57 protein-coding genes and 1 tRNA gene are annotated in these 55,028 nt (G+C 62.9%); 28 read left to right on the top strand and 30 right to left on the bottom strand.

The genetic code is table 11. The features are described 5' to 3' along the window. The 6 genes from ABEH27_RS18550 to ABEH27_RS18575 form a co-directional block, all read right to left on the bottom strand. A partial coding sequence (locus tag ABEH27_RS18550; protein WP_346615071.1) for a transposase occupies positions 1–168 on the bottom strand: 168 nt, incomplete at its 3' end. Between the two features lie 106 nt (positions 169–274). Next, positions 275–646, bottom strand: coding sequence for a glutathione S-transferase N-terminal domain-containing protein (locus ABEH27_RS18555; protein ID WP_346614969.1), 372 nt, complete (start codon positions 644–646; stop codon positions 275–277). A gap of 59 nt (positions 647–705) precedes the next feature. Next, positions 706–1,251: a GTP cyclohydrolase I FolE gene (gene folE / locus ABEH27_RS18560; protein WP_346614970.1), complete on the bottom strand. Its 546-nt coding sequence runs from the start codon at positions 1,249–1,251 to the stop codon at positions 706–708. Between the two features lie 69 nt (positions 1,252–1,320). After that, positions 1,321–1,881, bottom strand: a complete 561-nt coding sequence (locus ABEH27_RS18565; protein ID WP_346614971.1) for a Smr/MutS family protein — start codon at positions 1,879–1,881, stop codon at positions 1,321–1,323. 71 nt (positions 1,882–1,952) lie between these two features. After that, positions 1,953–2,273, bottom strand: a complete 321-nt coding sequence (locus ABEH27_RS18570; RefSeq protein WP_346614972.1) for a hypothetical protein — start codon at positions 2,271–2,273, stop codon at positions 1,953–1,955. Positions 2,274–2,362: 89 nt separating this feature from the next. Then, positions 2,363–2,953, bottom strand: a complete 591-nt coding sequence (locus tag ABEH27_RS18575) for a cysteine hydrolase family protein (RefSeq protein ID WP_346614973.1) — start codon at positions 2,951–2,953, stop codon at positions 2,363–2,365. A 179-nt stretch (positions 2,954–3,132) separates the two neighbouring features. Between ABEH27_RS18575 and prmB the strand changes: the two genes are divergently transcribed. Continuing rightward, complete coding sequence (gene prmB, locus ABEH27_RS18580) at positions 3,133–4,041, top strand: 50S ribosomal protein L3 N(5)-glutamine methyltransferase (RefSeq protein WP_346614974.1); 909 nt, start codon at positions 3,133–3,135, stop codon at positions 4,039–4,041. Between the two features lie 36 nt (positions 4,042–4,077). Here prmB and ABEH27_RS18585 read toward each other — a convergent pair whose 3' ends face one another. Next, complete coding sequence (locus ABEH27_RS18585; RefSeq protein ID WP_346614975.1) at positions 4,078–4,866, bottom strand: hypothetical protein; 789 nt, start codon at positions 4,864–4,866, stop codon at positions 4,078–4,080. An 81-nt stretch (positions 4,867–4,947) separates the two neighbouring features. Further along, a complete protein-coding gene (locus tag ABEH27_RS18590) occupies positions 4,948–5,910 on the bottom strand; it encodes an alpha/beta fold hydrolase (RefSeq protein WP_346614976.1) in 963 nt (320 codons plus the stop codon). 142 nt (positions 5,911–6,052) lie between these two features. Here ABEH27_RS18590 and aroC point away from each other — a divergent pair, with 142 nt between their 5' ends. The 3 genes from aroC to ABEH27_RS18605 all read left to right on the top strand — a co-directional run bounded on the left by aroC (position 6,053) and on the right by ABEH27_RS18605 (position 8,956). Beyond that, positions 6,053–7,144 carry a chorismate synthase gene (aroC, locus tag ABEH27_RS18595; RefSeq protein ID WP_346614977.1) on the top strand — a complete coding sequence of 364 codons (1,092 nt, stop codon included), beginning with the start codon at positions 6,053–6,055 and terminating at the stop codon, positions 7,142–7,144. 121 nt (positions 7,145–7,265) lie between these two features. Beyond that, positions 7,266–8,420 (top strand): MFS transporter, encoded by a 1,155-nt coding sequence (locus tag ABEH27_RS18600; RefSeq protein ID WP_346614978.1) that lies wholly within the window; start codon positions 7,266–7,268, stop codon positions 8,418–8,420. After that, entirely contained in the window at positions 8,420–8,956 is a 537-nt protein-coding gene (locus ABEH27_RS18605; RefSeq protein ID WP_346614979.1) for an oxidase, read from the top strand. Before ABEH27_RS18600 ends, ABEH27_RS18605 begins: the two co-directional genes overlap by 1 nt. A gap of 120 nt (positions 8,957–9,076) precedes the next feature. Here the strand turns inward: ABEH27_RS18605 and ABEH27_RS18610 are convergent, their stop codons facing one another. Then, positions 9,077–9,349, bottom strand: coding sequence for a DUF3509 domain-containing protein (locus ABEH27_RS18610; RefSeq protein WP_346614980.1), 273 nt, complete (start codon positions 9,347–9,349; stop codon positions 9,077–9,079). A 267-nt stretch (positions 9,350–9,616) separates the two neighbouring features. Here ABEH27_RS18610 and ABEH27_RS18615 point away from each other — a divergent pair, with 267 nt between their 5' ends. Together ABEH27_RS18615 and ABEH27_RS18620 are read left to right on the top strand one after the other, a co-directional pair. Further along, complete coding sequence (locus ABEH27_RS18615) at positions 9,617–10,141, top strand: ankyrin repeat domain-containing protein (RefSeq protein ID WP_346614981.1); 525 nt, start codon at positions 9,617–9,619, stop codon at positions 10,139–10,141. 59 nt (positions 10,142–10,200) lie between these two features. After that, positions 10,201–10,731 carry a hypothetical protein gene (locus ABEH27_RS18620; protein ID WP_346614982.1) on the top strand — a complete coding sequence of 177 codons (531 nt, stop codon included), beginning with the start codon at positions 10,201–10,203 and terminating at the stop codon, positions 10,729–10,731. Positions 10,732–10,862: 131 nt separating this feature from the next. On the opposite strand, the gene ABEH27_RS18625 is transcribed toward ABEH27_RS18620, so the two are convergent. Next, positions 10,863–11,801: a ZIP family metal transporter gene (locus tag ABEH27_RS18625; RefSeq protein ID WP_346614983.1), complete on the bottom strand. Its 939-nt coding sequence runs from the start codon at positions 11,799–11,801 to the stop codon at positions 10,863–10,865. A 126-nt stretch (positions 11,802–11,927) separates the two neighbouring features. Here ABEH27_RS18625 and ABEH27_RS18630 point away from each other — a divergent pair, with 126 nt between their 5' ends. The 4 genes from ABEH27_RS18630 to ABEH27_RS18645 all read left to right on the top strand — a co-directional run bounded on the left by ABEH27_RS18630 (position 11,928) and on the right by ABEH27_RS18645 (position 15,258). Further along, a complete protein-coding gene (locus tag ABEH27_RS18630; protein ID WP_346614984.1) occupies positions 11,928–12,122 on the top strand; it encodes a PLD nuclease N-terminal domain-containing protein in 195 nt (64 codons plus the stop codon). Between the two features lie 148 nt (positions 12,123–12,270). Continuing rightward, a complete protein-coding gene (locus tag ABEH27_RS18635) occupies positions 12,271–14,325 on the top strand; it encodes an LTA synthase family protein (protein WP_346614985.1) in 2,055 nt (684 codons plus the stop codon). A gap of 190 nt (positions 14,326–14,515) precedes the next feature. Continuing rightward, complete coding sequence (locus ABEH27_RS18640) at positions 14,516–14,752, top strand: hypothetical protein (protein WP_346614986.1); 237 nt, start codon at positions 14,516–14,518, stop codon at positions 14,750–14,752. A 176-nt stretch (positions 14,753–14,928) separates the two neighbouring features. Beyond that, entirely contained in the window at positions 14,929–15,258 is a 330-nt protein-coding gene (locus tag ABEH27_RS18645; protein ID WP_346614987.1) for a ribonuclease E inhibitor RraB, read from the top strand. A 115-nt stretch (positions 15,259–15,373) separates the two neighbouring features. Here the strand turns inward: ABEH27_RS18645 and ABEH27_RS18650 are convergent, their stop codons facing one another. Then, positions 15,374–16,174 carry a cytochrome c gene (locus ABEH27_RS18650; RefSeq protein WP_346614988.1) on the bottom strand — a complete coding sequence of 267 codons (801 nt, stop codon included), beginning with the start codon at positions 16,172–16,174 and terminating at the stop codon, positions 15,374–15,376. A 526-nt stretch (positions 16,175–16,700) separates the two neighbouring features. Here ABEH27_RS18650 and ABEH27_RS18655 point away from each other — a divergent pair. After that, on the top strand, positions 16,701–17,435 hold the full coding sequence (locus tag ABEH27_RS18655; RefSeq protein WP_346614989.1) for an amidotransferase: 735 nt from the start codon (positions 16,701–16,703) through the stop codon (positions 17,433–17,435). A 91-nt stretch (positions 17,436–17,526) separates the two neighbouring features. Here the strand turns inward: ABEH27_RS18655 and ABEH27_RS18660 are convergent, their stop codons facing one another. The 3 genes from ABEH27_RS18660 to ABEH27_RS18670 form a co-directional block, all read right to left on the bottom strand. Continuing rightward, positions 17,527–18,498 (bottom strand): magnesium and cobalt transport protein CorA, encoded by a 972-nt coding sequence (locus ABEH27_RS18660; protein WP_346614990.1) that lies wholly within the window; start codon positions 18,496–18,498, stop codon positions 17,527–17,529. Positions 18,499–18,561: 63 nt separating this feature from the next. Next, positions 18,562–19,281 (bottom strand): lysophospholipid acyltransferase family protein, encoded by a 720-nt coding sequence (locus ABEH27_RS18665; protein WP_346614991.1) that lies wholly within the window; start codon positions 19,279–19,281, stop codon positions 18,562–18,564. Positions 19,282–19,450: 169 nt separating this feature from the next. Next, the gene (locus tag ABEH27_RS18670; RefSeq protein WP_346614992.1) at positions 19,451–20,140 is read right to left on the bottom strand and encodes a crotonase/enoyl-CoA hydratase family protein; all 690 of its coding nucleotides are present in this window, start codon (positions 20,138–20,140) and stop codon (positions 19,451–19,453) included. A gap of 290 nt (positions 20,141–20,430) precedes the next feature. Here ABEH27_RS18670 and ABEH27_RS18675 point away from each other — a divergent pair. Continuing rightward, a tRNA-Ser gene (locus tag ABEH27_RS18675) sits at positions 20,431–20,520 on the top strand. A 139-nt stretch (positions 20,521–20,659) separates the two neighbouring features. Here ABEH27_RS18675 and ABEH27_RS18680 read toward each other — a convergent pair. The 4 genes from ABEH27_RS18680 to ABEH27_RS18695 form a co-directional block, all read right to left on the bottom strand. Next, on the bottom strand, positions 20,660–22,798 hold the full coding sequence (locus ABEH27_RS18680; protein ID WP_346614993.1) for a TonB-dependent siderophore receptor: 2,139 nt from the start codon (positions 22,796–22,798) through the stop codon (positions 20,660–20,662). A gap of 185 nt (positions 22,799–22,983) precedes the next feature. Next, entirely contained in the window at positions 22,984–23,364 is a 381-nt protein-coding gene (locus ABEH27_RS18685) for a hypothetical protein (RefSeq protein ID WP_346614994.1), read from the bottom strand. A gap of 97 nt (positions 23,365–23,461) precedes the next feature. Further along, positions 23,462–24,655 (bottom strand): MFS transporter, encoded by a 1,194-nt coding sequence (locus ABEH27_RS18690; protein ID WP_346614995.1) that lies wholly within the window; start codon positions 24,653–24,655, stop codon positions 23,462–23,464. A gap of 139 nt (positions 24,656–24,794) precedes the next feature. Beyond that, on the bottom strand, positions 24,795–25,544 hold the full coding sequence (locus ABEH27_RS18695; protein ID WP_346614996.1) for a 3-oxoacyl-ACP reductase family protein: 750 nt from the start codon (positions 25,542–25,544) through the stop codon (positions 24,795–24,797). 117 nt (positions 25,545–25,661) lie between these two features. On the opposite strand from ABEH27_RS18695, the gene ABEH27_RS18700 reads away from it, so the two are divergent. After that, complete coding sequence (locus tag ABEH27_RS18700) at positions 25,662–26,600, top strand: LysR family transcriptional regulator (protein ID WP_346614997.1); 939 nt, start codon at positions 25,662–25,664, stop codon at positions 26,598–26,600. Between the two features lie 43 nt (positions 26,601–26,643). On the opposite strand, the gene ABEH27_RS18705 is transcribed toward ABEH27_RS18700, so the two are convergent. Both ABEH27_RS18705 and ABEH27_RS18710 read right to left on the bottom strand, forming a co-directional pair. Further along, entirely contained in the window at positions 26,644–27,114 is a 471-nt protein-coding gene (locus ABEH27_RS18705; protein WP_346614998.1) for a GreA/GreB family elongation factor, read from the bottom strand. Between the two features lie 2 nt (positions 27,115–27,116). Continuing rightward, a complete protein-coding gene (locus tag ABEH27_RS18710) occupies positions 27,117–27,509 on the bottom strand; it encodes a hypothetical protein (protein ID WP_346614999.1) in 393 nt (130 codons plus the stop codon). Positions 27,510–27,653: 144 nt separating this feature from the next. On the opposite strand from ABEH27_RS18710, the gene earP reads away from it, so the two are divergent. Further along, entirely contained in the window at positions 27,654–28,787 is a 1,134-nt protein-coding gene (gene earP / locus ABEH27_RS18715) for an elongation factor P maturation arginine rhamnosyltransferase EarP (RefSeq protein WP_346615000.1), read from the top strand. Positions 28,788–28,835: 48 nt separating this feature from the next. Continuing rightward, a complete protein-coding gene (locus ABEH27_RS18720; protein WP_043203751.1) occupies positions 28,836–29,408 on the top strand; it encodes an elongation factor P in 573 nt (190 codons plus the stop codon). Positions 29,409–29,520: 112 nt separating this feature from the next. On the opposite strand, the gene ABEH27_RS18725 is transcribed toward ABEH27_RS18720, so the two are convergent. The 3 genes from ABEH27_RS18725 to ABEH27_RS18735 all read right to left on the bottom strand — a co-directional run bounded on the left by ABEH27_RS18725 (position 29,521) and on the right by ABEH27_RS18735 (position 31,558). Beyond that, positions 29,521–29,949: an organic hydroperoxide resistance protein gene (locus ABEH27_RS18725; protein ID WP_346615001.1), complete on the bottom strand. Its 429-nt coding sequence runs from the start codon at positions 29,947–29,949 to the stop codon at positions 29,521–29,523. 141 nt (positions 29,950–30,090) lie between these two features. After that, complete coding sequence (locus ABEH27_RS18730) at positions 30,091–30,546, bottom strand: MarR family transcriptional regulator (protein ID WP_346615002.1); 456 nt, start codon at positions 30,544–30,546, stop codon at positions 30,091–30,093. 55 nt (positions 30,547–30,601) lie between these two features. After that, positions 30,602–31,558 carry a LysR family transcriptional regulator gene (locus ABEH27_RS18735; RefSeq protein WP_346615003.1) on the bottom strand — a complete coding sequence of 319 codons (957 nt, stop codon included), beginning with the start codon at positions 31,556–31,558 and terminating at the stop codon, positions 30,602–30,604. A 113-nt stretch (positions 31,559–31,671) separates the two neighbouring features. On the opposite strand from ABEH27_RS18735, the gene ABEH27_RS18740 reads away from it, so the two are divergent. Further along, entirely contained in the window at positions 31,672–32,421 is a 750-nt protein-coding gene (locus tag ABEH27_RS18740; RefSeq protein ID WP_346615004.1) for a sulfite exporter TauE/SafE family protein, read from the top strand. Between the two features lie 3 nt (positions 32,422–32,424). On the opposite strand, the gene ABEH27_RS18745 is transcribed toward ABEH27_RS18740, so the two are convergent. Further along, complete coding sequence (locus ABEH27_RS18745; RefSeq protein WP_346615005.1) at positions 32,425–33,276, bottom strand: LysR substrate-binding domain-containing protein; 852 nt, start codon at positions 33,274–33,276, stop codon at positions 32,425–32,427. Between the two features lie 96 nt (positions 33,277–33,372). Here ABEH27_RS18745 and ABEH27_RS18750 point away from each other — a divergent pair, with 96 nt between their 5' ends. From ABEH27_RS18750 to ABEH27_RS18760, 3 genes are all read left to right on the top strand, one after another. Further along, positions 33,373–33,594 carry a DUF1127 domain-containing protein gene (locus ABEH27_RS18750; RefSeq protein WP_346615006.1) on the top strand — a complete coding sequence of 74 codons (222 nt, stop codon included), beginning with the start codon at positions 33,373–33,375 and terminating at the stop codon, positions 33,592–33,594. 193 nt (positions 33,595–33,787) lie between these two features. Beyond that, positions 33,788–34,855 (top strand): 23S rRNA pseudouridine(2605) synthase RluB, encoded by a 1,068-nt coding sequence (gene rluB, locus ABEH27_RS18755; RefSeq protein ID WP_346615007.1) that lies wholly within the window; start codon positions 33,788–33,790, stop codon positions 34,853–34,855. Between the two features lie 807 nt (positions 34,856–35,662). Then, on the top strand, positions 35,663–37,084 hold the full coding sequence (locus tag ABEH27_RS18760) for an amino acid permease (protein WP_346615008.1): 1,422 nt from the start codon (positions 35,663–35,665) through the stop codon (positions 37,082–37,084). A gap of 168 nt (positions 37,085–37,252) precedes the next feature. Here the strand turns inward: ABEH27_RS18760 and ABEH27_RS18765 are convergent, their stop codons facing one another. Then, a complete protein-coding gene (locus ABEH27_RS18765; RefSeq protein WP_346615009.1) occupies positions 37,253–38,137 on the bottom strand; it encodes a LysR substrate-binding domain-containing protein in 885 nt (294 codons plus the stop codon). Between the two features lie 152 nt (positions 38,138–38,289). Between ABEH27_RS18765 and ABEH27_RS18770 the strand changes: the two genes are divergently transcribed. After that, positions 38,290–41,310: an FAD-binding and (Fe-S)-binding domain-containing protein gene (locus tag ABEH27_RS18770; protein WP_346615010.1), complete on the top strand. Its 3,021-nt coding sequence runs from the start codon at positions 38,290–38,292 to the stop codon at positions 41,308–41,310. Between the two features lie 121 nt (positions 41,311–41,431). Here ABEH27_RS18770 and ABEH27_RS18775 read toward each other — a convergent pair whose 3' ends face one another. From ABEH27_RS18775 to phhA, 4 genes are all read right to left on the bottom strand, one after another. Then, positions 41,432–42,631 (bottom strand): MFS transporter, encoded by a 1,200-nt coding sequence (locus tag ABEH27_RS18775; RefSeq protein ID WP_346615011.1) that lies wholly within the window; start codon positions 42,629–42,631, stop codon positions 41,432–41,434. A gap of 97 nt (positions 42,632–42,728) precedes the next feature. After that, positions 42,729–42,854, bottom strand: a complete 126-nt coding sequence (locus ABEH27_RS18780) for a hypothetical protein (RefSeq protein ID WP_256215917.1) — start codon at positions 42,852–42,854, stop codon at positions 42,729–42,731. Positions 42,855–43,064: 210 nt separating this feature from the next. Beyond that, complete coding sequence (locus ABEH27_RS18785; protein ID WP_346615012.1) at positions 43,065–43,421, bottom strand: 4a-hydroxytetrahydrobiopterin dehydratase; 357 nt, start codon at positions 43,419–43,421, stop codon at positions 43,065–43,067. Between the two features lie 38 nt (positions 43,422–43,459). Next, a complete protein-coding gene (gene phhA, locus ABEH27_RS18790) occupies positions 43,460–44,248 on the bottom strand; it encodes a phenylalanine 4-monooxygenase (protein WP_346615013.1) in 789 nt (262 codons plus the stop codon). A gap of 255 nt (positions 44,249–44,503) precedes the next feature. Here phhA and ABEH27_RS18795 point away from each other — a divergent pair, with 255 nt between their 5' ends. Continuing rightward, on the top strand, positions 44,504–46,063 hold the full coding sequence (locus tag ABEH27_RS18795) for a sigma-54-dependent transcriptional regulator (RefSeq protein ID WP_346615014.1): 1,560 nt from the start codon (positions 44,504–44,506) through the stop codon (positions 46,061–46,063). 62 nt (positions 46,064–46,125) lie between these two features. On the opposite strand, the gene ABEH27_RS18800 is transcribed toward ABEH27_RS18795, so the two are convergent. Further along, a complete protein-coding gene (locus ABEH27_RS18800; protein ID WP_346615015.1) occupies positions 46,126–46,380 on the bottom strand; it encodes a DUF2790 domain-containing protein in 255 nt (84 codons plus the stop codon). Positions 46,381–46,806: 426 nt separating this feature from the next. Between ABEH27_RS18800 and acs the strand changes: the two genes are divergently transcribed. The 7 genes from acs (at position 46,807) to ABEH27_RS18835 (ending at position 54,934) form a co-directional block, all read left to right on the top strand. After that, the gene (acs, locus tag ABEH27_RS18805) at positions 46,807–48,768 is read left to right on the top strand and encodes an acetate--CoA ligase (RefSeq protein ID WP_346615016.1); all 1,962 of its coding nucleotides are present in this window, start codon (positions 46,807–46,809) and stop codon (positions 48,766–48,768) included. 493 nt (positions 48,769–49,261) lie between these two features. After that, positions 49,262–50,047, top strand: a complete 786-nt coding sequence (locus ABEH27_RS18810; RefSeq protein ID WP_346615017.1) for an ABC transporter substrate-binding protein — start codon at positions 49,262–49,264, stop codon at positions 50,045–50,047. An 88-nt stretch (positions 50,048–50,135) separates the two neighbouring features. Then, on the top strand, positions 50,136–50,825 hold the full coding sequence (locus ABEH27_RS18815; RefSeq protein WP_346615018.1) for an ABC transporter permease: 690 nt from the start codon (positions 50,136–50,138) through the stop codon (positions 50,823–50,825). Then, the gene (locus tag ABEH27_RS18820) at positions 50,822–51,520 is read left to right on the top strand and encodes an ABC transporter permease (RefSeq protein ID WP_346615019.1); all 699 of its coding nucleotides are present in this window, start codon (positions 50,822–50,824) and stop codon (positions 51,518–51,520) included. The genes ABEH27_RS18815 and ABEH27_RS18820 overlap by 4 nt, the downstream gene beginning before the upstream one ends. Positions 51,521–51,542: 22 nt before the next feature. Continuing rightward, a complete protein-coding gene (gene aotP, locus ABEH27_RS18825) occupies positions 51,543–52,307 on the top strand; it encodes an arginine/ornithine transport ATP-binding protein AotP (protein WP_346615020.1) in 765 nt (254 codons plus the stop codon). Between the two features lie 99 nt (positions 52,308–52,406). Further along, positions 52,407–53,387 carry a transcriptional regulator ArgR gene (gene argR, locus ABEH27_RS18830; RefSeq protein WP_346615021.1) on the top strand — a complete coding sequence of 327 codons (981 nt, stop codon included), beginning with the start codon at positions 52,407–52,409 and terminating at the stop codon, positions 53,385–53,387. A 326-nt stretch (positions 53,388–53,713) separates the two neighbouring features. Continuing rightward, entirely contained in the window at positions 53,714–54,934 is a 1,221-nt protein-coding gene (locus ABEH27_RS18835) for an aspartate aminotransferase family protein (RefSeq protein WP_346615022.1), read from the top strand. Positions 54,935–55,028 lie beyond the last annotated feature (94 nt).

Consider the following 55,028-nt stretch of genomic DNA (forward strand, 5'->3'; position numbering starts at 1 on the left):
TGGCTGGCCCTTCTGACGCTCTTTGCGAACCTGATCAACCCAGCGGCGCAGCGCCGTAGGGCCGACCTCCATCGACGCACAAACATCTGGAATCGAGCCGTTGTCATCAAGAACCATGCTGGCAGCAAGTTGCTTGAACTCGCGGGTATAGGTCTTTCGTTCTTGCATGGAACCTCCTGATTGGGCGAATCATATCGCCCTTAAGAGGTGTCCGGGATCATTAAGCCAGTTCAGCTTGTCCCGCGAAGGGGCCGGTTGCCCCTACGCGTTTCTGTCAAGCGGAGGCGAACCGCTTGTCCAGGTAGGCGATGATGGCCTTGGACTCGTACATCCAGGTCACCTCGCCTTGCTCCTCGATCCGCAGGCAAGGCACTTTGACCCGGCCGCCACCTTCGAGCAGGGCCTGGCGATGCTGCGCATCGTTCTTGGCATCACGCAGCGCCACCGGCACGTTCAGGCGGTGCAGCGTCCGGCGGGTTTTCACGCAGAACGGGCAAGCATGGAACTGGTACAGCGCGAGGCCTTTGGCCTCTTGTTCGACGCGCGCCTGGGCCGTGGCGTCGCGCTTGCGCTTGGCCGGGCGGCTGATCCAGTCGCCGAACACGATGAGCTGGCCGAGGCCGACCCGCAGGGCTTTGACGATCATGGGCAACTCCTGAAAAGAAAAAGCCGACCCCACAGGGTCGGCTCGGGGTCACTCGCCGATCACTTGATCAGGCTGAGGAACTCGCTGCGGGTGGCGGCGTTCTCGCGGAACTCACCGAGCATCACCGACGTCAGCATGGTCGAGTTCTGCTTCTCTACACCGCGCATCATCATGCACATGTGCTTGGCTTCGATGACCACCGCCACACCAGCGGCGCCGGTGACCTGCTGTACGGCGTCGGCGATCTGGCGGCTGAGATTTTCCTGGATCTGCAGGCGGCGGGCGTACATGTCGACGATCCGCGCGACCTTCGACAGGCCCAGCACTTTGCCCTTGGGCAGGTAGGCGACGTGCGCCTTGCCGATGAACGGCAGCATGTGGTGTTCGCACATCGAATACAGCTCGATGTCCCGGACCAGCACCATTTCGCTGTTATCGGAGGTGAACAGCGCGCCGTTGGTCACTTCTTCCAGCGTCTGCTCATAACCGCGGCAAAGGTACTTCATGGCCTTTGCAGCCCGCTTGGGCGTGTCGAGCAGGCCCTCACGGGAGACGTCCTCGCCGATCTGGCTGAGGATCTCGGTGTAGTTCTGTTCCAGGGACATGTATCTACCTGTGGGAAAAATCGCAAAAACGAAGGGTACGGCGGCAAAGCCCGCGCTGCAAGCGTGGCGTTACTCGTCGCGGCCTTCCATCATGGTTCGTTTGAGCATCACGTACACCGCACCGGTGCCGCCGTGGCGGGCCTGGCAAGAGGCGAAACCGAGCACTTGCGGGTGCTGGCGCAACCAGGTGTTGACGTGGCTCTTGATCATCGGGCGCTTGCCATCCAGGCGTGCAGCCTTGCCGTGGGTAACGCGTACGCAGCGCACTTCCAGCGTGTTGGCTTCGGCAATGAAGGCCCAGAGGGTCTCGCGGGCTTTCTCTACGCTCATGCCGTGCAGGTCGAGGCTGCCCTCGAAGGCGATCTGGCCGAGCTTGAGCTTGCGCAGCTGGCTTTCCTGCACGCCGTCGCGGCGCCACATCAGCTCGTCTTCGGCACCCACGTCGATGACAAATTGATCGGACAGGCCGTCAATCACCAGCGCTTGATCGCTGCGCACGGTCGCCGCCTGGCGCAGGCCGGCCAGCTGCTTGCGGTCGGCCTTGGGTTTGCCGACCTCGGCACGGTCGTGCTTGATCGGCTTGACGCCGCGCACCTCGGCGGTGAACAGGGAAAAATCGTCGTCTTGCATGATGCCTCCACGTGGGCGGCGTAGTTTACGCGATCAGCCCAATGGCGTCAGCACCGCCCCTGGAGGACCCTTCAGTCGTGCTTCTTCATCAGGTGCGGCGACAGGTTCAACTCTCGCCCCCGACGCAGGCGTATGCGGCTGCGCCGCCAAAAGCGCACGCCCAGGTACAGCAGCAGCAACCCGACCACGGTCAGGGTGCCGGCAAGCGGGCGGTTGGCATTGAGTTCGGCCAGGGCCGGGTAATTACCGAGCAGCCCGGCAAATCCGGCCATCGCCAGCAACACGCCGAACGTGGCCAGCAACGCCGACAGGCCGGCGGCCAGGCGGGCACCCCAGTTGCGCGGTTCGCGCTGGCGCAGGCGCTTGGCGTCGAAACTGCCTTTGAGCTTCATTCCGATTTCCTCTGTGGACATCCGGAATTCGACCCGTGGCGCGCCCTTGGGTTCCGCCCGGCTGCCGGGCGGTCGTCAGTTCAACGGCCTCAGATCAGGCTGTTGGTCGGGGCGACACAGGCGAAGTTATCGGCCATCACGGCCATTTCGCACGCGTGGATCTGCGCGGCAGGGATCACTCGGTCCTTCAAGGCCAGGTCACGGGTGGCCGAGGCGTCTTCCACCAGGGTGCAACGATAACCATAGTCCTTGGCCCGGCGCACGGTGGTGCTGACGCTGGAATGGCTCATGAAACCGCAGACGATCAGGTCCAGGTGACCCAGTTCCTGCAAGGTTTCGTGCAGCTTGGTGTTCTTGAAGGCATTGGGCATGCGCTTTTCGATGATGATTTCACCGTCGCGTGGCTCCAGCCCCGGGATGAATTCACCGGCAGCGCCCTGCGGGTCGAAACGACCGCCGACAGTGCCGAGGTGGCGAACGTGGATGATCGGACGGCCGGCCTTGCGGGCGGCGTCGAGCAACCTGGCGATGTTGGCCACGGCCTCGTCCATGCCCGACAGCGCAAGCGGACCACTCAGGTACTCTTTTTGCGCATCGATGACGATCAGGCTGGCTTGGCTCAGCTTGGCCGGCGGATAGTCGCGGCCAGTGAGGCGGAACATCGTGGTTGGAACGGACATCAATGGCTCCTTGGAAGGGCTTTTGTATACCTATTCTCCCTTGCCTTGGCGCCAATGGGAATGGTTGACATCGCATCCAGCGTAGTTACTGGCCTGTGGCTACCCGCAGGGCGATCCGCGGCAACAAATGTGCGGTGTGGGCTGTTAGACTTTTGTACGGTCTGAATTAGGAGTACCCCGTGATCACATCTCGTCTGCGCACGCTGCGCGACCATATCCGCTGGGCGGTCAGCCGCTTCCACGAGCACGAGCTGTTTTTCGGCCACGGTGCCGACAATGCCTGGGATGAAGCCCGCCTGTTGGTGCTGGGCGCCGTGCATCTGCCATGGGAGGTAGCCGACAGCTACCTGGACTGCCAGCTCGAGGACGACGAGCGCGTACGCCTGCAGCACCTGCTCAAGCGCCGCATCGAAGACCGCGTGCCGACCGCCTACCTGCTGGGCGAGGCGTGGTTCTGCGGCATGTCGTTCATCGTCGACGAGCGCGTGCTGGTACCGCGGTCGCCGATCGGCGAGCTGATCGAAAAGCGCTTCGAGCCCTGGCTGGCCAACGAGCCGGCGCGCATCCTCGACCTGTGCACGGGCTCCGGGTGCATCGGGATCGTCGCTGCCGAGGTGTTCCCGCAGGCCGAGGTGGTGTTGGCCGACCTGTCCTTCGAAGCGCTTGAAGTGGCCAACCAGAACATCGAGCGCCACGGCCTCGACGAGCGCGTGTTCACCGTCCAGGGTGACGGTTTTGCCGGCCTGCCGGGGCAGCGTTTCGACCTGATCCTGTCCAACCCGCCGTATGTCGATGCCGAGGATTTCGGCGACATGCCGGCCGAGTATCACCACGAGCCGGAGATGGGCCTGGCCTGTGGCAACGATGGCCTGGACCTGGTGCGGCGCATGCTCGCCGAGGCGGCCGAGCACCTGACCGACAAGGGTTTGCTGATCGTCGAGGTGGGCAACAGCCAGGTGCATGTCGAGGCGCTGTACCCTGAAGTCGACTTTGCCTGGCTTGAGTTCGAGCGCGGCGGGCACGGCGTGTTCATGCTGACGGCGGAGCAATGCCGGCAGCACCAGGAGCTGTTCAAGGCGCGGGTCTGATTCGAGGCCTTGGGGCCGCCCTGCGGCCCCGCGTTGCTAGCGCGTGGCAATCCAGATCAGCAGCCCCGCCTGGAACACCGCAAACGCCACCAGGCAGGTTATGGTAAAGCGTAACCCGCCGTCTTCGCGCCGGTACTTGGCCACCCGCTCATCGCGCTCGCGCAGTTGTGCTTCCTTCTCCAGCAGGTTCTGCTCGGCCTGCTGCAGCATGCCGGCGGCATCGAGGATGCCAACCCGTTGCACCTTCTCGCTGTTCCAACCAGCCTTGAGCTGGCCGACCGTGGTCTCGACCGTGCGGCCTTTCAGGTGCTGCGGGTCGGCGTACTCCACTTCAATGCCCGTGGCGCCGATGAACCGGTCGCGGCGCAGGCGCGTGTCTTCGTTGAGCGCATCCTTGTTCGGCAGCGCCATCCCCTCGACCCGGTAGTGCGACCACTTGCGCTGCAGCCACTGCACGGCCTGGGCCATCATGAAGCGGCCAAGGCCGCGGTTCAGGGGCTCCAGTTGCAGGCCGTTTTCGCTGCCAATGCTGACCAGCCGTTCGGCGTGATCGACATGCACATCAAGCAGGTTCTGTTCCTTGCGCACATTCTGCCCTGGCAGGCGGATCTCCATGCGCAACAGGCTGTGCGCCTTGTCGTGCCGTTCGGCATGGCCGAACTCGACGAAGCGCAGCGGCCGCGCGCCGCTGTTGCGGTCGGTGGGCAGCGGCGCCAGGCGCAGCAACTGGAAATGTTCGACAGCAAGGTCGGCCCACGGCAGCGCGGCGCTGTCCATGGCTTGCGGCTCTTCGGCCGGCTCTACGGCGGCGGGGGCATCGGTCATCAAGGCGGTCTCAAATACTGGCCAATACCGAGCTTATCGGCCGTATCGGCCAGGACCTGAGGCCATTGTGCGGCGATCGCCTTACGCCGAGGGTAGCTGATGAATGAACGTCACCACGCGCTCACCCAGCTCACGGGCCAGTGGCAATTCCGGGTTGAGGTAGCTGTCGCGTTGCTGGCTCATGGCTTTGGGGCTGATGCGCAGCACATGGTTCATGCCGTCGATCAGTACCAACTGCGCATCGGGCTTCGCTGCCTTGAGGCGCTCGGCGTCGGCCACGTCCACCTGGATGTCGTTGCGGCCCTGGACGATCAGCGCGGGCATGGGCAGGCGGGCGAAGGCTTGAGCCGGGTCCTGCTGAAACAGCGAAATCAGGTAGGGCTGCACGCTGGGGCGGAACACCTGGCGCAGAGGCGCCGGAACGTCCAGGGTGGTCTGCCCGGCCTGCAGGCGGTCGAGCAGGGCGCTGCTGCGGGCCAGCTGTGCGGGGGGCATGCGCCGTGCCAGTTGTTCGCGCAACACGTCTGCCATGGGCCTGCCACTGCCGGCCAGGGTGATCACCGCACTGGCGCCGGCCTGCTCGGCCGCCAGGCTGGCGATCAAGGCGCCTTCGCTGTGGCCGACCAGGATCAGCGGGCCGAAGCGTGGGTCGGCCTTGAGCTTGCGGCTCCAGGCCACGACATCGGCAACATAGCGTTCGACACTGAGGTTGCGTTCATCGGGGGTGGCCGGCTGGCTGGCGGCCACCCCGCGTTTGTCGTAACGCACGCTGGCGATGTGCTCGTTGGCCAGCAGCAGGGCCAGGCGCTTGAGGTTGTCGATACGCCCCGAGGCCGGGTTGTTGCCATCGCGGTCGGTGGGGCCGGAGCCGGCGATGATCAACACCACCGGCGGCGGGGTGGCCTGTTGCGGCAACAGCAGGCTGCCATGCAGCACGCCCTGGCCGGTGTCGAGGTCGATGGGGCGTTGCAGCACGGTGGGCGCGGCGGCCTGGGCAAGGCCGGTGAACAGCAGGAACAGCAAAGCGACGAAGCGCGACATCATGGGGTACTTCGTGGGGAGATGGCAGTTTGACCCAATGTCTGCGGGAAGGTTCGGCGAAGGGGCCGGTGCAGACGAGCATTCCTGATGAAATTTTCCGTATACTGGCCGCCTCGTTCACCTCAGGCAGACTCGCGGAGCGTCCATGTCCGGCAATACCTACGGCAAGCTGTTCACTGTCACCACCGCTGGCGAAAGCCATGGCCCGGCGTTGGTCGCCATTGTCGATGGCTGCCCTCCAGGCCTGGAAATCTCGCTCGCCGACCTGCAGCACGACCTCGACCGGCGCAAGCCCGGCACCAGCCGGCATACCACCCAGCGCCAGGAAGCCGACGAAGTGGAGATCCTCTCCGGCGTGTTCGAAGGCCGCACCACCGGTTGCTCGATCGGCCTGTTGATTCGCAACACCGACCAGAAGTCCAAGGACTATTCGGCAATCAAGGACCTGTTCCGCCCGGCCCACGCCGACTACACCTACCATCACAAGTATGGTGAGCGCGACTACCGCGGCGGCGGGCGCAGCTCGGCGCGTGAGACTGCCATGCGCGTGGCCGCTGGCGCCATCGCCAAGAAGTACCTGGCCACCCAGGGCATCCAGGTGCGCGGCTACATGAGCCAGCTGGGCCCGATCGAAATCCCGTTCAAGAGCTGGGATTCGGTAGAGGAAAACGCCTTCTTCAGCCCTGACCCGGCAAAGGTTCCAGAGCTTGAGGCCTACATGGACCAACTGCGCCGTGACCAGGACTCGGTCGGCGCGAAGATCACCGTCGTCGCCGAGGGCGTCATGCCGGGCCTGGGCGAGCCGATCTTCGACCGCCTCGACGCGGAGCTTGCCCATGCGCTGATGAGCATCAACGCGGTCAAGGGCGTGGAAATCGGCGCGGGCTTCGCCAGCATCGCCCAGCGCGGCACCGAACACCGCGACGAGATGACCCCGGAAGGCTTCCTCAGCAACAATGCGGGCGGCATTCTGGGCGGCATCAGCTCGGGCCAGCCGATCGTTGCCCACCTTGCGCTCAAGCCAACCTCCAGCATTACCGTGCCGGGCCGCTCCATCGACGTCGAAGGCAACCCGGTCGAAGTGATCACCAAGGGCCGTCATGACCCTTGCGTGGGTATCCGCGCCACGCCGATTGCCGAGGCGATGATGGCCATCGTGCTGATGGATCACCTGCTGCGTCACCGTGGGCAGAATGCGGATGTGAAGGTCGGTACTCCGGTGCTTCGCCAGCTTTGAATCGTCTGTACCGGCCTCATCGCGGGTAAACCCGCTCCTACAGGGATCGCGTCGCCCTTGTAGGAGCGGGCTTGCCCGCGAAGGGCCGGTCCAGGCAGCAACCCTCCTGGCGGAGCCCCCCATGCCCCCGATCCCTTACTGGCGCCTGTCCAGCTTCTATCTCTTCTATTTCGCCCTGCTGGGCTCGACGGCCCCATTCCTCGCTCTGTACTTCGACCACCTTGGCTTCCCCCCGGCGCGCATCGGCGAGCTGGTGGCGATCCCCATGCTGATGCGCTGCATCGCCCCCAACCTGTGGGGCTGGCTGGGTGACCGCAGTGGCCAGCGGCTGCTGATCGTACGCCTGGGCGCTCTGTCTACCCTGGCCACCTTCTCGCTGATCTTCCTCGGCAAGAGTTATGCCTGGCTGGCGCTGGTGATGGCCTTGCACGCGTTCTTCTGGCACGCGGTGCTACCGCAGTTCGAGGTCATCACCCTGGCCCACCTGCACGGCCAGACCGGGCGCTACAGCCAGGTGCGGCTATGGGGTTCGATCGGTTTCATCCTGGCCGTGGTCGGGTTGGGCCGCCTGTTCGAGTGGTTGAGCCTGGATATCTACCCGGTCGCCCTGGTGACCATCATGGCCGGCATCGTCGCCGCCAGCCTGTGGGTGCCCAACGCCCAGCCGGTGGAGCAGGGCGAGCACCGCCAGGCGGGGGGCTTCCTGCGCCAGTTGATGGCCCCTGGGGTGGTGGCCTTTTACATCTGCGTGGCCCTGATGCAACTCAGCCACGGGCCGTACTACACCTTCCTCACCCTGCACCTGGAACACCTGGGCTACAGCCGCGGCGCGATTGGCCTGTTGTGGGCGCTGGGGGTGGTGGCCGAGGTGCTGATGTTCATGGCCATGAGCCGGATCTTCACGCGTTTCAGCGTGCAGCAGGTGCTGTTGCTGAGCTTTCTGCTGGCGGCACTGCGCTGGCTGCTGTTGGGTAACCTGGCGGACCACCCGGGCGTGCTGATCTTCGCTCAGTTGTTGCATGCGGCCACGTTCGGCTGCTTCCATGCCGCCTCCATCGCGTTCGTCCAGGCCACCTTCGGCGCTCGCCAGCAAGGTCAGGGCCAAGCCTTGTACGCGGCGCTGTCGGGTACCGGCGGTGCGCTGGGTGCCTTGTATTCAGGCTATAGCTGGAAATTGCTGGGCCCGACCTTCACCTTTGGTATGGCCAGCGCCGCAGCGCTGGCGGCAGCCGTTATCATTGCCACTCGTTCGAAACCGACCAGGACCCGCCGCTGATGAGCATCCTCTGTGTATTCCACCCGTCCAGCCCGGCCTTGCCGAACAAGGTGCTGACCCACCACGACGATATCGCCGCCACCTTGGCCGAGCAGGGCGTGCGTTTCACCCACACCCCGCTGGCGCTGCGGGTGCGCCCTGGCAGTGCTCAAGAAGAAGTGCTGGATACCTGCCGTGAATACCTCGACCAACTGATGACCGCCCAGGGCAGCAAAGCCTTCAGCGTGCTCAACCGCGACGGTGCCGAGCCTTCGGCTGTCGACCTGCGCGATGAGCATGTGCATGACGCTGATGAAGTGTTGGCCGTGGTGACAGGCCGCGTACAAGTCGGGCTGCGCTTGGGCGAGTATGTGTATGCGGTGCTGTGTGAGAAGGGGGATCAGTTGGTGATACCGGCAGGCAGCCCGCGCTGGCTGGACCTGGGGGACAATCCGTTCTGCCTGGCCTTGCGTGTATTCGCCAACGAGAAAGGCGCACTCGCGACGTTTACCGGTGATGAAACGGCTCGCCTGTACGCAGGGATGGACGAGTTTTAGTGTCCGCTCCGGCCCCACGTGGGCCAAACCGCTGCCGCTAAAGGTACCCCGCCATCCCTATGGGCAATGCAGTACCTGTGGCAGCGGGCTCGCCCACGTGCAGGCCGGTGCAGACAAACCTTAGCGATAGGTCGGCAGGGCAAACCGCTGCTGGCTCTGCAACATAGTGATCACCGGCAGCTCACTGGCCTGCTCGGCCAGGTCACGGCGAATGGCGCTGATCGCCCAGGACAGCTGCTCGGCGCTGTGCAGTTGCCCGTAGGTCAGCACGCGGCGGGTGACCTTGCCGTCAGCGGCGCGCAGGGTCAGCAGGACACCGCCATCGGGGCGAGGCTGGGTGGTGACCTGGTAGGCCGAGAACACCGAGACGAACTTTTCCTGGATGAGGTCCATATCAACTCCTGACTGAATGTGTGGGCAGACGTGAGTTGATGGTTGCAGTGACCGTGCCAATCCTTAGGCTTCGAAAAAGTCCTTTAAAATCAGTGGCTTGTAACAATTTTGAAGAGAGGTGACCGTGCAGGCTGCATGGTCGTGCATTTTGCACAATGCAATTTGCACGAAGCGGGCAACACCTATCAGCCTCATAGAATCTGAACCTTTGACCCGCTTGGCAGGCCTGACAAACAATTAGGCAATCTTTTCTGCCAGGAGGTTCAAGTGTCCGACCAACCCGCTCCCGCCGCCATGACCGATGAAGAAACCGCAGCATTCGCCGAGCAGGTTTTCGAGCGGGCCCGCCAAGGCGATTGGGAAATGCTCCAGCGCCTTTTGGCCAGTGGCTTGCCGGCCAACCTGCGCAACCACAAAGGCGACACGTTGCTGATGCTGGCCAGTTACCACGGCCACCACCAGGCGGTATCCGTGCTGCTTGCCCATGGGGCCGACCCGCTGATCGCCAATGACAACGGCCAGTTGCCAATCGCCGGCGCGGCGTTCAAGGGCGATATGGCGATGATCCGCCTGCTGCTGGAAAACGGCGTGCCGGTGGATGCCGCAGCACAGGACGGGCGTACTGCACTGATGCTCGCGGCCATGTTCAACCGCAGCGAGATTCTCGAATACCTGCTGGCGGCTGGGGCCGACCCGGCACGCCAGGATGCGCGCGGCGCTACTGCACTGATGGCAGCGCAAACCATGGGGGCTGCAGACACCGCTGCCCGCCTGCAGGCGCTGGCCGGCTAACCGTCGGGGGGCGTTTGCGGCTATCCTAGGCGACTTTTCACCCGCCGCAGGCCCCCTTCATGAAAAACCAGTTGCTCGAATTCATCAGCCTCATCGCCGCCGGCTGCATGCGCGATGAAGACATCGAGCGCATTGCCGACGAAGCCGCCCAGGCCTACGCCGACCCCGCCACCTTCCTTGCCGCCAACCCGGACGTCAACTACGACGACAGCTTCCCGATCCCGCTGGGCGAGTGGGTTGTGCTTGGCAGCCTGCCGGACACCGTGGTGTTCCAGGCCGACAGCTATCAGGACCTGTTCCAGCAGATCAGTGACTCGTTCGACAAGAGCGTGCCGTTCAACCTCAAGCCCAAGCAGCTGGCGCGTACCGAGCCGCTGACGGCGTTGAATCGCATTCAGGTGCAGATGGGCGCCTTGAACAAAGAGGGCGGCGGTTATGTGTTGCTCAACTTCAGCCAGTTGCTCGACGACGAGCTGCAGGTGGTGATGGTGGGCCAGAACGACCTGGCGCGCGTGCTGGAGTTGGGCAGCGAGCTGGGGATCAAGGTCGAGCCGGCCCTGGAGGCCTTGAAGGTCGCAGTTCACGTCTGAAGTCAGGTTGTCAGCACTGGCCCTGTCGCCGGCAAGCCGGCTCCCACTGGGGTATCACCGTCCTCAGGTTCGGTGGGGTCGGTGTGGGAGCCGGCTTGCCGGCGATAGGGCCAGTGCAGCCACTGCACCCATCAGCCCAGCGCCGTATCCAGGAACATCATCACCGCAAACCCGCCCATCAGGCCCAGGGTCGCCGACGTCTGGTGACCATTACGGTGGGTTTCGGGGATTACCTCGTGGGACACCACGAAGATCATCGCTCCCGCCGCCAGCCCCATGCTGATCGGGTAGGCCAGCGCAAAACCAGTGGAAATCCCCAAGCCGATCACCGCGCCCAGCGGTTCCATCAGCCCCGAACCGACTGCCACCAGCGCTGCTTTTAAATTCGACAAGCCGGTTGCACGCAAGGCCAGGGCCACGGCCAGGCCTTCGGGAATGTCCTGAATGGCAATGGCGCTGGTCAGCGGCAGGCCGATGTTCATGTCACCGTTGGCGAAGCTCACCCCAATCGCCATGCCCTCGGGCAGGTTGTGCAGGGTGATCGCCAGCACGAACAGCCACACCCGGCTGATGCGTTCCGCCTCGGGGCCGCACGGGCCCGTGCTTTCATGTTCGTGCGGGGTGAAGCGGTCCAGGCCGAGCATCAGCAACACGCCCAGGCCCATGCCCAGCACCACGGTAAAGGCCGCAGCCGGGCCACTGCCGGTGATTTCGCGGGCCGCATCCAGGCCCGGCAGTATCAACGAGAACGAACTGGCGGCGAGCATCATGCCGGCCGCAAAGCCCAGCATTACATCCTGGCTGCGCGCGCTGACATCCCGCAGCACCACCGCCAGCACAGCACCCAGCGCCGTGGCGCCAAAGCCGGACAAACCGCCCAGCAGCGCCAGGTGAAGGTTGTCGGCATGGTCGCCATTGATGGCGTTCCAGAAGCTTGCCGCCAGCAGCACGATCACCGCCAGCAGGCTGACCCCAAGGCCTGCGCTGAGCCATGGGGTGTTCACCACCTGTTGCCGCCAGGCGCTCAGCAAAGAGGGTTGGGCAGCGCTTTGGGTGTGGGCTGGGGGCATGCGAACCTCGAATCGATGAATACCTGCAGTTTATCCAGTGACCTGTGGGGCAGGCCAAGGATTCCCTTCTATCGACGTGATAGCTGGCTATGCTGTGCAGCATGCACCTTCAACGGGAGTTTTGGCATGGGTTCTACCTTCAACGGCCTGGTTGGCCTGATCATTCTGGCCCTGGACATCTGGGCCATTCTCAATGTGATCAAGAGTGGCAGGGAGGTCGGGGTCAAGGTGCTGTGGATTCTGCTGATCGCCTTGCTCCCGGTGATCGGGCTGGTGATCTGGGCGATTGCCGGGCCCAGGGGCAATGTGCGGATCGGGTAGGGCACTTTGCTGGCACTGACAAAATCAGCAACAGCCTCGTGACAAAATTTTCACATTGGTTTAAACAGAATCCGCACCCGCACAATGCTGCGTTGGTCTAGCGCCGGCGCCATCCCCGCAAACACGCAATCCTAGGATCTCCCCATTCATGGCTAACACGGATGCCTTGAAGCAACAGGGCGCGCGAGCTTTTACGCCGACCTTGAAATCGCACCTGGCCTATACGCTGCTCAGCGGCCTGGTGATCATGTTGATGCTCAGCCTGGTTCGCCTGGCACTGCTGATCTACAACAGCGACATGATCGGCGACACCCCTTACTCGACGGTCGCAGAGGGCTTCCTCAACGGTTTGCGCTTCGACCTGCGGGTGGTGGTGTACCTGAGCATTCCGCTGCTGCTGGCCATCCTGAGCCCTTGGGCCATGGCCCAGCGCGGCCTGTTCCGCTTCTGGCTGACCATCACCTCGAGCGTGGTGATGTTCCTCGGCCTGATGGAAATGGACTTCTACCGCGAGTTCCACCAGCGCCTCAACGGCCTGGTCTTCCAGTACATCAAGGAAGACCCGAAAACAGTAATGAGCATGCTCTGGTACGGCTTCCCGGTAGTCCGCTACCTGCTGGCGTGGCTGTTCGGCACCTGGCTGCTGAGCCTGCTGTTCAAGGGCATCGACCGCCTGACCCGTGGCAATGGCCTGCAGCGCGTGGCGCCTTGGTACAACCGCCTGGCGGTGTTCATGGTGATTCTGCTGGTGGCCGTGGTTGCCGCCCGTGGCACCTTGCGCCAAGGCCCGCCGATGCGCTGGGGTGATGCCTTCACCACCGATTCCAACTTCGTCAACCAGCTTGGCCTGAACGGCACCCTGACCCTGATCGATGCTGCCAAGAGCCGCTTCGGCGAAGACCGCGCCAACATCTGGAAGCCGGTACTGGAGCAGAACCTCGCCACGCAGACCGTGCGTGAACAGTTGCTGACCCCCCACGACACCCTGGTTGACGCAGACGAGGCCGCCATCCGCCGCGACTTCGTGCCGCCGGCCGAGCGTACCCTGCCGGTCAAGAACGTCGTGGTGATCCTCATGGAGAGCTTCGCCGGCCATTCGGTAGGCGCACTCGGCAGCCCGAACAACATCACCCCGTACTTCGACAAGCTGGCAAAAGAGGGGCTGCTGTTCGACCGCTTCTTCTCCAACGGCACGCATACCCACCAGGGCATGTTCGCCACCATGGCCTGCTTCCCCAACCTGCCAGGTTTCGAATACCTGATGCAGACCCCGGAAGGCGGCCACAAGCTGTCCGGCCTGCCAGCGTTGCTCAGTGCCCGTGACTACGACGATGTGTACGTCTACAACGGTGATTTTGCCTGGGACAACCAGTCCGGGTTCTTCGGCAACCAGGGCATGACCACCTTCATTGGTCGTAACGACTTCGTCAACCCGGTGTTCTCCGACCCGACCTGGGGCGTGTCCGACCAGGACATGTTCGACCGTGGTAACGAGGAGCTGGCCAAGCACGATGGCAAGAAGCCGATCTATGCACTGCTGCAGACGCTGTCCAACCACACGCCGTATGCACTGCCCAAGGACCTGCCGGTAGAGAAGGTCACCGGCCAGGGCCGCCTGGACGAGCACCTCACCGCCATGCGCTATTCCGACTGGGCGCTGGGCCAGTTCTTCGAGAAGGCGCGCAAGGAGCCGTACTTCAAGGACACCCTGTTCGTCATCGTCGGCGACCACGGTTTCGGCAACCACCAGCAGGTCACCGAGCTCGACCTGGGTCGCTTCAACGTACCGCTGCTGCTGATTGCCCCGGGTATCCAGGAGAAGTTCGGTGCGGTCAACCACACCGTGGGTACGCAGGTCGACATCGTCCCGACCATCATGGGCCGCCTTGGTGGCCAGGCGCGCCACCAGTGCTGGGGCCGCGACCTGCTCAACCTGCCTGAGGGCGACCAGGGCGTGGGCATGATCAAACCGTCGGGCAGCGAGCAGATCGTGGGCCTGGTGCAGGGTGACCGCATCCTCATCGAGTCCAAGGACATGACCCCGCGCATGTACCGCTACCAGCTGGGCAGCGAGTTCAAGGCCGAGCTGATCGAAAGCCCGGACCAGCCGCAGATGCTCAAGCAGCTCGAGGCCTACATCCAGACGGCGACCAAGAGCCTGCTGGATAACACGGCGGGTGTGGTGCACGGCACACCTAAGTAACTGAACCCATCGCCAGCAAGCCGGCTCCCACAGGTAGGCCACTGAACCAACGAACAGTGGCGCCCTGTGAGAGCCGGCTTGCCGGCGATGAGCCCACCACTGGCTGCAACTGACTGAACAAATCCCTCCGCCCACGGTCAAGCATTTACAGGCATCACACCCGATGTTCTCTGCTTGAGAGGGCTATTCGATGAAAGAGTGGGAAGTCATTTTTGCTGACCAGAAAGGCGAGCCAACCACGCTGGTACTGCACGGTGAGCAGTGCCCTAGCGAGGAGGAAGCGGCCCGCGCCATACGTTCGCATCTATTCCCCGTGATGGACGAGTTGGACCTCAACGACTTCCAGGACCGCGCCCCGTCGCCCACTGCACGCTGGCTCAAAGAGCAGAACGGCGTGGTCATCACCCGCATTCAAGAAGCTTCCTGACCCCGCAAGTTGGCGTGGTGCCCTCGCAGGCACTACGCTGCAGGGAGGTGTTGGCCTGTTCTGCGGGGCTGCACCTGTTCCATTCGCGTCTTGCATCAGCTCGATCTGCCCGGCCATGCCGGCGGGTGCGTAGTGCACGGAAAGTCTATCCATTGCGTTATTCGGGAGGACGATTCATGAGCAGCCACGACGATATCAGCAGCAATGTCCTGCGCCAGATGAAAGCAGGCGGTTTTGACTTCAGCCAGATCCATCCCATCGAGTTTTACGCGGTATTTCCAGATGAAGCCGGCGCGCGAAGAGCGGCCGGGCAGTTTCGCGGCGAGTCACTCAATGCTCAGGTGCGTGAACGGGATGATGGTGCGTGGCACCTGGAACTGAGCAAGATCATGTATGCCACCTACGGTGGTATCGGTGACTTTGAAGAAGCCTTCGAGCAGGTCGTTTCACCCTATGGCGGTGAGGTAGAAGGCTGGGGCGTCAAGCAAGAGCGGCCGAGGGCCTGAGCCCTTCGCGGTGTGTGTTTCGCCGATTAACCCGTTGCCACAGGTACATCACCGGCCTTGACTGCTGTTGTGTGCCTGTGGGGCGGGTTTGCCCGCATGAATGGCGCCGTGATTCTCAAGGCTTGCGCCCCGCCATATGTTTCAAATAAGCCAGCAGCGCGTCCAGTTCCTGCTCACTCAACACGCTTTCGGCAAATCCAGGCATGCGCGCCTGCGGCCATTGCCGCAAGCTTTGCGGGTTGCGAATGTACTGGCGCAAGAACCCAGGCTGGAAATACTCGGTCGGGTTGTGCGGCACATTCAGGTCTGGCCCGAATTGCGCGTCCCCTGCGCCGTTTAGCCGATGGCAGGCCAGGCAGTTCTGCTGGAACAGGGCAAAGCCCTGGCGCACCGGGTCATCTTTAGTCAGCATCGGATCCGGTAGCAGGGCGGGGAAGCGAGCCTCGACAGCGGCCAGGCGGCGAATTGTGGCGATTTGAAAGGGCCATTGCTCGGGCCGAATGCCGCTAGCCTGCGGGTCGGTCCAAACCAGGTAGAACGGCCCGGCGCTTGGCTTGCCCTTGCCCAGCGCCGGCCACGGTCTTGCCGGCTCCTCGATGGCCAGCCAGGCGCGTGCCGGGCCATCCTGCAGCAGCGGTGCTGCGGGCATTTCGGCAGCAAAGCCGTCCAGCGCGACGGCTTGCAGATGGTCATCCGCATTGATGCCCTGCAGCAGCGTGGCCAATGGGACGGCGCGATAGCGCATGGGGCGTTTGTAGGAAACGTCCTGATCGACACTGATCTCGCGGGCCTGCGGCAGGCTCAGCAGCTGCGCGCTGTCCCACTGGCGCGACAGGCTCCCCAACTCCAGGTGCAATTGCGCTGCCTGCAGCGGCAGGCTGAATAGAAGGGCTAGCAGGGCAAAGCAGAGGCGCATGGGCAATCTCCGACCGTCATGGCCGGCAGGTTACCTGTGCAATGCCCGTAAAGGCCACAGCAACCGTCATCCGAACAAACGTGTGAGGTTTGGCAGGATCAGCAGCAAGGTCGTGGCAAATAAAATGAGCCCAGCTTGGCGAAGTTTCGATTGTCTGAACATGGCGGACCGCCTTCTTGTTGTTATTCCTGAATACCCGTTGGCTTCCCTGTCGCGCTTCGGGTCGATCACCGTGGCGTGATTCACGCCCGTACTGCTTACCTCTTCAAATCGATATACAACCAACAGTAGGGCGAACGTTATCCATGTTTCAGAACGCTTTGTTCTAACAACTGTGATAGACAATCGCCATCTGCTATGAGGCCATGGGCCAGCTCGCTGACACGCTCTGGCTAGACGGCTGCGGATACCCCCGTCACAACCCGACAAAATGTGACCGTTCGTCAGTGCAGCCTACTTGCTTGTACGGGTCTTTCGCGTCAGTCTCTACAGCAGATTCCCACTCATGTCGTTCAGGACTATCCCTATGTCGTTACGCATCTGCATCCTTGAAACCGATGTCCTGCGACCGGAGTTGACCGCGCAGTACCAGGGCTACGGAAGGATGTTCGAGCAGCTCTTCTCGCGGCAGCCGATCGCAGCCGAGTTTTGTGTGTACAACGTGATGAACGGCGACTATCCCGCCGATGACGAGCGCTTTGACGCCTACCTGGTAACCGGTAGCAAGGCTGATTCGTTTGGCACAGACCCGTGGATCCAGACCCTCAAGGCCTACCTGCTAAAGCTCTACGAGCGTGGCGAGAAACTGTTGGGCGTCTGTTTTGGTCATCAGTTGCTGGCGTTGACGCTGGGTGGCAAGGCCGAGCGCGCCGACAAGGGCTGGGGGGTAGGCATTCACCGCTATTCCCTGGCGGCGCATGCCCCCTGGATGGACCCGGAGGTTTCCGAACTGACCCTGCTGATCAGCCACCAGGACCAAGTGACCGAGCTGCCGCAAGGCGCCACGGTGATTGCCTCGAGTGATTTCTGCCCGAATGCGGCCTACCACATTCGCGACCAGGTGCTGTGCTTCCAGGGCCACCCGGAGTTCGTCCATGACTACTCGCGGGCACTGCTCGATGCGCGCCAGGAGTACCTGGGGGATGAGGTTTACCACAAGGCAGTGGCGAGCCTGGCCACCGAGCATCAGGGCGACCTGGTCGGGGAGTGGATGATGCGTTTCGTGCAGCAGCCGGCCAAGTCGAACGGTAACGCTGCCTGAGCCTTGTGGGCCGCGTTGCAGCCTGCTGACAGAGGCGCTCCTGCAGGAGCGGCCTCGCGTCGCGAATGGGCCGCAGCGCGGCCCCGACACGCTACAGCCACCCGGATTTCTTGAAGCTCGCGAACAACCCCGCACAGCCCAGCCCAATCACCCCCAGCACCGCGAAGTAGCCGTAGTGCCAGCTCAGCTCAGGCATGTTCTGGAAGTTCATCCCGTAGATCCCCGCAATGGCCGTAGGGAAGGCCAGGATCGCCGCCCACGCTGCGAACTTGCGCTGCACCAGGCTTTGCCGTGAAGACTCCAGCAACATACCGATCTCGATGGTCTGGCTGGCGATGTCGCGTATCCCGGACAAGTCTTCCATCTGCCGCGTCACGTGGATCTGCACGTCGCGAAAGTACGGGCGCATGTTCTTGTCGATGAATGGGAAGCTCAGGCGCTGCAGCTCCTCGCTCACCTCCACCATCGGTGCCACATAGCGGCGCAGGCGCAGGATGTCGCGGCGCAGGCCGTGCAGGCGACGAATGTCCTCTTCGAGCAGCGAGCCGCTGAGTACGCTCTGTTCCAGCTCCTCGATCTCGCCATGTATGGCTTCGCTGACGGGTTGGTAGTTTTCCGTAACGAAGTCGAGCAAGGCATACAGCACGAAGTCTTCGCCATGCTCCAGCAGCAGCGGCCGCGCTTCGCAGCGCTGGCGCACCAGGGCGTAGGATTTCGAGTGGCCATTGCGGCAGGTGATGATGTAGCCATTGCCGGCGAAGATGTGGGTCTCGATGAATTCCAGCTTGCCCTCATGGCGCACGGGCGAGTAGGTGACGATGAATAGCGCATCACCGAAGGTTTCAAGCTTCGGCCGGCTGTGCTTCTCGAGCGCGTCCTCGATGGCCAGTTCGTGCAGGTTGAACTGGCGCTGCAGGTTGGCCAGTTCTTCGGCGTTGGGCTCTTCCAAGCCGATCCAGACGAAATGCCCCGGCTTTTGCGCCCACTCGCTGCCTTCGTCAATGCTGATGTTGGTGACCTTTCTGCCGGCGCTGTACACCGCCGATGCCACGACTCGACCCATGGTTATCCACTTGTCCGGTTGAACACGGGTTACAGCTTGGGCTGTATAGCGTAGGAGGGCAACCTACGGCTGAGGCAACTCACCTTCCATGCGGTCGATGCACTGTTGCATCTGCGCGCGGCACTGCTCGATCAGCGCCGGCAGGTCCTGCTGGGTAAGCCCGGCTGTCGCGATTGGGGGCAGCGAGCGCACTACCACCGTGCGCTGGCGCCAGCTGTTCAGGCTCAGGCGCCGGGCATAGCGGCTGACGCACACCGGTACGATCGGCACGCCTGCGTCGATGGCCATGTGGAAGGCACCCTTCTTGAACGCCAGCAGCTGTAGTTCGGGGTTGCGCGTGCCCTCGGGGAAGATCCAGATCGAGGTGTCGTCGCGCAGGATGCGGGTAGTCACCTGCATCGCCTTGCGCGCCTGGTAGGCGTTCTTGCGGTCGATCAGCACATTGCCGCCCAGCCAGAACAGCTGCCCGAACAGTGGGATCCAGCCGAGGCTTTTCTTGCCGATGGCGACCGTGCGTTGCGGCACCACGTGGCCGAGGATGAACAGATCGAAGTTGGACTGGTGGTTGGCGACGATTACGCAGCCGGGCGGCTGGTCCCACAGCGGGCCGACCTCGGCCTTGACCTTGATGCGCATCAGCCAGGTGGCTGGCAGGCTGTAGAGGCGGGCGAATAGGCGGCTGTTGTCACGGTTGAACGGGCGCAGCAGCCCGATGAGCAGGCCAATGACCCCAACCAGCAGGAAGTGCAGCCCCAGCAGGAGCATGCGAAGGCAGTAAAGCATGGTACGACTCACACCAGACGGTCGCGGTGCAGTGTACGGTTGTGCACTGTGTTGGGCAAACCCTGGTGTTGTGGCTGATGGCGCTATCGCCGGCAAGCCGGCCCTCTCAAGGGCGGGGGCAACGCTACTCCGGTAGGCGCTGGCTTGCCGGCGATGGGGGCCAGTACCGTCAGCCCATATGCTCCTGGTCCAGTTCGATGGCCTTGTCCAGCACATCCAGCAGCCCTTTGCGCACTTTCAACTTGGTGTTCTTGTGCGCCAGCATGTTCAGCTTCTTCAGTTCACGCGCCGCGGCCAGGGCGGTGTCCTGCAGTTGCTCGGCCGGTACCACCTTGTCGAGAAAGCCGGCCTCTACCGCACCCTGCGGGTCAAAGATCTCGGCATTGTTCACCGAGCGCTGGAAGGCCGCGCGGCTCAGGCGGTCGCGGGCCAGTTCGATACCGGCATGGTGCATGGTCATGCCGATCTGGACCTCGTTCAGGCAGATCTTGTAAGGCCCTTCTACACCGATACGGTAGTCGGCCGACAACAACAGGAAGGCCCCTTTGGCCACTGCGTTGCCGGGGCAGGCGACAATCACCGGAAACGGGTGCGAAAGCAGGCGACGGGCCAGCGTGGAACCGGCGGTGACCAGGCTGACTGCTTCCTTCGGCCCGGCCGTCATCACTTTGAGGTCGTAGCCGCCGGACAGGATGCCCGGCTGGCCAGTGATGATCACCACGGCCCGTTCTTCCTTGGCGCGATCGAGGGCGGCATTGAAAGCGTCGATGACATCCGGCGAAATGGCGTTGACCTTGCCGTTGTTCAGGGTCAGGGTGGCGATGCCGTCTTCGGCATGGTAGGTAATCAGCTCGCTCATGGCAGAGTCCTTTAGGTGGCGTGACGATGACGTTACCCAGCGCCGTGGGCTAGGTAAAGCAGCAAGGCTGACTGGCCAGTCAGTGGCAGGGCTCAACGCCTTGGTGCGCCGGGGTAGAGCGTTGCCAGCCCGGAAAAGCGCAGGCGAGATTGGCAGCATTGCCCTGGCAACCTCGGGTTTTTATCTGTTTGGCTTAAATGCATGAAAAAACTGAAAAAAATGCTTGCCAAGGTAAAGCTCTTCCACTAAATTAGCGCGCCTCGACAGGGTGAATGCCTTGAAGAGAAAACGGTGAAGTGTCCGAGTGGTCGAAGGAGCACGCCTGGAAAGTGTGTATACGAGAAATCGTATCAAGGGTTCAAATCCCTTCTTCACCGCCACATTCTGCGAAAAGCCCCCGAACTGAAAAGTTCGGGGGCTTTTTGTTTTAGGGGTAGTAGGGCGCGCGTCCAAGGTCAGCTGAACATCTGTGGGCGCGGGCTTGCCCCGCGAATGGGCCGCAAAGCGGCCCCGCAGACCTCAGAAATTCACCGACGCCGACAACCGCGCCGTCCTCGGCGCCCCCTGGAACAGGTAGTTGTCCCCCAGGTAGTCGCCGACATCCCGCCAGTAGCGCTTGTCGAACAGGTTATCCACGGTCAGCCGCAGCACCGTCTCATAGCCACCCACACGCGTGCGATACCGTGTACCGACATCGAACACCGTATACCCGCCCACCTCGACATTCCCCGCCTGGCTCGCATACTTGCTGGCGCTGTAGCGCGCGCCGCCAAGCAATGCCAGGCCAGGGACCGGCAGGCTGTAGTCGGCTTGCAGGGCGGCGCGCAGGCGCGGCACGTTGATCGCCTGATGGTCCTCGTAGGCATCGGTACCACTGTTCTTGACCCGTGCCCGAATCGCTGCGGCGCTGGCCTGGACCTGCAGGTTCGAGGTCACCCAGCCGCTGGCGCCCAGCTCCAGGCCGATGTTCTTCTGCTGGCCTTGCTGCACGTAGGTGAAACCGCCATCGCCTTGCGGGCGGGCGTACTGATAGGCCTGGCGGATCTGAAACAGCGCGGCGCTGAAGCTCATGCCTTGCCAGTCGCGCTTGATGCCCAGCTCAAGTTGCTGCGACAGGGTGGGGGCGAGGATTTCGGCAGCGTTGCTGGCAAACCAAGGGGCGGTGCCCCCGGCCGACAAACCCTTCGAGTAGCTGGCGTACAGGGTGGTGTCCAGGCGCGGTTTGTAGATCAGTGCGGCATTGGGCAGCAGCTGATATTGCCGGGTGTGGCGCCCGGCCACGCCGTTCTCGTCCCAGGTTTTTTCGTCCAGGCGCACTTCACGGGCGCCAAGCACGGTTTGCCAGTGCTCGTCCAAGGTGATGCGGTCGCTGACGAACAGGCCGTACTGGCGGCTGTCCAGGCGCCGCTCGCTACTGCCTACGGGCTTGTCCGAAGGGTCCACGGCAGGCGCGCCGGTGTAGATGTTGCCGCTGCCGACCCACTCGTTGTAGTAGGGGCGCTGGTCCAGAGTGCGTCGTTGGGCGCTGCTGCCGACCGTCAGTTCGTGGCTTACGCCAAGGGCATCGAAACGGCCGTTGAGCATGGCCTGCGCCTCATCCGTGCGGCGGGTGTCATCAGGGCTGCGGAAATCATAGATGTCGTAGTCGCCTTGCGGGCTGAAGTGCGACTGCCAGCCACCTTCGCTGCCCCAGGCAAACGCGCTGTAGTCATCGATCACCACGTGGCTGCGCGAGGCGCTGAGCGTGCCGCTCCAGTTATCGTTGAAGCGGTACTGGAAACGTCCGCCCAGGTTCAGCGAATCGTTCTGCACAGGCTTGGCCCAGTGCTGATAGGCCAGCCTGTCATCGGGGTCGATGCCGTGCGGCACTTGGCTGCCGCCCAGCAGTTGATAGCCCGGCACTGAGCGCTGCTCGCGGTGCTGGTATTCGGCATCCAGTTGCAGGGTGGCATCGGCGCTGATCTGCCAGTCGAAGGCCAAGGATGCGAAGTCGCGCTTGCCATCGGCATGGTCGACGTACGAGCGGATGTCCTCATGGGCAAGGTTGGCGCGCAGGCCGAACTGCCGTTCGCTGCCGAACCAGCCGCCCAGGTCGGTGGCCAGATAGCGCTCGCCCTGTTCGTTGGTCGAAACAGTTACGCTACGTACATCTTCGGCGCGCTTGGTCACGTAGTTGATCAACCCACCAGGCTCGGACACGCCGCTTTGCAGGCCGGACAAGCCTTTGAGCAGTTCGACCTGCTGCTTGTTTTCCAGGGCGACGTTCTGCTCGCCGACAATGGTCTGGCCATTGATGCGGTAGCTGCTGGCGGCGTTCAGTTCGAAGCCGCGGACGTTGAAGTTTTCGTAGTAGCCGATAGGGGCATAACTTTCGCCGACCGAGGCGTCGCTTTGCAGCACTTCGCTGAGCTGGCGTACCTGCCGGTCTTCGATCAGTTGCTGGCTGAACACGCTGACCGACGCCGGGGTGTCGAGCAGCGGTGCGGCCTGGAACCCGCCGACTGCGGCCTCGCGCACCTGATAGCCTTCGTTGCCGTAGGTGTCGGACACCTGCACGGGGGCAAGGGTGACACTGCTGTCAGCCAAACCGTGAGGGCTGTGCAAGGCCAGGCCCAGGCTGAGCAGGCTCAGGGGCAGGCGGGGGCGGGGCAGGGGCATGCGAGGTCCTTGATGGGCGAGATTGCACGGGCCCATTCGCGGGCAAGCCCGCTCCTACAGGCATGGCGCCGCTTTCAATGGCGACGCCATGCCTGTAGGAGCGGGCTTGCCCGCGAAGAGGCCAGTGCAGACAAAAAGTGCCGCATCTTATCAGGCCCATGCAGCCCAGAGCGCGCCCGAGATGCTTATTCGCTTTTAGCTGGCCGACGGTGCTGGCGCCAGCTGTCATCGATCTTCGACCAGGTCTTGCCATCGGTGATGGCCATCAGCTTGCGGCCATCCTTGAACGTGGCAAGAAAGGTGGCTTCCTCCTCCTTGCCACCGAGCCACAGCCCCGCCAGCAGGCCCACCGGGCCAGCCACCAGGGCGCCGGCCACGCCCCAGCCCAGTGCAGTGCCCAGGCTCCGGCTGGTCTCAAGGCTGGCGAGCTGCAGGTCGCTGATACGTGTGAGGGAAATACGCTCGCCAGGCGAAGGGCTGCGCGGGGTTTTGAGTGTGAGCGATCCATTGCGATACTCGCCTTCACCTTGCAAGAAATCGCCGGATTGCACCGTGAGTCTTGTCATTGAGTCGTCCTGTCAGTGAAAGGGGCTTGGCCAGCCCTTACTGAAGCGCTGGCACGTCGGGCAAGTCAACGAGCAGGCGACGGAGGGTCGTGTGGGGCTATGCCGCGCAGGCCTTCGCAGCGCGTTTGCGCTTGCGTTCGGCCCAACCCCATACCAGCAGGGCCAGCGCGCCGATCAGCAACCCAGCCACCACGATGCCCTTCCAGCCTGAATGCTGGAACAGCTGCGTGCCCAGCAACGAGCCTAGCGCGCCGCCGATGAAATAACAGGTGATGTAGCCGGCATTGAGCCGAGTACGTGCCTCGGGCCGCAGGGCAATCACCGCATTCTGGTTGCTCACGTGCACCAGTTGCACGGCCAGGTCGAGCACCAGCACGCCCAGCAGCAATGCTGCCAGTGAGTGCTCGGCAAAGCCCAGCGGTACCCATGACAGCAGCAGTGCCAGCAGGCCCACCGTGGTGCCCAGCGAGCCCTTGCCGCGGTCTGCCAGGCGCCCGGCCCAGTTGGCCGAAAGCGCGCCCGCTGCACCGGCAAGGCCGAACAGGCCGATTACCGCGTCAGAATAATGGTAAGGCTCGCGGGCCAGGAGGAATGCCAGCGGCGTCCAGAACAGGGCGAACAGGCTGAATGCCAGCAACCCCAGCAGCGAACGCAGCCGCAGCACCGGCTCCTCGATGAACAGGCGGAACACCGAGCCGATCAGCGCCGGGTATTTCAGCCCAGCGTGGCTGTGGTGTTGCGGCAGGCTGCGGTACAGGGCGAAGGCGGTGATCGCCATCAGCACGGCAGCCAGCACATAAATGCTGCGCCAACCGCCCAGTTCTGCCATGAAGCCGGCAGCGGTGCGTGCCAGCAGGATGCCCAGCAGCAGGCCACTCATCAGTGTGCCCACCGCGCGCCCGCGCTGGTGTGGTTCGCTCAAGGTCGCGGCCATGGGCACGAGAATTTGCGCCACCACCGAGAACAGGCCGGTGAGCGCGGTACCGAGGAGCAACCATGGCAGGTTTGGTGCGCAGGCGCTGATCACCAGGCCCAGGGTGGATATCGCCGACATCACCACGATAAGGCGGCGTTGCTCGAACAGGTCGCCCAGTGGCGCCAGCAGCAGCAGGCCGGCGCCATAGCTGAGTTGTGCGGCGATGACGATACTGCCGGCACTGGCGGTGCTCAGGCCGAACTGTTCGGCGATGCTGTGCAGCAATGGCTGTGCATAGTAGTTGCTGGCCACGGCCAGGCCGGTGGCGGTGGCCATCAGCAGGATCAGGGCGCGACTCAAACTCGGGGCGTTCATGGCAATCTCGTGCGGGCAGTGGTCAGTGGCATTCAGTATCGGGAACTGCCAGGCATGACGCCAACGTAGGGTTGTCAGGTTATCCGCAAAGGGTGCCGGTACTTGCCGTTTCGCCAGCCAGTACCGGCAACCTCCTCAGTCAGGCAGCGAAACCACCATCGGCGGTCAGGCTGGCACCGGTGATATAGCCGGCTTCCGGGCCCGCCAGGTAGGCCACGAAGCTAGCAATTTCGTCGACCTGGCCGTACCGCCCAATCGCCATCAACGGGATAAGGCTCTCGGCAAACTCGCCGCTGGCCGGGTTCATGTCGGTGTCCACCGGGCCTGGCTGCACGTTGTTGACGGTGATCCCCTGTGGCCCCAGGTCGCGCGCCATACCCTTGGTGAGACCGACCAGCGCCGACTTGCTCATGGCATAGGGCGCACCGCCGGCAAACGGCATGCGTTCGGCATTGGTGCTGCCGATGTTGATGATCCGCCCGCCCTGGCCCATGTAGCGGGCGGCGGCCTGGCTGGCGACGAACACGCTGCGTACGTTGATGGCCAAGGTGCGATCGAAGTCGGCGAGGTCGAACTCCGCCAGCGGCGCCACGGCCAGTACGCCGGCGTTGTTGACCAGGATGTCGAGGCGGCCGAAGGCTTTCACGGTGTCGTCCACCGCCAGTTGCACGGCTGCGGCGTCAGCGCTGTCGGCGCGTAGGGCAAGCGCTTGACCACCGGCTGCCTTGACCTCTTCGACCAGGTCGTTGGCCGGGCCTTCCGAGCTTGCGTAGGTGAAGGCAACCTGGGCGCCTTCGCGGGCCAGGCGGCGCACGATGGCGGCGCCGATGCCGCGAGAACCGCCCTGGATCAGGGCCACTTTGCCTTCGAGAGTAAGTTGCTTGGACATGCTGATCTCCTGCTGGAAGCAAGGCCGAATGCCTTGGATGGGCGCAGTATCGGCCGATGATTACCTGCTGATAAGATGGCAATCGCTATTGGCAGAGTAAACCTTTGGTTGGTAATCATGGCCACGGAATCTTTCAACGCCCTTGAGTGTTTCATCCGCAGCGCCGAGGTCGGCAGCTTCGCCGAAGCGGCCCGCCGCCTGAGCCTGACCCCGGCGGCAGTGGGCAAACATGTCGCCCAGCTGGAGGCGCGCCTCGGCGTGCGGCTGTTCCAGCGTAGTACGCGCAAGCTGACCCTGACCGAAGCCGGGCAGCGATTTCTGGGCGAGGTCAGCGACAGCTTTCGCACCATTCAGTACGCCGTGGCCAACCTGGCCAGTGCCGAAGGCCAGCCGGCCGGGCTGTTGCGGGTGAGCATGGGTACCGTGTTTGGCAGGTTGTACGTGTTGCCGTTGCTCGGTGAGTTTCTGCAGCGCTACCCGGCAATCACCCCGGATTGGCATTTCGACAACCGCCAGGTGGACCTGATCGGCCAGGGCTTCGATGCCGCGATCGGCGGCGGGTTCGAGCTGCCGCTGGGGGTTGTGGCGCGTAAGCTGACGCCGGCACATCGCGTGTTGGTGGCGGCGCCCGCGTACCTGGCCCGGCACGATGCGATCGAGGAGCCACAAGCGCTGCAGCGCCATGCCGGCATTCTGATTCGCTCACCCCAGACCGGCCGCGTGCGCTCCTGGCCCTTGACCAGCCGCTGGCAGGCGCAGCAGCCGTTGCAGTTACGCCAGGCGATGACCATGAGCGACTCGGATGCAGCCTGCGCGGTGGCCCAGCAAGGGTTGGGCATTGCCTTGGTCAGCCTGCCGTTTGCCGTGCCTTATCTGGAGGCGGGGCAACTGCAACGGGTGTTGCCGGACTGGTATGTGGATGATGGGCATATCAGCCTGTATTACGCCGAACACAAGCTGCTACCCGGCAAGACCCGAGCGTTCATCGATTTTGTGCAGGAGCAGTTTGCCGAGCGCGGGTTGGCGGCCAAATTCGATGCGTTGACCGGAGATTGAACAGTGAACGTGTAGGTTCGGGCTTGTCCGCGATGGGGCCGGATCAGACCACCTCGACAATGAACAACTGCTGAGCGCCCAGGCTCACCTCGTCATCGACCTTCTTGCCCATCAGCTGTTGGCCCAATGGCGAGCGTGGGGTGATGACCGTCACCAGCCCGTGCCCTTCGCCAATCTTCAGGCCAGCTGCCTCTGGCCCCAGAAACAGCCGCCGCTGGCCGCCGTCCTGGTCTTCCAGGGTCACCAGGCTGGTAATCTGTATGCCGCGTGTGGGGTCGTAGCCGCGCAGGGCCAACTGCTGGTAGGTCAGCAGCGCCTGGCGGATCTCGGCGGTGCGCCGGGCCTGGCCGGTGGCCAGGTAGGAGGCTTCCAGGCCTAGGGTGTCGTACTTGTTCTCGGCGATGTTCTCTTCGGCGGTGGCCGTTTCGTAGGCGGTCTGGGCGGCGCGGCGCAATACCTCCATGTCCGTTTCCAGGGCTTCGATGATGCGTGTGAGCAGCGGGGCCTTGTCCATGATCAGTAACAGAACTCCAGCACGTTGGCCTGGCTCTTGTCGGTCGGCGCGGTGCGGTTTTGCGACAGCCAGAACTGGCACTTCGGGCTGTTGAGATTACGCGGGTTACCTTGGGCAGCCTCGGCGGCTTGTTGCTGTTCTTGCTTGTGCAGGATGTCCTTGTAGCGCTCGAACATCTCGCTCTGCGCATCCAGCGGTTGCGTGGGCGGGGCGGCCGGCTGGGCAGTGCCTGGGGCAACGGCCTGGGCCACCGGTTGCACCTGCTCGGGCCACCAACGCAGGGCAAGCCCCAGGCTCAGGGCGATGGCCACGGCGCCTAGCCACAGGCCCAGCGCCACGCACAGGATCAGCTGCAGTGGCTTGAGAGTGATCTTCAGTTCACGGTGGCGGGGCATGGCGGCCTCCTGGCAGGGCGGGACGAGCGGCCATTGTCGCATGGCATCGGGCGGTTTTTCAGTGCCAATGCTTTTGTCGGCGACGATTTAGCCTCAGAATTCGTCGATTTGCGCAGGGCGAGGGCAGGGCACATGGCAGAGAGCGTGAAAGTCACCTGGGACATTTTCTGCACTGTGGTCGACAACTACGGCGATATCGGTGTGACCTGGCGCCTGGCGCGGCAGTTGGTAGCCGAGCACGGGCTGGCAGTGCGCCTGTGGGTGGACGACCTGGGCGCCTTCGTGCCGCTGTGCCCGGGCGCCGACGCCAGTGCTGCGCAGCAATGGCAACAAGGTGTGGACGTGCGTGCCTGGCCTGCCGAATGGCAGCCAGCGGAGCCGGCCGACGTGGTGATTGGTGCCTTTGCCTGCCAGTTGCCACCGCCTTACGTCGAAGCCATGCGCGTGCGCACCACGCCTGTTTTGTGGCTGAACCTGGATTATCTCAGCGCTGAAGACTGGGTGGAGGGCTGCCACGGCCTGCCGTCGCCCCAGTCCAACGGGCTGCGCAAAGTGTTTTTCTTCCCCGGCTTCACCGACAGGACCGGCGGGCTGCTACGTGAGGCCTCTTTGTTGGCGCGGCGCGAAGCGTTGCAGCAGTCCGCAGAGGCGCGCGAGGCGTTCCTGCAAGGCCTGGGCGTATACCCGCAGGCCGATGCGCAGCTGATTTCGCTGTTCGCCTACGAAAACCCACAACTTGGTGCCTGGCTCGATGCGTTGGCAACCGATACTTGCGCCACCCACCTGCTGGTGCCGCAAGGCCGTATTCTCGGTGACCTGGGCACGTGGTTGGGCGAGCCGGTGCTAAAGGTGGGTGACCTGTTCCAGCGCGGCGCGCTGACCGTGCAGGTTTTGCCGTTCGTCAGCCAGGACGACTACGACCGCCTGCTGTGGAGCTGCGACTTCAATGCCGTGCGCGGTGAAGATTCGTTCGTGCGTGCGCAGTGGGCGGGCCGGCCGATGCTCTGGCACATTTACGTGCAAGAAGAAAACGCCCACTGGGAAAAGCTCGAGGCGTTCCTCAACCTTTATCGACAGGGGCTGTCGGACGCTGCCGGTGCTGCACTGGTGGCATTGTGGCGCGCCTGGAACATGGGCAATGACATGCGCCAGGCGTGGCAAGGGGCCCGTAAACACTGGCCCGAGCTGCAGCAGCACGCCCGTGGTTGGGCAGCCTGTCAGGCCGCTCGGCCGGACCTTGCCAAGGCGCTGGTACACTTTTACCGAAATTGGATATGATATGCGGCCTCGATTTTTATAAATCCATCCAGATTCGGATACTTCGTAATGAAAACTGGTAAAGAACTGAAACCCGGTACCGTACTGCGGATCGACAATGACCCGTGGCTGGTTCAGAAAGCCGAGTTCACCAAATCGGGTCGCAACAGCGCGATCATGAAGACCAAGCTGAAAAACCTGCTGACCGGCTACAAGACCGAAACCGTTTACGGTGCGGACGACAAGCTGGACGACGTGATCCTGGATCGCAAAGAAGCGACCCTGTCGTTCATCAGCGGTGACTCGTACACCTTCATGGACACCAGCGACTACACCATGTACGAGCTGAACGCCGAAGATATCGAAGCCGTTCTGCCGTTCATCGAAGAAGGCATGGAAGACGTCTGTGAAGCCGTGTTCTTCGAAGGCCGCCTGGTATCGGTTGAACTGCCGACCACCATCAGCCGTCAGGTTGTCTACACCGAGAACGCTGCTCGCGGCGACACCTCGGGCAAGGTCATGAAGCCTGCCAAGCTGAAGAACGGTACTGAACTGCAGGTTGCCGACTTCATCAACATCGACGAGTGGATCGACATCGACACTCGCGAAGGTGGTGTGTACAAGGGCCGTTCCAAGAAGTAATCCTTCTTGTGACGTGCACAAAAAACCCGGCCTTGGCCGGGTTTTTTTTGGCTGAAATTTGCACTGGCTTGATGTGGCGGCGGGTCTGCCCGCGAAGCAAGCGCCAGCAGATTCAGACAGTAACGTGCAGCCTTACGTCCACATTCCCGCGGGTAGCGTTGGAATAAGGGCAAACGTGGTGCGCTTTCTCCACCAGCCCTTCGGCGTCCGCTTGGGCCAGGCCCGGCAGGTTGATGTGCAGGTCGATATCCAGGCCGAACCCCCCTGGAATCTGGCCAATGCCCACCTTGGCGGTGATCGATGCGTCAGCGGGCAGTTGTTTCTTTTCCTGGCCGGCGACGAATTTCAGTGCGCCGATGAAGCACGCGGAGTAACCGGCAGCGAACAGCTGCTCAGGGTTGGTGCCTTCACCGCCTGCGCCGCCCAGTTCTTTCGGGGTGCTCAGCTTGACTTCCAGCTTGCCGTCGCTGGAGCGGGATTTGCCGTCGCGACCGCCAGTGGAAGTGGCTTCTGCGATGTACAGCGGAGTGACCTTTTGCATCTTGAGCCTCGCTAATGTGCTGTGCGACCCGCTTGAGGCGGGTGCGCCGGGTGGGTACGGGATTTAACTTAGCGCGCAATTAGTTTGTGCGCAAGATAAATCTTCACCGCTCATCCGAACGGGCACTGCACAGCATAGCCGTCAGAGGTTCTTTTGCAGGCTGTCGCGCAGTGCAAGCAGGTCTGCCTGCAACTTCTGCAGGCTCTCAAGGCTGCGACCACTGGCCTTCAGAATGCAGGGCGGCACCGCTTTGGCCTGCTGCTGCAGGGCGCGGCCCTTGTCGGTCAGTTGCACCAGCACCACCCGTTCGTCCTCGCGGCTGCGGGTACGCTTGAGCAAGCCTTCGCTTTCCAGGCGCTTGAGCAAGGGGGTGAGCGAGCCAGGGTCGGTGAGCAGGTGCTGGCTGATCTCGCCCACGGTCAGGCCGTCCTGCTCCCACAACACGAGCATGGCCAAATACTGCGGGTAGGTCAGGCCCAATGCCTGCAGCAGGGGTTTATAGACCTTGGTCATCAGCAACGAGGTGGAGTGCAGGGCGAAGCAGACCTGATTGTCCAGCAGCAGCTCGTCGCAAGAGGCTTGGGTGTCGGCGTTCATGCAGGTCCTTGAATATGATCAATGTGGAAATCCAGCGCGCTCAAGTTTAGCGCACTCATTGCCAGCGCAGCTCGCTTCGCAGCGCCAGGTCCCAAGGAGGAATCGGGCTGAAGCGGCTCTTGAGGAATTCGAGCAGCAAGCGGCTGCGAGAGTTCGTTTCATGTTCCAGGCGGAGCGCATAAATTCCGCTGGTCTCTGCGCCTGGCAGTCCGTCATGGCAAAACAGCGGCAGCAGCTCGCCACGCAGCAGGTACTCGCTGATCAACCACGTCGGCAAATGCGCGATGCCCAAGCCTGCGAGGGCGCCGAACAGCAGCGTTTCGGCATTGTTGGCGGCCATGCGCATGCGTGCGGGGCGGTACAGGCGCAATTGCCCATCGACGTGGAAGCGCCAGGCGAACGGTGGCGCCAGGCCGTCCCAGTCCAGCCCGTCATGTTGAGGCAGCTCGCTGGGGCAGGCGGGCACGCCGCGGCTGGCCAGGTAGGTGGGGCTGGCGCAGGCGATGCGCACCATGTAGGCCAGCGGGGTGGCGACCAGCCGAGTATCGGCCAAAGGGCCGGCGCGCAGCACCAGGTCGACTTCGCCCAGGTGGCTGCCGTGCAGGTCGACGAAACTGTCGATCAGGCGCAGGTGCACGTCCAGGCCAGGGTAGGCGACGAGGAAGTCGGCGATGGCCGGGGCCAGGTGACGGCGGCCGAAAGCGGCGGGGGCGTCGATACGGATCAGGCCTTCCGGGGCATTGCTCAGCGACACCGCCTCGGCGCGGGCCAGGCGCAGTTCCTCGATGATGCGCCGTGCCCGCTCGGCGAAGGCATTGCCCGCCGGTGTGGCGCGCACGGCATGGGTGCTGCGGGTAAACAGGCGGCTGCCGACGGCATGCTCAAGGTTGTCGATACGCCGTGCCACGGCAGAGGGCGTCAGCGGATGGCGCCGAGCGGCAGCGGAAAAGCTGCCGGTCTCCAGCACGTCAAGGAACAGGCTCAACTGGTCGGTGAGGGTATCAGGGCTCATGGTTTGCCTTGCTTTTGCATAAAACGCACAGCCATTGTGCGTTGCTGTGCGTTTCCCCGCCAGCGCGCAATCGTTAGCATGCTCGCATTGTGAATGAGGCGGATGAGGCCCTGATGATCGAGTGGTTGTTGTATATCGTGCTGGGCGCAGGCCTGGGCACCCTGGGTGGGCTGTTCGGCATTGGAGGCGGCTTGATTGCCATCCCGGCGCTGGGGGTTCTGTTTGGCCTGGATCAGCAGTTGGCCCAGGGCACGGCGCTGGTGATGGTGGTGCCGAATGTGCTGCTGGCGCTGTGGCGCTATCACCAGCGCAACCGCATCGAGCTGCGCCATGCCTTGCCGCTGTCGGCGTGCAGCTTCGTGTTCGCCTGGCTGGGCTCGATCTGGGCGGTGGGCATTGATGCGCACGCCATGCGCCTGGGTTTTGTCGGGTTTCTGGTGGCGCTGGCCATCTGGAACGTGGCGCGGATGTTTCTCAAGGCCGCACCCCCCAGCCCGCAAATGCGCCATGCCTGGCCATGGCTGGGCGTGCTGGGCTGCTTTTCCGGGACCATGGGTGGCCTGTTCGGTGTGGGCGGTGCAGTGGTTGCCACGCCAATCCTGACCAGTGTGTTCGGCACTACCCAGGTGGTGGCGCAAGGCTTGTCGCTGGCGCTGGCGGCGCCGAGCACCATGGTTACCTTGCTGACCTACGGCGTGCACCACAGTGTCGACTGGAGTGTGGGTATCCCGTTGGCGGTCGGTGGCCTGCTCAGCATCAGCTGGGGTGTGCGGCTGGCCCATGCGCTGCCGGAAAAGATCCTGCGCGGGATGTTCTGTGTATTTCTGGTGGTGTGCGCGGTGATGCTGGGGTTCGAGTTGTAAGGCCTACAGGAAGCCTTCGACGATGTAATCGGCCATGCAGTCGGTGATCGGCGACTGGGTCTGGGAATTGCGCAACAGCATCACATTTGCCACCGGCAGTTGTGGCAACCCGTCCTGCTCGCCAAGGATGCGAATATTACCGCCCACCAGGCTCTGCAATTGCGCCGTCACCGCAAGCCCTGCGGTGACGATGGCGAAGATCGCCGCCAGGCTGGGGCTGGTGTAGGCGATGCGATAGTCGATGCCCTGGGCCTCCAGGGCGTTGCAGGTCCAGGCGCGGCAGAAGCAGTCGGTGTTGAACAGCGCCAGCGGCATGGGCCGTTGTTCCTGCGGGCAGAAGCCTTCGGCGGCAGCCCATACCAGGCGCTCCTGGCGCAGCAACTGGCCGATCTCGTTGCCCGGCTCGCGGGTGACGATGGTCAGGTCCAGGTCCTGGCGCAGCATCAGGTGTTTCGACGAATCACAATGCACCTCCACCTGCACCAGCGGGTAGGCCTGGGCGAAGCTTGAGAGGATGGTCGGCAAGAAACGCATGGCGTAGTCGTCGGGCGTGCCGATGCGCACCACGCCCACCATGTGCGGCATGCGCAGGGTGTTGAACACCTCGCCATGCAGCTTGAGGATGCGCCGCGCGTAACCCAGCAGCACCTGGCCCTCGGCGGTCAGGCGCACCTGGCGGCCTTCGCGCTCGAACAGCTGGCGCTGCAGGATGTCTTCCTCCAGGCGTTTCATCTGCATGCTGACCGCCGACTGGGTGCGGTTGACCACTTCGCCGGCGCGGGTAAAGCCACCTTGCTCGGCGATGGCGACGAAGGTGCGCAGCACGTCGGCATCAAGGCTTTGGTACTGGGACATTGCATCAATCTCCGAGATGCATGGCATCAGAAACATTCGTTGGATTGATCTTAAGCCTGGCGTGAGACTGGAGCCATCAACACGGAGGGCTTCACGATGAAAGGTCATGTCAGCAGCATCCAGCAATCTGCGTTCTCCCTGAACCACCTGTGGCACGCAGCCCTTGAGCGCCCGCTGCGTTGGTACGACCTGTACCGTCAGCGCCAGGAACTGGCCAGCCTCAGCGATGCCACCCTGCACGATCTGGGCTTGAGCCGGGCAGATATCCAGCAAGAGGCCGATCGGCACTTCTGGGATGATCCGCTGAGCAAGGGGTGACTGTTCTGCCCCGGTGAACGCTCAGGTGCTCACCGGGGTAGCAGCAAAGCCATCGGGCAGAAAGTCCTTACCTCCCCCGTAAAACCCACTAACCTGCAGTGCGTTCCTTCAACGAACCGCGTATGATGCGCGGCCTTTTGGCGCGTTCGTCGCCAGAAACCTCGTTTTCATTCTTACACCGGGAGGTGCCCAGATGAGTGAGCAAGACCTGCAAAATACCGAAATTACCCCTCCGTCCGGCGAAAAGCTGCAGAAAGTGCTGGCGCGTATCGGCGTGGGCTCGCGCCGTGACGTCGAGGCCTGGATCAGCCAGGGCCGCATCAAGGTCAATGGCGTTGCCGCCACCCTCGGCCAGCGCGTCGACCTGCATGACGCCATCGCTGTAGACGGCAAGCTGATCAAGCGCGAAGAGGCCGCCGAGGCCACCCGCCGGGTGATCATGTACAACAAGCCGGACGGCGAGATCTGCACCCGTGACGACCCGGAAGGCCGCCCAACCGTGTTCGACCGCCTGCCACGCCCGAAGGAAGGCCGCTGGATCAACATCGGCCGCCTGGACATCAACACCACTGGTCTGCTGTTGTTCACCACCGACGGCGAGCTGGCCAACCGCCTGATGCACCCGTCCTACGAGATGGACCGCGAGTACGCGGTGCGTGTGCGTGGCGAAGTCGACGACGAGATGATCGACCGCCTCAAGGCTGGCGTGATGCTCGAAGACGGCCCGGCCAAGTTCACCGACATCCAGAAGGCGCCGGGCGGTGAAGGTTTCAACCACTGGTACCACTGCGTGGTGATGGAAGGGCGTAACCGTGAGGTTCGTCGCCTGTGGGAATCGCAAGGCATGGTGGTCAGCCGCCTGAAGCGGGTGCGCTTCGGCCCGGTGTTCCTCAATTCCGACCTGCCGATGGGCCGCTGGCGTGAAATGACCCAGGGTGAAATCGACATCCTGGCCGCCGAAGTAGGGCTGCAGCCGGTTGCCCTGCCTGCCATGAACCTCAAGGCCAAGGACAAGATGGAACGCCTGCAGCGCAAGTCGACCCGGCCGATGGGCCGTGGCGAGCGTGTGCGTAACCTTCGCCCGGCGCAGGAAGGCACTGCAGCCGCCGAGCGCCCGGCCCGTCAGCCGCGTGAAGATGCACCGCGCAAGGGCAACCGCGGCAGCGCCGTGGCCGAGCGCCCGAGCGAGATGCGCAAGCGCCCGTCCAAGCCTGACGGCGACAAGCCGGCAGGCCGTGGTCGCGGCAAGCCGCGTGGTTGATCTGCGGTAGCGGTAATGAAACAGCCAGCCTTCGGGCTGGCTTTTTTGTGCCTGCGGGGAAGGGGCTGCTGTGCAGCCCAATCGCCGGCAAGCCGGCTCCCACAAAAGCAGGTTTACACCCCCCTTGTTGTGGGGGCAGCCCACAAAAGCAGGTTTACACCACCCCTTGTTGTGGGGGCAGCCCACAAAAGCAGATTTACACCACCCATTCGTGTGGGAGCCGGCTTGCCGGCGATTGGCCGCGCAGCGGCCCAAGATATTGAAGAAAAAGTAATTTTCGGACGACTGGCAAGTTTTCAAACCGCCTTGTAAAGAAATTTATACGGAACCGCCAGGCTTCATGGGTCAGGCATGTACTCTGTAAAAATTACTTGCCAGGGTCACGTCCCCAGCACCCCGCCCAAGCCCGCTCCCCTATTGCCCAAACCCCCGTCCCACGGGGATATTGCGCCCATTGCCACGCGCAAAAAGCTCGTCCCCAGAGCCGAGCTACCAGAACAACAAATGGAGGCGCCATGTACGCCGATCACTGCGCCTTTCAAGGCCACCTACCACAGGACCGCTGCGTTTTTTCCGAGAGAACGACGCAACGCGTTGACGCCTGCGCGCTCGCAGGGGTATACAGTGCGCCGCGTTTTACCTGTGACCCTCTTGCGTACCGCGCACTCTTGCTCACACCCGGCTGAGCCGCCCTGGCGGCACCCGTGTTCAAGAAACCCAAGGTAACCACCTTGCCCATTCCGCTGCGCCACGAGCGCGGTGGGTCCGATTCCGTCACAGATAAAAACAATGCAGGTGACTTCGTTCATGAGTGAACACAACATGCATTCAGGCGAGCTCAAGCGGGGCCTGAAGAACCGCCATATCCAGTTGATCGCCCTCGGCGGCGCAATTGGTACCGGCCTGTTCCTCGGCTCGGCAGGCGTGATGAAAACCGCCGGCCCGTCGATGATCCTCGGCTACGCGATTTGCGGCTTCATCGCCTTCATGATCATGCGCCAGCTTGGCGAGATGATCGTCGAAGAGCCGGTGGCCGGTTCGTTCAGCCACTTTGCCCACAAATACTGGGGCGGTTTCGCCGGCTTCATGTCGGGCTGGAACTGCTGGGTGCTGTACATCCTGGTGGGCATGTCGGAGCTCACCGCGGTCGGCAAGTACATTCACTACTGGTGGCCAGAAATCCCCACCTGGGTGACGGCGGCAGGCTTCTTCCTGCTGATCAACTTCATCAACCTGATGAACGTGAAGGTGTTCGGTGAAGCGGAATTCTGGTTCGCCATCATCAAGGTTGCAGCCATCGTCGGCATGATCGGCCTGGGTGCCTATCTGCTGACCAGCGGCAGCGGCGGTCCTGACGCCTCGGTGACCAACCTGTGGGCGCATGGCGGCTTCTTCCCGCATGGCGTCAGCGGCCTGGTCATGGCATTGGCGTTCATCATGTTCTCGTTCGGCGGCCTGGAAATGCTCGGTTTCACCGCAGCCGAGGCTGACAAACCGCGAACCGTGATCCCCAAGGCGATCAACCAGGTCATCTACCGGATCCTGATCTTCTACATCGGTGCGCTGGTGGTGCTGCTGTCGCTGACCCCGTGGGACAACCTGGTCGCCAGCATCGACGCCTCCGGTGGCAGTTATGGCAGCAGCCCGTTCGTGCAGGTGTTCTCCCTGCTGGGCAGCGACGTGGCCGCGCACCTGCTGAACTTCGTGGTACTGACCGCGGCGCTGTCGGTGTACAACAGCGGCACCTACTGCAACGCCCGCATGCTGCTGGGCATGGCCGAGCAAGGCGACGCCCCGGCGGCCCTGGCCAAGGTCGACAAGCGCGGTGTGCCGGTGCGTTCGATCCTGGCGTCGGCAGCAGTGACCGTGATCGCGGTGCTGCTCAACTACTTCATGCCGCACGATGCACTGGAGTTGCTGATGTCGTTGGTGGTGGCGACCCTGGTGATCAACTGGGCGATGATCAGCTATTCCCACCTCAAGTTCCGCCAGCACCTTGAGCGCACTGGGCAGAAGCCGCTGTTCAAGGCGCTGTGGTACCCCTATGGCAACTATATCTGCCTGGCGTTCGTGGTGTTGATCCTGGGCATCATGTTGCAGATCCCGGGCATCAAGATTTCGGTGTATGCGATGCCGGTATGGGTGCTGGGGATGTTCCTCCTTTACCTCATCAAGCCCAAGCGCCGCACACAGGTCAATGGCACTGCTGCCGGTACCGTGGCCAAGTAAGCGCTGCAGGTGGCATACAAAACCCGATGTCAGGTGACTGGCATCGGGTTTTTGTTGCCTGGCCCGGCCCTATCGCCGGCAAGCCGGCTCCCACAGAAATCGCGGGCTACGCACTACCCTGTGGGAGCCGGCTTGCCGGCGATAGGGCCCGCCCAGGCAATAACCCATTCAGATCTGCTCCAGCAGCCAGCTGCGAAACGCGCGCAACGAGGGCAGCGCCTCGTTCCGTGGCGGGTAGATCAGGTAGTAACTGCGCTGGCTGGCGAACGCTGCCCCCGGGCTGAACAGCTCACCCTTGGCCAACTCTTCCTCCACCAATATGCGCGGCACCAGCCCTATGCCGATCCCGGCGCGCACGGCCTGGATCAGGTGCGATGTCAGCTCGAAGCTCGGCCCCAGGCGCATCGCCCGGTGCGACAGGCCATGGTGCGAGAACCATTCGCCCCAGGCATGCGGGTTGTTGGCGACATTGAGCAGCACTTCGGCACTGATCCGCGCCGGGTCCCAGCCTTGGCTGTCGCCGCTGGCCTGTGGCGGCAGGATGACTACCAGTTCTTCGGCATGCAGGCGATGGCAGATCAGCCCCGGCAGGTCGTGGCTGGCCACACCGATGGCGGCATCGATCTCGCTGGTGTCGAAGTTGATCGCTTCGATCCGGGAGTGGATGTGCACCAACATACCCGGGTGGGCGCCGTAGAAGGCATGCAGGCGCGGCAGCAGCCACTTGGAGCCGAAAGTGGGCAGGGTGGCCAGGCGCAGGGTGCCGACCCCGGACTGATAGGCCAGGGCCTGCAAGGTGGCACTGCGGATGCGGCCCAGGGCCTCGCTCAGCTCGCGCTGGTACAGCCGGCCGACGTCGGTCAGTTGCACTTGGCGGCCTTCACGGCGGAACAGGGTAAGGCCCAGCTGTTGCTCCAAGGCCTGTACCTGGCGGCTGACCGCGCTTTGGGTCAGCGACAGTTCGGCAGCGGCGCGGGTGTAGCTTTCATGTCGGGCGGCGGCCTCGAAGGCCAGCAGCAGCGACATGGACGGGGTGAGGTGGCGGTAATTCATTCATAAAAGTCATTGATAGCGGCAGGATTATCCGTTTGCCCCTGAAGCGAAACTACAGGAACATTGGCCTATGCGTCATCCCTGCAGGTCTAGACCCATGCCGTGATGACAGGATTTCCGTGAATTAGCCCATATCAAGAGGCCATCCTTCGATGATCGCCCAGCTGCCGACCGTTGCGCCGAGCGCCACCTACCCCGAATTCCTGGAAGCCCTGCGAGGCAGCGGCTTCCGTGGCCAGATCAGTGCCGACTATGGCACCCGTACGGTGCTGGCCACCGACAACTCCATCTACCAGCGCCTGCCCCAGGCGGCGGTGTTCCCGCTGGATGCCGATGACGTAGCGCGCGTGGCCGCACTGATGGGCGAGGCGCGCTTCGCGCAGGTCAAGCTGACCCCGCGCGGTGGCGGCACCGGCACCAACGGCCAGTCGTTGACCGACGGCATCATCGTCGACCTGTCGCGGCACATGAACAGCATCCTCGAAATCAACGTCGAGGAACGTTGGGTGCGGGTGCAGGCCGGTGTGGTCAAGGACCAGCTCAATGCCGCGCTCAAGCCCCATGGCCTGTTCTTCGCCCCCGAGTTGTCCACCTCCAACCGCGCCACCGTCGGCGGCATGATCAACACCGACGCCAGCGGCCAGGGTAGCTGCACCTACGGCAAGACCCGCGACCACGTGCTGGAGCTGCACAGCGTGCTGCTCGGCGGCGAGCGCCTGCACAGCCTGCCGATCGATGATGCAGCCCTGGAGCAGGCCTGTGCCGCGCCTGGACGAGTGGGCGAGGTGTACCGTACCGCCCGTGACATTCAGCAAACCCAGGCCGACCTGATCGAAACCACCTTTCCCAAGCTCAACCGCTGCCTGACCGGCTACGACCTGGCGCACCTGCGCGACGAGCAGGGCCGCTTCAACCTCAACAGCGTGCTGTGCGGCGCCGAAGGCTCGCTGGGTTATGTGGTCGAGGCCAAGCTCAACGTGCTGCCGATTCCGAAGTACGCGGTGCTGGTCAACGTTCGCTACACAAGCTTCATGGACGCGCTGCGGGATGCCAATGCACTGATGGCACACAAGCCGCTTTCGATCGAGACGGTGGACTCCAAGGTGCTGATGCTGGCGATGAAGGACATCGTCTGGCACAGCGTCGCCGAGTACTTCCCGGCCGACCCTGAGCGCCCGACGTTGGGCATCAACCTGGTGGAGTTCTGTGGCGACGAGCCGGCCGAGGTGAATGCCCGCGTCGAAGCGTTCGTCAAGCACCTGCAGGCAGACACCAGCGTCGAGCGTCTTGGCCATACCCTGGCCGAAGGCGCCGAGGCGGTGACCCGAGTCTACGTCATGCGCAAACGCTCGGTAGGCCTGCTGGGCAACGTCGAGGGCGAAGTGCGCCCGCAACCCTTCGTCGAAGACACCGCGGTGCCGCCGGAGCAACTGGCCGACTACATCGCCGACTTCCGTGCGCTGCTCGATGGCTATGGCCTGGCTTACGGCATGTTCGGCCACGTCGATGCCGGCGTGCTGCACGTGCGCCCCGCGCTGGACATGAAAGACCCGGCCCAGGCCGCCCTGGTCAAGCCGATCTCCGATGCCGTGGCAGCGTTGACCAAGCGCTACGGCGGCCTGCTGTGGGGCGAGCATGGCAAGGGCCTGCGCTCGGAATACGTGCCGGAATACTTCGGTGCGCTGTACCCGGCGCTGCAGCGCCTGAAAGGCGCGTTCGACCCACGCAACCAGCTCAACCCCGGCAAGATCTGCACCCCGCCGGACAGCGCCGAAGGCCTGACCAAGGTCGATGGCGTGACCCTGCGCGGCGACCTCGACCGCACCATCGACGAGCGCGTGTGGCAAGACTTCGGCAGTGCCGTGCATTGCAACGGCAACGGCGCCTGCTACAACTACGACCCCAACGACGCCATGTGCCCGTCGTGGAAGGCCACCCGCGAGCGCCAGCATTCGCCCAAGGGCCGTGCCTCGCTGATGCGTGAATGGCTGCGCCTGCAAGGTGAGGCGAACATCGACGTGCTGGCGGCGGCGCGCAACAAGGTGTCCTGGTTGCGTGGGCTGCCGGCGCGGCTGCGCAACAATCGCGCACGCAGCCAGGGCCAGGAAGACTTCTCCCATGAGGTTTACGACGCCATGGCGGGCTGCCTGGCGTGCAAGTCGTGCGCTGGCCAGTGTCCGATCAAAGTCAACGTACCGGACTTCCGTTCGCGCTTCCTCGAGCTGTACCACGGGCGCTACCAGCGCCCCATGCGCGATTACCTGATTGGCTCGCTGGAGTTCACCATCCCGTACCTGGCCCATGCGCCGGGGCTGTACAACGCGGTGATGGGGTCGAAGTGGGTGAGCAAGCTGCTGGCAGACAAGGTCGGGATGGTCGACAGTCCGCTGATCAGCCGCTTCAACTTCCAGTCCACCTTGACCCGCTGCCGAGTGGGCGTGGCCAGTGTGCCGGCGCTGCGTGAACTGACGCCGGCCCAGCGCGAGCGCAGTATCGTATTGGTGCAGGACGCTTTCACCCGTTACTTCGAGACGCCGCTGCTGGCTGCGTTCATCGAACTGGCGCACCGCCTTGGCCATCGCGTGTTTTTGGCGCCCTACAGCGCCAACGGCAAGCCGCTGCACGTGCAAGGCTTCCTTGGCGCCTTCGCCAAGGCGGCGATCCGCAATGCTACCCAGCTCAAGGCGCTGGCCGACTGCGGCGTGCCGCTGGTGGGCCTGGACCCTGCGATGACCCTGGTCTACCGCCAGGAGTACCAGAAGGTGCCGGGCCTTGCGGGCTGCCCGAATGTGCTGCTGCCGCAGGAGTGGCTGATGGATGTGCTGCCCGAGCAGGTGCCGACCGCCCCCGGTAACTTCCGCCTGATGGCGCACTGCACCGAGAAGACCAACGTGCCGGCCAGTACCCGCCAGTGGGAGCAGGTGTTCGCGCGTCTGGGCCTGAAGTTGGTGACCGAGGCCACGGGCTGCTGCGGCATGTCCGGTACCTACGGGCATGAGGCGCGTAACCAGGCCACCTCGCGGACCATTTTCGAGCAGTCGTGGGCGACCAAGCTGGACAAGCAAGGTGAGGCACTGGCGACGGGCTATTCGTGCCGCAGCCAGGTCAAGCGCATGACCGAGCGGCAGCTGCGTCACCCGCTGGAGGTGGTGTTGCAATACGCCCAGCGATAGATCTGCGTTGGCGCTATCGCGGGCAAGCCCGCTCCTACAGGAACTGCACCAAATGCACGGGCTGCACTGTACTTGTGGGAGCCGGCTTGCCGGCGATAGGGCCGCCAGACCACTGCAGCGCTCAGGCTTCGTGCACCGGCTTGCGACCCTGCCGCGCCTGCCTGTACAGGTACAAGCTCAGTACCAGCCCGCAGCATGAAGCCGCCGCGGCGAACAGGAACATCGAAGCAAACCCGAACCCCGACGCCACCGCACCCACCAGCGGCCCGGTAATCCCCAGCGACAGATCGATGAACAGCGAATACGCACCCACCGCCGCCCCGCGGTTGGCTGCGGAAACCTGGTTCACGGCCTCTACCCCCAGCGCCGGGAACACCAGCGAAAAGCCGAAACCACTGAGCGCCGCCCCCGCCAATGCCAGTTCAGCGCTGGGCGCCAGCCACAACATCAGCAGGCCAAATGTCTCCACCAACAGGCAAGCAATCGCCACGCGAAACCCGCCAATCCGGTTGATCAGGTTGCCGAACAGCAAACGCGCACTGATGAAGCTGGCGCCGAACAGGCTGAGGGTCAGCGCCGCGTTCGGCCAGCCACGGCTGGCGTAGTAGAGGGTGATGAAGGTGGCGATGGTGCCAAAGCCGATCGAGCCCAGTGCCAGGCCGGACCCGTGCGGGAATACCTTGCCAAGCACCCGCATGAAAGGCAGGCGCACGCCGCTGACAATTGGCGCTGCGCGTTTCGGCCAGGCCAGCAGGAGCCCGAGCATGCACAGCAGAATGATGCTCACCCCCATGCTCCACAGCCCCAGCTGCTTGACCATCAGCACGCCCAGCGGGGCGCCGATGGCCAGCGCGCCATAGCTGGCGATGCCATTCCAGGAGATCACTTTTGCCGTGTTCTCGGCGCCGACCCGGCCAATGCCCCAGCCAATCGAGCCGGAACCCACCAGGCTTTCGGCGCTGCCCAGCACCAGGCGGCCGACCAGCAGGCAGGCCAGGCTCAACCACGGCAAATGGGTGAGGAAGGCACACGCGAGCATGAACACGCCGCTCAGGCCGCAACCGGCGAGGCCATACATGACCGCCTTCTTGCTGCCGAGGTTGTCGATGATGCGGCTGGCGGTGGGGCGGCTGAGCAGAGTGGCCAGGTACTGCACGCTGATCACCAAGCCGGCGATTACGGTGCTGAAGCCCAGGTCGTTGTGGACATAGCCGGGCAGTACGGCCAGGGGAATGCCGATGTTCAGGTAGCCGATGAAGGTGAACAGGACAATGGAGACGACTTGCAGAGTGACCGCAAGGGGGCGCGGTGAGTCGGGCATGGGGGCCTACGTGGCAGAAGTTCTGGACGGTGTGAAAACGCGATGACGACGGAGGCCCGCAGGTCAGCCGTTTTCACACAGTCGGGGAGATGCGCAGTTATTCCTGGTCAGCGCTGGATTGATCGTCGCCATCCTCGACGGCAGGCGTCGGTTCGGAGTGGGCGGCAACGGTTTGCTCTTCTGGGTTCAGGCTTGGGAAGGGAAGATTCGGGATTTCGTGCATCTCGTCGTCCTCGCAAGTGTGAGTGAAAAGTCTGCGCCAGGCGCGTTTGGAGCTTCGTAAAGCTGGGGCAGGATACACAAGTCTGGATGACAGTTTGTATTTTTTCCCGGTCGCTTGTCGGTTTTGCGGGCGGATACCGGACATTTCCTGCAGAAAAAACAGGGCCGCCGTGCGCCGTTCATTGGCGCACAGCGGCCCTGTTCAAAGGCTTTACTTGCGGCCTTCAGCCGTCTCGGCGACCTTGTCGGTGCGCGCGCACATGATGAAGTCGTTGCGGTGCAGGCCTTTGATCGAGTGGCTCCACCAGGTCACGGTGACTTTGCCCCACTCGGTCAGCAGGCCTGGGTGATGGCCTTCGGCTTCAGCGATTTCGCCCACGGCGTTGGTGAAGTCCAGGGCATGCTTGAAGTTCTTGAACTTGAACACGCGCTCCAGCTCCATGTGGCCGTCACGTACTTCGATGTTCCAGTCCGGGATCTCGCGAATCAGCTCGGCCAGCTCGTCGTCAGTGACTTTCGGCGCATCGGCGCGGCAGGCTTCGCAGTGGGCTTGGTTCAAGGCATTCATGAGGTATTTTCCGATTCGAGTTGTTGTCGCAAGGCCGTTCAGGCGGCGACCTTGGGTGGAAACTTAGGTGCATGCAGCCCCAGCTGCATGGCCTGCTGGACCATCCCCATGATGTCTTCGTGGGCCAGGTCGAACAGGCGCTTGAGGTTCGGCAGCACGAAATACACCGGCTGCAGAATGTCGATGCGGTACGGGGTGCGCATGGCTTCGACCGGGTCGAAGGCCTGGTGCTCCGGCTCGCCCGACAGGCTGTAGACGGTTTCCTTCGGCGAGGAGAGGATGCCGCCGCCATAGATCTTGCGACCTTGCGGGGTCTCCATCAGGCCAAACTCGATGGTCATCCAGTACAGCCGCGCCAGGTATACGCGCTGTTCCTTGGTCGCGGCCAGGCCCAGCTTGCCATAGGTGTGGGTGAATTCGGCGAACCAGGGGTTGGTCAGCAGGGGGCAGTGGCCAAAGATCTCGTGGAAGATGTCCGGTTCCTGCAGGTAATCAAGCTCTTCTGCGGTGCGGATGAACGTGGCCACCGGGAAGCGCTTGCTGGCCAGCAGTTCGAAGAAGGTCTGGAAGGGGATAAGGGCCGGAACCCGGGCAACCTGCCAACCGGTGGTGGCGCCCAGCACCTTGTTGATCTCGCCCAGTTGCGGGATGCGATCGTGGGGCAGTTGGAGCTGATCGATGCCGTCCAGGTATTCCTGGCACGCCCGGCCTTCGATGACCTTGAGCTGACGGGTGATCAACGTGTTCCACACCGCATGCTCTTGCTGCGGGTAGTCGATAAAACCATGCGCATCGGGCTCGCGTGCCACGTACTGCGTCTGTTTCATGTGGCTCTCCTGGTGAAGGCTTTCTTGTTATGTCCACGACATACCCTAGGAATATCCCTTCATCCGCCCAATTGCACGGGTGATCGGTGCCCCCTTGCCCAGGCTGTACAAGGTAATTCGTAACGATAATTTTACAAAATACCGCGCATCGCGGAAAATTCGGCTCATTGGGCTGGCACAATGGCAGAATTTGTCAGCTTTTCTTTACGACTTTTCCGTGCGCAGTTGAAAAACTTCGCCGCTTCGAGAGCTCCCATGCGTATCAAAGTGCATTGCCAGAACCGCATCGGCATCCTTCGCGACATCCTCAACCTGTTGGTGGAATACGGCATCAACGTGCTGCGTGGCGAGGTGGGGGGCGACCACGGCAATGCCATCTACCTGCATTGCCCGAATCTGATCAACCTGCAGTTCCAGGCCTTGCGGCCGAAGTTCGAGGCAATCGCCGGGGTGTTTGGCGTCAAGCGCGTTGGGCTTATGCCCAGCGAGCGGCGGCACATGGAACTCAACGCGCTGCTGGGGGCGCTGGATTTTCCGGTGTTGTCGGTGGACATGGGCGGCAGCATCGTTGCCGCCAACCGTACCGCCGCGCAGTTGCTCGGGGTGCGGGTTGACGAAGTGCCGGGCATGCCCTTGGCGCGCTATGTCGAGGACTTCGACCTGCCGGAGCTGGTGCGGGCCAATCAGTCGAGAATCAACGGCCTGCGGGTCAAGGTCAAGGGCGACGTGTTCCTGGCTGACATCGCGCCGTTGCAATCAGAGCACGATGACAGCGAGGCGCTGGCGGGTGCGGTGTTGACCCTGCATCGCGCCGACCGCATCGGCGAGCGCATCTACAACGTGCGCAAGCAGGAGTTGCGCGGCTTCGACAGCATTTTTCAGAGCTCGCGGGTGATGGCGGCGGTGGTGCGTGAAGCGCGGCGCATGGCGCCACTGGACGCACCGTTGCTCATCGAGGGCGAAACTGGCACCGGCAAGGAGTTGCTGGCGCGCGCCTGCCACCTGGCCAGCCCGCGTGGCCAGGCACCGTTGATGGCGCTGAACTGTGCCGGCCTGCCGGAATCCATGGCTGAAACCGAACTGTTCGGTTACGGGCCGGGTGCATTCGAGGGCGCGCGCGCCGAAGGCAAGCTGGGGCTTCTGGAGCTGACGGCTGGCGGCACGCTGTTCCTCGATGGGGTAGGGGAGATGAGCCCGCGCTTGCAGGTGAAACTGCTGCGCTTTCTGCAGGATGGTTGCTTCCGCCGTGTCGGCAGTGATGAAGAGGTGTACCTGGATGTACGGGTGATCTGTGCGACCCAGGTGGACCTGTCCGAGCTGTGTGCCCGTGGCGAGTTCCGCCAGGACCTCTATCACCGGCTCAATGTGCTGTCGCTGCACATCCCGCCGCTTCGCGAGTGCATGGATGGCCTGGAAGGGCTGGTGCAGCATTTTCTCGACCAGGCCAGCCGGCAGATCGGTTGCGCCCTGCCGCGCCTGGCGCCGGCGGCGATGGACAAGCTTGCCCAGTACCACTGGCCGGGCAATGTACGGCAACTGGAAAACGTATTGTTCCAGGCGGTATCACTGTGCGAAGGCGGGGTGGTGAAGAGCGAGCATATCCGCTTGCCAGATTATGGTGTGCGCCAACCGTTGGGCGAGTTTTCCCTGGACGGTGATCTTTCGGAGATTGTCGGGCGGTTCGAGAAAGCGGTGTTGGAGAGTTTGCTGGGCGAATACACAAGTAGTCGCGCATTGGGTAAGCGATTGGGTGTATCGCATACGACTATTGCCAACAAGTTGCGTGATTATTCGCTGGGCAAGTCGAGTGAATGAACGAATGATGCTTTAAACAAGTTACGAGCGAAGGGGCCCTTTGGGCCCCCAACTCACAGGCATCAGCCGTTGGAGCAGCCGTTGCCCATCACGCGGTATTCGAGAATGTGCTTCTGGCCGTTGGAGTCCTCGTAGGTCATGCGGGCAGGCACTACTTCACAGACATTCGGCACTTCGCTCATGGAGATGACGCGAGCGATGTCCAGGTGCTGCGAGTAACTGTACTGTTCAACCGGAATCTGCTCGACATCGTTTGCTTCGCCGGCCATCGCCGCGCTGCAAAGACCGCCAAGTACCAATACCAGTAAAGCTTTCATTTTCTATTTACCTGTCTAAGGTCGTGAGGGGGCACGCGGCGCTTGTGGCGCCGCGAATACAGCCAAGTTTTCAACTATCGGATTAGAGGGGGATTAACGGATTGCCTTCGTGGGGGCTGTTACTGTTACCAGTTGTTAATCGCCTTGCCGTTGCTGGCGAGGTGAATCTTATGCCTCGGTAATTAAGGGAAACAGATGGCGTTTTGATAAAGTTTTTTCGCCTTTTGACAGAATCGGTAACAATCCCCCGGCAAAACCCTCTCCTTTGCCCACGCATCAGGCCGCCCGCTGCGGCCTAGAGCCTTCCGCGCGAATTGGCGCAGCCGCATCCCGTCGCGTTACTACCATCGTCGTATGGCTTTTGCCGCTCTGGTACAGTTACAAACGATTCCATACAAAAACAACTATTACACCGAGGTAACACAGATGAGTGCGGCTCCACTGTATCCCGTTCGTCCCGAGGTTGCGGCCACTACCCTGACCGACGAGGCCACCTACAAGGCCATGTACCAGCAATCGGTGATCAACCCGGACGGCTTCTGGCGCGAGCAGGCCCAGCGTCTTGACTGGATCAAGCCATTCACCAAGGTCAAGCAGACCTCCTTCGACGACCATCATGTCGATATCAAATGGTTTGCCGACGGCACTCTGAACGTTTCTTCCAACTGCCTGGACCGTCACCTCGAAGAGCGCGGCGACCAGCTGGCAATCATCTGGGAAGGCGACGACCCTTCCGAACACCGCAACATCACCTACCGCGAACTGCACGAGCAGGTCTGCAAGTTCGCCAACGCCCTGCGTGGCCAGGATGTGCACCGCGGTGATGTGGTGACCATCTACATGCCGATGATCCCCGAAGCCGTGGTGGCAATGCTGGCCTGCGCGCGCATTGGTGCCATCCACTCGGTGGTGTTCGGCGGCTTCTCGCCGGAAGCCCTGGCCGGGCGCATCATCGACTGCAAGTCCAAGGTGGTGATCACGGCCGACGAAGGCGTGCGCGGTGGCCGTCGTACCCCGCTCAAGGCCAACGTCGACCTGGCGCTGACCAACCCTGAAACCAGCAGTGTGCAGAAGATCATCGTGTGCAAGCGCACCGGTGGCGACATCGCCTGGCACCAACACCGCGACATCTGGTACGAAGACCTGATGAAGGTTGCCTCGAGCCACTGCGCGCCGAAGGAAATGGGCGCCGAAGAGCCGCTGTTCATCCTTTACACCTCTGGCTCCACCGGCAAGCCCAAGGGCGTGCTGCACACCACGGGCGGCTACCTGGTATATGCCGCGCTGACCCATGAGCGGGTGTTCGACTACCGCCCGGGTGAGGTCTACTGGTGCACCGCCGACGTCGGCTGGGTCACCGGCCACAGCTACATCGTCTACGGCCCGCTGGCCAACGGCGCGACCACGTTGCTGTTCGAAGGCGTGCCGAACTACCCGGACATCACGCGCGTGTCAAAGATCGTCGACAAGCACAAGGTCAACATCCTCTACACCGCCCCGACCGCCATCCGCGCGATGATGGCCGAGGGCCAAGCTGCCGTCGAAGGCGCTGACGGTTCCAGCCTGCGCCTGCTGGGCTCGGTGGGCGAGCCGATCAACCCTGAAGCCTGGAACTGGTACTACAAGACCGTCGGCAAGGAGCGTTGCCCGATCGTCGACACCTGGTGGCAGACCGAGACCGGCGGCATCCTGATCAGCCCGCTGCCGGGCGCCACCGGCCTCAAGCCGGGTTCTGCGACCCGCCCGTTCTTCGGTGTGGTGCCGGCGCTGGTGGACAACCTGGGTAACCTGATCGAGGGTGCCGCCGAGGGCAACCTGGTGATCCTCGACTCCTGGCCGGGCCAGTCGCGCTCGCTGTATGGCGACCACGACCGCTTCGTCGATACCTACTTCAAGACCTTCCGCGGCATGTATTTCACCGGTGACGGTGCGCGTCGCGACGAGGATGGCTACTACTGGATCACCGGGCGCGTGGATGACGTGCTCAACGTCTCCGGCCACCGTATGGGTACCGCCGAGATCGAAAGCGCCATGGTCGCCCATGCCAAGGTGGCCGAGGCCGCTGTGGTGGGCGTACCGCACGACATCAAGGGCCAGGGCATCTACGTGTATGTCACCCTCAATGCCGGCGTCGAGTCGAGCGAGCAGCTGCGCATGGAGCTGAAGAACTGGGTGCGCAAGGAGATTGGCCCGATCGCCTCGCCGGATGTGATCCAGTGGGCGCCTGGGTTGCCGAAAACCCGCTCGGGCAAGATCATGCGGCGGATCCTGCGCAAGATCGCTACCGCGGAGTACGACGCACTGGGTGACATCTCGACCCTGGCCGACCCTGGTGTGGTGCAGCACCTGATCGATACCCACAAGGCGATGAACCTGGCGACGGCGTAAGTTTGCCTGCGCCAATCCAGGCCTGAGTAAACCCCGCCGCGCAACCGGCGGGGTTTTTGCTTTACTGTTACCCGACATTCATCGTTACCCCCTCTGTCACCGCCTTTGCACGGAAACGGGGCGCCGGGAAACAGCAAGGTGTGTTTTCGGTGCGTTTTTCGCGTCAATGTGTGCAACCCGGCACGCTGCACTTGCCGTAACTCAAGGCTTTGCCAATAATAGGCCCAGTAATTGCTAGTCCTATGGGTTCTATTTCTTGCGCTCTTGCATATCTTGCAAAGGCTGTCAACCTCGCCCGCTGCGGTTTCAAGCGCTTCTGTAAGTAGTTGTCGCTTTGAAGAAATATCGACTACCGGGCTGTCGTTAAAATGCCACTCACTCGCTCGTGGTCTGCGACCTTGGTCGAACCCTGCGCGGCTCGCGTTGTACCCATTCGCATATCGGGCAGTTGTTACCCCTGCCTTGTATTGCCCCGTACCGATGGAGTTACCTGATGAAGAAGCTCGCACTGCTTGGCGCCCTGGCGCTTTCCGTGTTTTCCCTGGTGTCGCAGGCCGATGAAAAACCGTTGAAAATCGGTATCGAGGCGGCCTACCCACCCTTCGCTTTCAAGCAGCCTGACGGCAGCATCGCCGGTTTCGACTACGACATCGGCAATGCCCTGTGTGAAGAGATGAAAGCCAAGTGCACCTGGGTCGAGCAGGAATTCGATGGCCTGATCCCGGCACTGAAAGTGCGCAAGATCGACGCCATCCTGTCGTCCATGTCGATCACCGACGACCGCAAGAAATCGGTCGATTTCACCAAGCGCTATTACCTGACCCCGGCGCGCCTGGTGATGAAGGACGGCACTGCCGTCAGCGACAGCCTGGATGAACTCAAAGGCAAGAAGATCGGCGTGCAGCGCGGCTCGATCCACGACCGCTTCGCCAAGGAAGTGCTGGGCGCCAAAGGTGCCACCGTGGTTCCTTACGGCACCCAGAACGAAATCTACCTCGACGTCGCCGCTGGCCGCCTCGACGGCACCGTGGCCGATGCCACCCTGCTGGAAGACGGCTTCCTGAAAACCGACGCCGGCAAGGGCTTTGCCTTCGTTGGCCCGGCATTCACCGACGCCAAGTACTTTGGTGACGGCATCGGTATCGCCGTGCGCAAGGGTGACAAGGCCAACGTCGACCGCATCAACGCCGCCATCGACGCCATCCGCGCCAACGGCAAGTACAAGCAAATTGAAGCCAAGTACTTCAACTTTGACATCTACGGTCCAGACTCGAACTAAGACGTCGAGTTTCACCTGTGCAATGGTGCAAACAGCAGAGGCTCTGAGGTTTGCACCATTTTTCATTCTTTAGGTCGAGGACCTCATCATGTTGAAAGGCTACGGGGCAGTCATCCTCGACGGGGCGTGGCTGACGCTGCAGCTCGCCCTGTCGTCGATGGCCCTGGCCATCGTGCTCGGCCTGATTGGCGTGGCGCTGCGCTTGTCGCCGGTGCGCTGGCTGGCCTGGTTGGGCGATATGTACGCCACGGTGATCCGTGGTATTCCGGACCTGGTGCTGATCCTGCTGATCTTCTACGGCGGGCAGGACATCATCAACCGTCTGGGGCCGCTGGTTGGCTATGACGATTACATCGACCTGAACCCGTTGATTGCCGGTATCGGTACGCTGGGCTTCATTTTTGGTGCCTACCTGTCGGAAACCTTCCGCGGGGCCTTCCTCGGTATCCCCAAGGGCCAGGCCGAAGCGGGCGCGGCCTACGGCATGAGCGGGCGGCAAGTGTTCTTCCGCATCCAGGTGCCGCAAATGGTTCGCCTGGCGATTCCGGGTTTCACCAACAACTGGCTGGTATTGACCAAGGCTACCGCGCTGATTTCGGTGGTCGGTTTGCAGGACATGATGTTCAAGGCCAAGCAGGCGGCAGACGCCACCCGCGAACCCTTTACCTTCTTCCTGGCGGTGGCGGCGTTGTACCTGGTGCTCACCAGTGTCTCGCTGCTGGCACTGAAGTATCTCGAGAAGCGCTACTCGGTGGGCGTCAAGGTGGCTGAGCTATGATTTTCGATTACAACGTCATCTGGGAGGCCATGCCGCTGTACCTGGGGGGCCTGCTGACCACCCTGAAGTTGCTGGCGATATCGCTGTTCTTCGGCCTGCTGGCGGCTGTGCCGTTGGGGCTGATGCGCGTGTCGAAGCAGCCGGTGGTCAACCTCACGGCCTGGCTCTACACCTACGTGATCCGCGGCACCCCGATGCTGGTGCAGCTGTTTCTGATCTACTACGGCCTGGCGCAGTTCGAGGCGGTGCGTGAAAGTGTGTTCTGGCCATTGCTGTCCAGTGCCACGTTCTGTGCTTGCCTGGCCTTTGGTGTCAACACCAGCGCCTATACCGCCGAAATCATCGCCGGTAGCCTCAAGGCCACGCCCCATGGCGAGATCGAGGCGGCCAAGGCCATGGGCATGTCGCGCATGAAGATGTACCGCCGTATCCTGCTGCCGTCGGCCCTGCGCCGGGCATTGCCGCAGTACAGCAACGAAGTGATCATGATGCTGCAGACCACCAGCCTGGCGTCGATCGTGACCCTGATCGACATCACCGGTGCCGCACGCACGGTCAATGCCCAGTACTACCTGCCTTTCGAGGCCTACATCACGGCGGGCGTGTTCTACCTGTGCCTGACCTTCATCCTGGTGCGCCTGTTCAAGATGGCCGAACGCCGTTGGCTCGGCTACCTGGCGCCGCGCAAGCACTGAACGCTCTGTGAGAACCGACAGCATGTACAAACTCGAAGTCCAAGACCTGCACAAGCGCTATGGCAGCCATGAAGTGCTCAAGGGTGTTTCCCTGGCGGCCAAGGCAGGCGATGTGATCAGCATCATCGGCTCCAGCGGTTCGGGCAAGTCGACCTTCCTGCGCTGCATCAACCTGCTCGAGCAGCCGCACGCCGGCAAGATCCTGCTCAACAACGAAGAGCTGAAGCTGGTCGCCGGCAAGGACGGCGCGCTCAAGGCTGCCGATTCCCGTCAGCTGCAGCGCATGCGCTCGCGCCTGTCGATGGTGTTCCAGCACTTCAACCTGTGGTCACACATGACCGCGCTGGAGAACGTCATCGAAGCACCGGTGCACGTGCTGGGCGTGAGCAAGAAGGAGGCCCTGGAAAAAGCCGAGCATTACCTGGCCAAAGTGGGCGTGGCGCACCGCAAGGACGCCTTCCCCGGCCACATGTCCGGCGGTGAGCAACAGCGCGTGGCAATTGCCCGGGCGTTGGCCGTGGAGCCTGAGGTTATGCTGTTCGACGAGCCTACCTCGGCGCTCGACCCGGAGCTGGTGGGGGATGTGCTCAAGGTCATGCAGGCCTTGGCCCAAGAAGGCCGCACCATGGTCGTGGTGACCCACGAGATGGGTTTTGCCCGCGAGGTGTCCAACCAGCTGGTGTTCCTGCACAAAGGCCTGGTCGAAGAAACCGGCTGCCCTCGCGAAGTGTTGGCCAACCCGCAATCCGAGCGACTCAAACAGTTTCTCTCCGGCAGCCTGAAGTAAAGGCTGCACCTTTGCACCAGAATAGGGCATGCTGCGCAGCGAGCGCAGCCTGACCCGGCGCCACAGACTCGAACGACCTCAGGTTTCGGACCGTACCCTATGACCACCCAGCGAATCGGTTTTCTCATCTGGCCAAGCACCAAGCCTTTAACGTTGGCGCTGGCAGAGGAAGTATTGCTGGTGGCCCAGCGGGTGCATCCAGACGTGGTCTACGAGCTGGCCTTCCTGCAGGCCGAGCCTGCCGAGGAGGGTGCCTGGCGCCTGCCGGGCGAGCCATGGAATGGTCGCCTGGAAGGCTGTCACAAGCTGTTCCTGCTGGCCGACGAACCGCCACAGGCGGTGGGTTCGACGCTGTCGACAGCGCTCAAGCAGCTGGCCCGCAGTGGCTGCATGATTGGCGGGTTGTCCGCCGGCGTATACCCGCTGGCCATGCTCGGGCTGCTCGATGGCTACCGCGCCGCGGTGCATTGGCGTTGGCAGGACGATTTTGCCGAGCGGTTCCCCAAGGTCATCGCCACCAGCCACCTGTTCGACTGGGACCGTGATCGCCTGACGGCGTGTGGCGGCATGACCGTGACTGACCTGCTGCTGGCGGTGCTGGCGCGCGATCACGGTGCGGAGCTTGCCGGTGCCGTGTCCGAGGAACTGGTGGTCGAGCGTATTCGTGAGGGTGGCGAACGCCAGCGCATTCCGCTGCAGAATCGCCTGGGCTCCAGCCACCCGAAGCTCACCCAGGCGGTGCTGCTGATGGAAGCCAACATCGAAGAGCCACTGACCACCGACGAAATCGCCCAGCATGTGTGCGTTTCGCGCCGGCAGCTGGAGCGCATCTTCAAGCAGTACCTCAATCGAGTGCCGAGCCAGTATTACCTGGAGCTGCGCTTGAACAAGGCACGCCAGATGCTGATGCAGACCAGCAAGTCGATCATCCAGATCGGCTTGTCCTGCGGGTTCTCTTCCGGGCCGCATTTTTCCAGTGCTTACCGCAACTTCTTTGGCGCGACGCCGCGGGAGGATCGTAACCAGCGGCGTAACAGCAGCCCGTTCGAGCTCAGTTCGGCGCCGGCTGAAAAAGGCTGATGAGCTTGGCGGCATGCCTTGAGTTGTGTGGCGGCCATTAGACCGAGCGTCGCCCGCACGGCGCTCGATGCGGCCGCAGCACAAAATCATCGCCCTATACCCCGCAGCCCCTCCAGTTCAATGTGAACACCCGTTCACCCATCCCTTCTCTACCGTTACACTGCGCGATTGCGACAGTGTTTGTCGCATTGCCGAAAGCCTGGCTGAAACTGGGTTTTGCGCTGTAACAAGTTGTCGCTTGGCCGCAAGGACAGGCGCCGATCAGTCCTTACAATCCCCCCATCGCTCGCCACATCCAGGCCAGCGTTCCTCTTCAGGAGACTCAGATGTCCGTTGAGCAAGCCCCGGTGCAACGTGCCGATTTCGACCAGGTCATGGTCCCCAACTATTCTCCGGCGGCCTTCATTCCTGTGCGAGGCGAGGGTTCCCGCGTCTGGGACCAGTCGGGTCGCGAGCTCATCGACTTTGCCGGTGGCATCGCGGTGAACGCCCTGGGCCACTGCCATCCGGCACTGGTCAAGGCCCTGACCGACCAGGCCAACACCCTCTGGCACGTTTCCAATGTCTTCACCAACGAGCCGGCCCTGCGCCTTGCGCACAAGCTGGTTGACGCCACCTTTGCCGAGCGTGCGTTCTTCTGCAACTCCGGCGCCGAGTCCAACGAAGCCGCCTTCAAGCTGGCCCGTCGCGTTGCCCATGACCGCTTCGGCCCCGAGAAGCACGAAATCATTGCCACCGTGAACAGCTTCCACGGCCGCACCCTGTTCACCGTCAGCGTCGGTGGGCAGCCGAAGTATTCCGACGGTTTCGGCCCGAAGATCACCGGCATCAGCCACGTGCCGTACAACGACCTGGAAGCGCTGAAGGCACAGATTTCCGACAAGACCTGCGCCGTGGTGATCGAGCCGATCCAGGGCGAAAGCGGTGTGGTGCCGGCCGACAAGGCGTACCTGGAGGGCGCGCGCAAGCTGTGTGACGAGCACAACGCCCTGCTGATCTTCGACGAAGTGCAAACGGGTGTCGGCCGTACCGGTTCGCTGTACGCCTACCAGCACTACGGCGTTACCCCGGACATCCTGACCAGCGCCAAGAGCCTGGGCGGTGGCTTCCCGATCGGCGCCATGCTCACCACCAGCGACATCGCCAAGCACCTGGCCGTCGGCACCCACGGCACCACCTACGGCGGCAACCCGCTGGGCTGCGCCGTTGCCTGCGCTGTGCTGGACGTGATCAACACCCCGCAAACCCTGGCGGGCATCAAGGCCAAGCACGCGCGTTTCAAAGCTCGCCTGGAACAGATCGGTCAGCAGTACAGCCTGTTCACCCAGGTGCGTGGCGTCGGCCTGCTGATCGGCTGCGTGCTCAACGAGGCCTGGCAGGGCAAGGCCAAGGACATCCTCAACGCCGCCGAAAAGGAAGGTGTGATGGTGCTGCAGGCTGGCCCGGACGTGGTGCGCTTCGCGCCAAGCCTGGTGGTGGAGGACGCCGACATCGATGAAGGTCTGGACCGCTTCGAGCGCGCCGTGGCCAAACTGACCCAGGGCTGATTTGCCTGCGGTCTTCGCTGGCCCTGAATGGGCCGGCGATACCTGAATTCCAGTGCCGCCGCGTGCTTGCAGATACAACCACGCGCCCGCCGTT

It is taken from the genome of Pseudomonas sp. P39-UII1, from assembly GCF_039672635.1.
Lineage (GTDB): Bacteria > Pseudomonadota > Gammaproteobacteria > Pseudomonadales > Pseudomonadaceae > Aquipseudomonas.

Coding starts and splice junctions, on each gene's coding strand:
- ABEH27_RS18555 (WP_346614969.1), bottom strand. CDS start 646: ATGATCGTCAAAGCCCTGCGGGTCGGCCTCGGCCAGCTCATCGTGTTC.
- folE (WP_346614970.1), bottom strand. CDS start 1,251: ATGTCCCTGGAACAGAACTACACCGAGATCCTCAGCCAGATCGGCGAG.
- ABEH27_RS18565 (WP_346614971.1), bottom strand. CDS start 1,881: ATGCAAGACGACGATTTTTCCCTGTTCACCGCCGAGGTGCGCGGCGTC.
- ABEH27_RS18570 (WP_346614972.1), bottom strand. CDS start 2,273: ATGAAGCTCAAAGGCAGTTTCGACGCCAAGCGCCTGCGCCAGCGCGAA.
- ABEH27_RS18575 (WP_346614973.1), bottom strand. CDS start 2,953: ATGTCCGTTCCAACCACGATGTTCCGCCTCACTGGCCGCGACTATCCG.
- ABEH27_RS18585 (WP_346614975.1), bottom strand. CDS start 4,866: ATGACCGATGCCCCCGCCGCCGTAGAGCCGGCCGAAGAGCCGCAAGCC.
- ABEH27_RS18590 (WP_346614976.1), bottom strand. CDS start 5,910: ATGATGTCGCGCTTCGTCGCTTTGCTGTTCCTGCTGTTCACCGGCCTT.
- aroC (WP_346614977.1), top strand. CDS start 6,053: ATGTCCGGCAATACCTACGGCAAGCTGTTCACTGTCACCACCGCTGGC.
- ABEH27_RS18600 (WP_346614978.1), top strand. CDS start 7,266: ATGCCCCCGATCCCTTACTGGCGCCTGTCCAGCTTCTATCTCTTCTAT.
- ABEH27_RS18605 (WP_346614979.1), top strand. CDS start 8,420: ATGAGCATCCTCTGTGTATTCCACCCGTCCAGCCCGGCCTTGCCGAAC.
- ABEH27_RS18610 (WP_346614980.1), bottom strand. CDS start 9,349: ATGGACCTCATCCAGGAAAAGTTCGTCTCGGTGTTCTCGGCCTACCAG.
- ABEH27_RS18620 (WP_346614982.1), top strand. CDS start 10,201: ATGAAAAACCAGTTGCTCGAATTCATCAGCCTCATCGCCGCCGGCTGC.
- ABEH27_RS18625 (WP_346614983.1), bottom strand. CDS start 11,801: ATGCCCCCAGCCCACACCCAAAGCGCTGCCCAACCCTCTTTGCTGAGC.
- ABEH27_RS18630 (WP_346614984.1), top strand. CDS start 11,928: ATGGGTTCTACCTTCAACGGCCTGGTTGGCCTGATCATTCTGGCCCTG.
- ABEH27_RS18635 (WP_346614985.1), top strand. CDS start 12,271: ATGGCTAACACGGATGCCTTGAAGCAACAGGGCGCGCGAGCTTTTACG.
- ABEH27_RS18640 (WP_346614986.1), top strand. CDS start 14,516: ATGAAAGAGTGGGAAGTCATTTTTGCTGACCAGAAAGGCGAGCCAACC.
- ABEH27_RS18645 (WP_346614987.1), top strand. CDS start 14,929: ATGAGCAGCCACGACGATATCAGCAGCAATGTCCTGCGCCAGATGAAA.
- ABEH27_RS18650 (WP_346614988.1), bottom strand. CDS start 16,174: ATGCGCCTCTGCTTTGCCCTGCTAGCCCTTCTATTCAGCCTGCCGCTG.
- ABEH27_RS18655 (WP_346614989.1), top strand. CDS start 16,701: ATGTCGTTACGCATCTGCATCCTTGAAACCGATGTCCTGCGACCGGAG.
- ABEH27_RS18660 (WP_346614990.1), bottom strand. CDS start 18,498: ATGGGTCGAGTCGTGGCATCGGCGGTGTACAGCGCCGGCAGAAAGGTC.
- ABEH27_RS18665 (WP_346614991.1), bottom strand. CDS start 19,281: ATGCTTTACTGCCTTCGCATGCTCCTGCTGGGGCTGCACTTCCTGCTG.
- ABEH27_RS18670 (WP_346614992.1), bottom strand. CDS start 20,140: ATGAGCGAGCTGATTACCTACCATGCCGAAGACGGCATCGCCACCCTG.
- ABEH27_RS18680 (WP_346614993.1), bottom strand. CDS start 22,798: ATGCCCCTGCCCCGCCCCCGCCTGCCCCTGAGCCTGCTCAGCCTGGGC.
- ABEH27_RS18685 (WP_346614994.1), bottom strand. CDS start 23,364: ATGACAAGACTCACGGTGCAATCCGGCGATTTCTTGCAAGGTGAAGGC.
- ABEH27_RS18690 (WP_346614995.1), bottom strand. CDS start 24,655: ATGAACGCCCCGAGTTTGAGTCGCGCCCTGATCCTGCTGATGGCCACC.
- ABEH27_RS18695 (WP_346614996.1), bottom strand. CDS start 25,544: ATGTCCAAGCAACTTACTCTCGAAGGCAAAGTGGCCCTGATCCAGGGC.
- ABEH27_RS18700 (WP_346614997.1), top strand. CDS start 25,662: ATGGCCACGGAATCTTTCAACGCCCTTGAGTGTTTCATCCGCAGCGCC.
- ABEH27_RS18705 (WP_346614998.1), bottom strand. CDS start 27,114: ATGGACAAGGCCCCGCTGCTCACACGCATCATCGAAGCCCTGGAAACG.
- ABEH27_RS18710 (WP_346614999.1), bottom strand. CDS start 27,509: ATGCCCCGCCACCGTGAACTGAAGATCACTCTCAAGCCACTGCAGCTG.
- ABEH27_RS18720 (WP_043203751.1), top strand. CDS start 28,836: ATGAAAACTGGTAAAGAACTGAAACCCGGTACCGTACTGCGGATCGAC.
- ABEH27_RS18725 (WP_346615001.1), bottom strand. CDS start 29,949: ATGCAAAAGGTCACTCCGCTGTACATCGCAGAAGCCACTTCCACTGGC.
- ABEH27_RS18730 (WP_346615002.1), bottom strand. CDS start 30,546: ATGAACGCCGACACCCAAGCCTCTTGCGACGAGCTGCTGCTGGACAAT.
- ABEH27_RS18735 (WP_346615003.1), bottom strand. CDS start 31,558: ATGAGCCCTGATACCCTCACCGACCAGTTGAGCCTGTTCCTTGACGTG.
- ABEH27_RS18740 (WP_346615004.1), top strand. CDS start 31,672: ATGATCGAGTGGTTGTTGTATATCGTGCTGGGCGCAGGCCTGGGCACC.
- ABEH27_RS18745 (WP_346615005.1), bottom strand. CDS start 33,276: ATGTCCCAGTACCAAAGCCTTGATGCCGACGTGCTGCGCACCTTCGTC.
- ABEH27_RS18750 (WP_346615006.1), top strand. CDS start 33,373: ATGAAAGGTCATGTCAGCAGCATCCAGCAATCTGCGTTCTCCCTGAAC.
- rluB (WP_346615007.1), top strand. CDS start 33,788: ATGAGTGAGCAAGACCTGCAAAATACCGAAATTACCCCTCCGTCCGGC.
- ABEH27_RS18760 (WP_346615008.1), top strand. CDS start 35,663: ATGAGTGAACACAACATGCATTCAGGCGAGCTCAAGCGGGGCCTGAAG.
- ABEH27_RS18765 (WP_346615009.1), bottom strand. CDS start 38,137: ATGAATTACCGCCACCTCACCCCGTCCATGTCGCTGCTGCTGGCCTTC.
- ABEH27_RS18770 (WP_346615010.1), top strand. CDS start 38,290: ATGATCGCCCAGCTGCCGACCGTTGCGCCGAGCGCCACCTACCCCGAA.
- ABEH27_RS18775 (WP_346615011.1), bottom strand. CDS start 42,631: ATGCCCGACTCACCGCGCCCCCTTGCGGTCACTCTGCAAGTCGTCTCC.
- ABEH27_RS18780 (WP_256215917.1), bottom strand. CDS start 42,854: ATGCACGAAATCCCGAATCTTCCCTTCCCAAGCCTGAACCCAGAAGAG.
- ABEH27_RS18785 (WP_346615012.1), bottom strand. CDS start 43,421: ATGAATGCCTTGAACCAAGCCCACTGCGAAGCCTGCCGCGCCGATGCG.
- phhA (WP_346615013.1), bottom strand. CDS start 44,248: ATGAAACAGACGCAGTACGTGGCACGCGAGCCCGATGCGCATGGTTTT.
- ABEH27_RS18795 (WP_346615014.1), top strand. CDS start 44,504: ATGCGTATCAAAGTGCATTGCCAGAACCGCATCGGCATCCTTCGCGAC.
- ABEH27_RS18800 (WP_346615015.1), bottom strand. CDS start 46,380: ATGAAAGCTTTACTGGTATTGGTACTTGGCGGTCTTTGCAGCGCGGCG.
- acs (WP_346615016.1), top strand. CDS start 46,807: ATGAGTGCGGCTCCACTGTATCCCGTTCGTCCCGAGGTTGCGGCCACT.
- ABEH27_RS18810 (WP_346615017.1), top strand. CDS start 49,262: ATGAAGAAGCTCGCACTGCTTGGCGCCCTGGCGCTTTCCGTGTTTTCC.
- ABEH27_RS18815 (WP_346615018.1), top strand. CDS start 50,136: ATGTTGAAAGGCTACGGGGCAGTCATCCTCGACGGGGCGTGGCTGACG.
- ABEH27_RS18820 (WP_346615019.1), top strand. CDS start 50,822: ATGATTTTCGATTACAACGTCATCTGGGAGGCCATGCCGCTGTACCTG.
- aotP (WP_346615020.1), top strand. CDS start 51,543: ATGTACAAACTCGAAGTCCAAGACCTGCACAAGCGCTATGGCAGCCAT.
- argR (WP_346615021.1), top strand. CDS start 52,407: ATGACCACCCAGCGAATCGGTTTTCTCATCTGGCCAAGCACCAAGCCT.
- ABEH27_RS18835 (WP_346615022.1), top strand. CDS start 53,714: ATGTCCGTTGAGCAAGCCCCGGTGCAACGTGCCGATTTCGACCAGGTC.